The sequence below is a fragment of the Ewingella americana genome (assembly GCF_006438725.1).
GTDB lineage: Bacteria > Pseudomonadota > Gammaproteobacteria > Enterobacterales > Enterobacteriaceae > Ewingella > Ewingella americana_A.
This window is the reverse complement of sequence record NZ_RCZD01000008.1, coordinates 1-54,798: the sequence shown is the minus strand read 5'-3', so window position 1 is coordinate 54,798 and position 54,798 is coordinate 1. Positions and strand designations below refer to the sequence as shown.

Genomic DNA, 54,798 nt, shown 5'->3' with positions numbered 1-54,798 from the left:
TATAGGGGCGAGCAGTTGGATACTTACCCATAATTGGCTGAGAAAATGGCGCATTGAACATTGACATGTCTGCATCAGATACTGGAGTATTAGTAATGATTGCAGTGTAAATGTTCAAGATTTTTTTGAAATTGGCTTGAGTACTAATAGTTGCTTGAGTACATAGATTATACAACATAAATTACTCTCCAGCTACTGGTTGAGTCTCAGTTACATTGTCTACCGCTGGTTCAGGCTCAATCAGTGGTTCAGGCTGAACTTCTTCAATCTGATTGTATAGAGGATAATCTTTATGATCGATATCCTCTGCAGTGGTAATAGTCTTCGACAATGGAGAAACGAAGCATTTACCAAAGTCAGCAATACCTTTCAGATCAGTAGCCACTTGCATCAAGAAGGCAACACCTTCAGTAGCCGCTGCACCTGAATATTTATAGACGTTCTTAATGATAGTTGTCATGTCAATTTCCAGGATTAGAGTTTAACGTAAGCTTGTAGAAGATTGTTGGCATCAGTAGCATAGCTAAGAGCTTGGGATGCATTAGCTGCATACAAAACTAGGCCATAATATTCTTCACTCTTAACTGTAGTACGGTTACGGGCATGATTGATCTTAAGTTGTGGACGAACTACGCCGTGGATTTTAGCATAGACCAAATCACCAGGAAACACATAGAACTCAAGAAAAGTAGTTTCCAAAGCACCATTATGGGAATATGTTGGAGTTTCACGGGCAGTCATGCCACTGTTCGGACCCGCACCACCAATACTTGCGAAGTCAGTACCCAAATTAGCAGCACGCAATGCGTTCTGACCACCGACTAAACCGTTACCGCTAGAGTACACGCTGGTGCTTTCTAAAGGCACATTATAGGAATTACCCATAGCGAACATAGAAACACCTGATGCCGCATTGATGCCGCCTTGCACAGAAGACACTGCTTCCAGAACAAATAAGCCGGTAGGTGCATAGGGTAAATTGCTAAGAGCACCTGCAGTTACAGTACTTTCGTTGTTACCAATAAACAGGATACCTGAAGCACTTACCAAGATTTCAATAACGGTATTGATCTTAGTATAAGCTGGAGCAACAACCAGAGAGTTTGAGTTGGACAGCGGCGTCATTTTAGAGAACGTCTTAGTCGCAGCATCATACTTCTCGGCCATTTTCAAAACAAGGCCGGTTGCTGGAGTAGAATAATCCATACCGAAATAAGTATAATGATTATCGTACAGTGGGTGATCTACTTTCAACCAGAAGATCTGAGCAGCAGTATCGTGATATGCTAAAGTAGGCGCTTTAGCAGGAGAGCGACCAATAATCGAAGAAGTGTCTTTGTTACAAGCCAAAGAGCAATCTGCAATCGTCTTAGCCTGAGTGATCAAACCAATAAGGTCAGCTGCAATATTAGCTGCAGTGTTATTAGCGAGCACAGCGCTTTTAGTATATTGAATAAGCATCAGGAAATTACCTTGTAGTAGAGTTCAACAACAAGGTCAGAACCAGCAATCAAGGTTCCAACCTTCAGGATATCTAACGTCAAATATGAATCTTTTGTTACTTGAACGTCTAGTTCAGCAATTTCCGAAAGATTTTCTTCTGCCGGAATCGTTACTAGAACAGCTTGAGCACCATTTACATTCAGAGCCGCTACAATCTCTTCACCACGAGATGGAGCACCACAGTAAGCGCGAACTGAGAATATTTGGAGATTTGATTTAGGATACCAGCGAGTGATACCCTTCAGAACCTCTAGAGTGCCAATGCTGGCAAYACTCTTAGTTTGTGGAATAGAGTCTGAGAAGTTCATAAATTCAACCTCCAGACCCTTTCCGGTAGAAACTGCTACCAGACCTTTTTCCAAGTTTCCGGTTTCAGGGATATCAGTCTGTATACGGGAGGGAAGCTCCTTATTTACAAACTGTTGAAAGCCCGAAGTATCTGAATCAGCCATAGGGAGTCCTCAATAGAAAAACTATACCCCTATTTTACTGGAGTTAGTCTTCAACAAACATATGTGAGTGAGGGAATATGATAGGAAGCAAAGCACGAATAATAGCCGCTTTGATCGGATTGTGAGATGCGGCAATATGATGCGGATTGAGATAAGAGGCCAAAGTAGGCTTGCGACTTAGATCGTGGATATGAGTTTCAAATTTCTCAGCAATTTCCACACACTTACGCAGAACGTCTTTATGTTGTTTAGCAAAGTTATGAGCATCAGGACAAACGCCAGCAATAGCACAGACATAATTCTGATTATTAACGTTGACTGAACAATAAATGATATGAAGCTCAGACACTATACGGAATTTATCAATCTTTCCGCTAGCAGCTCGCTTTTTCTTGAAATCTTCTAAGGGTAAAACATGGACATGTCGGAGAGAGGAAGAACGTAACCAATCAGGAGAGTCGCCATGATCATACTTTGAATCACGACCAAATGCAAAATCATCCTGAGATCCTTTCTGAATATATGCTTTGAAATCTTCAAAAAGAGTTTTGGAAGCTTGACGTAATTCAGGAACCTGCATATACGTTTCAAACAAAGGGCTTTTAAAGACACGACTTGACATGGTGTAACGCCTCAATACGCCAATAGAATATATACATCATTCTACCGGGATTATTGAGTTTGAACTTTAGAGTTCTTCAAAAACCATTGGAAGTGAAGTATCACATTCCAGAATCATTCGAGTTGCATCTTCGAAGATTCGTTCCAGATCTTTCCGAGGAACCTTAGTTTGCATTACTCCGTCTTTACTGCTTTCTGAATTCATCTCTTTTCCGTCCATATCCACCTCTATATACCTTATTATAATGGATTTTGAGCGAATATTCAAGGATTTGGCATGAATATCCGCTCATTTAAGCCTTAAATCAAGTGTTTCCGAGCTCTGATTAGCCAGCCTTTGAGGTATTTGATTTGAGTAGGGACGCGATTAACTTCATTGATATAATGTTCAGACGCGAAGCTATAGAAGCGCAATAAGAATAGCTCTTCCGGAACCTTATTGATGGCGGTAACTGTTAAAGTACCGATAGCACCATCGAGTTTTAATCCGGCTTTGCAAGCAGACTGAGCTACTTTGCCTGCATCGGACTCACCCGTATTAACTGCAAAGTCGAAGATGTATTCGGCAACTGCTTGGGAAGCGATAATATCGCCTTTAATTTTATCCCAGAAAGTCACCTTATAGAAGTTCTGAACTTGTGTTTCCAGCTCAGGAGTGATAAATGGTTTACCTCCAGCAATAATTCTGCCTTGTATAACCAGCTTATCTACTAATGACCAACCAGCCCACTGTGGATTATATTTGCGAGAAATCCCCGCATAGGTATAACCACCGAGGTCAGACGCAGCATTGGTTAATGCGAAACCACCTTCACTCTTAATTGTGCCATTGTAGGCATCAATATACTTAGCCATATTACAATCCTTATTCGGATTTCAAGGACTGAGGGTACTCTGAATCTGTAACTAACTTATCCATTATAATGGTAGTATGTTCTCTAATTTATAAGGTAAGCGATGAAACTTTCAATAATTGCAGCAGCTATTGAACATCATACCTCAATTGGCACTAGCTTCCCAGAAGCTATCTCTCACGTATTAAAAGATKGAACTGCTGCGCGCAATGATTGGCATCCAGCAGAACGTATCTATTTAAAAGCAGGAGCTCATAGTTTTGAATCTCAGCAACCCGATTTGGTTAATTATATCGATAACATTGACCGAGAACATTTTGAGTCTTGGAGCGCTGGGATTGTTACTCGTTTACCTGTTCTCTGCAAAGCGTTAGCGAACGGTACGGTAATGGAAGGCTGGACGCCTAGTACAGAAGAGATGTTAACCAATGATTGGTTGCTATCTTAATAGATAGGCGAGAACTTCTGCTCTCGCCTCTTTTGGATTAATACTTAAACGGTGCTATCGTTATCTGAATTAACTTACCACCATTATCCAGTGGCATTATTGCTGGAGCTCTGCAATAAGCATCAGTACACCCTTCCGAAATACTCTTCAGTTTTTCTATAATCGTGACAAAGATTTCTTCAAGAGTGCTAGCTTCTTCAACCGTGAAAGTAAGATCTTGACGTTCTTCTGCCCAGCATTTCTCACCTTTAATATTGAAATAGGTAGCTACTTCGTGAGGCTTTAATGCTCGGAGAGTGAGGTTGAGATTAAGGCAGGCTGTTCGGATAAGAGTTATTACTTGCTGCTGATCAATATTTAACATGTATTTCAGATGCATTTCAGCTTTTAAAGTATCAATAATTTTACAATGTTTTGGATATGCGAGAGTTACCATGGAATATAACCTATGAATAGTTTCAAGAGAGTTGAGGTTATTTGAGGTTATTTGAGGTCTATCTAAATTAATTATACGGGGTATCGTATTAGGGATTAATAATCCTTTGGAGATGCTCGGAATGCGTATTGATAAGAATGACATGAAAGTAAAAATTCAATACTTCATGAATATCGCTTTAGCTAAGAAGCATCAAGGTTTTCCTACTAGCCGCTATATCGAAATTCCTGGCGTTAGAGATGGAGCTTACTGTAAACTTAACCCGAAAGTTATGCCGAATCTCGAAGTTAAATGGTGTTTTGTCGTCAGTAATATCACCGTAAATCCGACATATCAGAATAAAGGAATCTTTACCGCCTTTATAGAAAGTGCGCGTGAAGTTTGCAATGATTTGGATTTTCCAATCTACATTGAATCGGTTATTTCGTCAGAGATGCACAGCTACTTGAAAAAGCGCAAAGAATTCGAAGTTTGTTCAAATCCTGGCGATTTAGACATGGAAGGATATGCTAACTATGTAAGCCTTGTGGCAAAAGACCAACCATCCTTGGTCGGATCTCCTACTTAATACCAAACCTGATATAGTTGAGTAACTGGATCAGTTAAGAATTCAAAGAGAACTGCTTGAGAAGTAATGTTCAACTTCTTAGGTGGTTCGCAATTAAACTTAATAAAGTTCGGTTGGATCAGATTACCCGTCACCAGTTCGATAGAGAATACCTCTCGGTTATTCCCCAGCTTGTCCGGCATTACCCCAGTATCAAACTCCACTCCAGTAAAGATAGTCGCCCCCACCATACGTGAAACGGTATATCGAGTTAAGATATCTCCGAGTTCAAATATAGTAGATCTTGGAATCTTCGGCCCATAACCTGTACCAATGATTACACCTGAACCAACAATCGTTTTACCAGCTTGATGATATTTTGAATCATAAGATTCACGATCATTAGTGCTCTTAGCTTGAGCCAAGGTTAGTTTCTTGACTCCAGTTGTATCCCAGATCCCAATAACTGCAGGATCTAGTTTAAGTACTGATTGAGGTATATCTGATTTCCAAGCATTGTGTTCAGATTTCTCATTTGACGTGAATAGCTTCAACGATTTATAAGAACTCTGAGTACCCTTAGCCGGAGGGTCTAACATAAAGACTTCAGCTTCTTTCGCTGCAAAACTTAACGGAATATGCTCTTGTGAAGGAGCTACTTCAGATAAGTTAAGGTTGCCAGGAATCTGGCCAGTAATAATAGAAAACTTGGCTGGCTTAACCATTGCAGAAGGTAATGCCCTATTTTCCCAACCTTCTGGTCGAGTAAATTTAGCTTTAGATTCAGTTGCAGATTTAAGCCATCCTTGAGTTGGATCAGTTAATATCTTTGTTACTGGCTTGTCTCGAACTCCAGTTAAAGGCCCTTGTACAAATAATTGAGACCCTACTGGAGTATTCCGAGCTGCTAGGCTGACTTTCGCCAGAACTATGCCAGAACCAAGTATCTTACCAACCCTTAGTAAAGATGTAGCTTGGATTGTGGTTGCCATAGTCTATCCTAAGTAGTATTTAAGCAGCTAGAAAGGAAATCCCTTTCCTATTTCGAGTTAAGCCAGACGTAAATACTCTTGATTTAGACCGTCAATTCGAGCATTGTAGAACGTGCTAGTAGCTGGATTGTTAGTAGCCATACTATTATCACGTTCCATTGCAAAAATACCAAAATAGATTTTACTATTTTGATCCAGACGCTTAGTAGCATGGGTGTATTTATAAGAACCAATACTAGGGCGTAGCGTTGGCAACTTAGCAAGTAACACGTTACCCAATTGCAGATAAGTTGGGAATATTTCTGCTTCTTCTTTACCATTAGCAGAAATACCGATATTATCCGTAAGATCAGTAGGTGCTTTAGTGGCAATAGTTGAAGCTAAGGAAGATATAACCTGAGCAAAGGTATAGCTGATATATAAATCAGTTTTTGGGCTACGTGGCAAGCTAACATATGGAGTTGAGTTGTTATATGCACCTAAACGTCCAACAAGGCAAGCCATTGGGTAGTTTTTTGGAATAAATGCACGAGAGTTAGAAGATGTTAGGTCAGATGCCATTGTTTCTAACATCAAGACACCTTGGAAATTACCCACGGCAGGTAATTTATTTGTATCAGCACCTGACCCAAATACTCCAATACCCCAATCGCTGATATACAGAGTGTTTTGAGTACGACTCGGACCCCAATAAGGTAGCATAGTACGTGAAGTAATTGTAGCTGCTCCCGCTATAGCTCCATCAATACATGGAGTAACGTTGATTGCATCCCCAACATCTGATACAAATTCTGCTTGCTCAAAACTGAGATGCCAACCATTGTTATAATTAGTAGTAACTCCAGCAGCAGAATTTTTATAGCAAGACAATCTCATAGAGATATAGAGGAAATGTCCGGGATATAAAGGATGCTCTTTCTTAAACCAAGTTTTAAAAGACATTAATAATGGATTTGATGTAATGTCTTTTGGTAAAGAAACAATCAAAATATAAGGGCGGGTTTTTGGGTAAGTATCTGCTAGCTTATTTGAAATTGGATCAACCGCAGTATTAGCTAAAAACCCGGCTTCATCTCCCGTGATCAATTTGATCAGAGCCTGATTAATGAGAAGGCCATTTGCTTCGGTCATATTTGCTGCAGCAGCTTGAACTCCCGCAACTAAAGATATGTTATAAATCATTCGGTAGATTCCTGTAATGGTGCAGAATCATTATCTGCTGTAGTATTTGTCGGCGGTTCGATTTCGGAATCATCACTAACCGGTGGGTCTATTGGTTCTGGATCCGGAATGATCTCTTCTTGAATATCTACCAGAACATAACCTTCTTTTTCAAACTGAGTTAGAGTCAGAATGGTCATATTGTTTGGTGAGATATAAGAAGATGATATATCGACCAGCCCCCGAACATCATCTTTTATAGCAATCAGTATTTGCAACGAGGATCCCGAAAAATTCTTATTGCACTTATAAAGATTGCGAACAATAACTGTCGGCATTGGTTATTCCTTACTTTTTAATATAAGCGAATAATTGAGCAGCAGGCGATGGATATGAGTTTGCATAAGAAGTAATTGCACCAATTACGAAACCAATATAGGTAACTGATTCCAAAGTTACTTCATAGCGAGAGTGGTTCATCACCAACAGAGGTCGAACATAACCATGCAACTTAGCATAGATATAGTTGCCAGCGTGAATGAATGTTTCCAGGAAAGAAGTTTCCAGAATACCATTATGAGAATAGCCTACAGTTTCAGATGAGGGAGTAACACTAGTATTAGCATAAGCTCCAAGACTAACCAAGTTAGTGTTAGCAGTGGTAAGTTGCCCACCATTCGTACCCTTACCTGAAGCACTATCAAAGAGAGCAGTTGCTTCCAAGTAATCATCAAGACCTCCAAGCGCAAACATGGAAACACCATTTTGAGTGTTGACGCCAGTGGCTAATGAAGAAATTGCCTCAAGAGTAAATAGGCCTCGAGGACAGGCCAGCATCTGATCTTCCTGAGTATATGGGAAATGAGAGGTCATGAACAGAATGCCAGAATCACTAACAATCAGTTCGATTCGTTGATTTAGTTTAGCGGTTAGATCGCCAGCAATAATGAAAGTTTTCAGATTTGAACGTGAAGGCTGACCACCATAAGTGATGGATTTATCTTCGTTCACGGTTTTGGTTTTAGCAATGCGCAACCACATACCCAAAGCCGGCTTAGCACTATCATAGCCAATACCTAGATAGATAGTTTCCTCATACAGAGGATGTTTAACAGCCAGCCAATATTGAGTTGCAGGTGTCTTGGTAATGATTGGGTCACCGCCATCTACTGGTGTAGTGGTAATGACTTCATTAGAAGAACTGATAGTCGGCTTATTAGTTGGATAAGAGCCGCTCAGTTTTGATTTGGTGGTATCGCAAGTAGTAGAAACACTTTTCAGGTCTTTTGTACCGCAGATCAGTCCCACCAAGTCAGCCAGATAATCTGTTGGCGTAGCTACAACTGTGGAACGAGTATAGGTAATTAACATAGGTCGCTAATGCCTTTTCTTGGAAGATTGGATTGAGGTGTGTCTGAGGCTATTATAAGGAACAACTATATAATAACCGACTTTCGGAGGATTATTTGCGAAGAAGCCGTCCTTGGCTTACTTAATTCAGTACCAGACTTGCTGTAAGGTACGGGCAGGGAGGGTAAATCCAAATACAACGCCAATCATAGGTATCTCCTTACTTGAAGTATAAACGACTTCTCTTTTCTTAGGAGGAGCCACTCTGAATTTTGGCGATAATACCAAACCAGTTACCAGAGAAGCTTGGAAAAGAGTCGCCTTTTTCTTAGAATCAAATCCACTTTCAGTAATAAATGGATTTTCTAACCGAATAACGCTTACATCTTTGAGGATAACCGATTGCATGCTCATATTCCATTCAGAGCTCTGCTGGTTTGCTTGAATTACTAAATCAAGTGGGTCAATTTTAGTTTGAAAGGTAATGATGGGAGAAGCTAACTCAATCAAAGCTATTGTTTGAGACTTAGGAGTAAAGATTTGCTCAGAGTCAACGATCTCTCGTTCACCCACATTATAGGAAGCAATCTTACCTTCCAATGTCTTGACTTGAATACCATTAATTATCACACTAGGGAACACTTTACCTGTTCCAAAGATAGACAATCTAGAAGATTCAGATTGAGATTTTACAATTATTCCAGTATCTTCTTGAACAAAAGTCTTAGTCTTAATCAGAACATCTCGGTAACGTGGATCATGCTCTGGAGAAATTATAGTGTGAATTTCTGCCATCTGCAATGGTGTAGGCTCACATATAACTAAGGCTACTCCAGCCGCTTCTTCTTTAGTAACTGGTCGAGTCTTTATTTCCGGAGTCAATTTAATAGCTAAACCAGTTAATCCTGGAGTACTATATGAAATATTTCTAGCAGTTGAACCGAATTCTAGTTGAGAATCTTCGGAGAAATGATAGAGATTAGTAAGTATCTCTGGTGTTATCTTAATCCCAACTCCAGTAGGTTTAATATCATCATAGAAACGAGAGGCCTGAGAAAATAGTATAAGTTTTTTCGGCATTTTCCCGCTAATGATCTCTGGAGCTAACTTGATTATCCCCATAATGTTATCCCATTCTCAAGTATTCCTGATTAGCGGCAATTCTCCGCAAATTAAGGAAAGTACTATCAGATAAGGAACTTCCGGTAGCTCCAGTTGGTTTATTGAGTGCAAAGATACCGTAATAAGGAACAGAGTCAATCTCAATCGTTTTGCCGACATGGGTGTAGCGATCTGAGCCAATCACTGGCTTGACAATGGGGAGCTTAGCCAACAAAGAATTCTGCAACATTAAATATGTTGGGAACACTTGAGCTTTAGATTCACCCTCTGCATCAACCCCCATTAAATCTTTATAAACAGAATTTGTTCCAGTAATCGAGCTTGCTAACGAAGTAGTATAATCGCCTAACKCAGAGTGATAAGGAACTATTCCATTGAATTCTGGACAACGAATCATACTAAATCGACGAGATCTAGTATCTATAGCCCAAGCAGTATAAGGGTTTGCAGTTAAGCCTTCGGATGCAATATTAAAAATCATTGGATAGTTTTTCGGAATAAACGCTTTCGGATTATCCGAGTTTAAATCCGTAGCCAAAGTTTCTAGATAAATGGCACCAGTGAAATTTCCAAAAGAAGGAATTTTCGGGGTTGAAGCAGAAGATCCAAAAACTCCGAAGCCCCAATCACCAATTAAGAAGGTGAATCCCTTCTTGGTTTGCTTATTCATAACTGGATAATTATAACAATTACCTCCGTAAGAATACTGAGTATAAGTCATATCCCAATAAGCGTCACTCCCGCCAATAGTTGGGTTATAGCTAGACACTAGATTGGTAATGACTCCTTTCGAAGTTACTGCTTCGGCTATATCAACCGAGAAAGAGTAGAAATTTGTAGAGATGGTTCGAATAAGACATAATCCAATGTATAAGAAATGACCTTCATAGATAGGATGTTCTTTCTTAAACCAAGAACGAACACCTGCATTAGCTGTTGGAGGTAAGTCATCACAAACCCAGATATAAGGTTTCTTAGGATAAGTTCCAAACACTTTAGTAGTGTTTGGAATATCAGTAATAGCTGCCGTATTAAATTTACCTGTATTCCCGAGAATAAGATCTTTCATTGCGGCCATCACAGCAATTACTTCTGCATTTGTGGGATAATAAGATCCAGCAGTATTAAAATTTACATGATATAGCATATACAACCTCTCAATCTATAAGGTGGGGATTTCTCCCCATCTCGAATTGATTATTTAATGCGTAGATACTCTTGCTTTAGACCATCTAAGCGAATATCCATATATTGAGGATTGCCTATAATCGGAAGAACATGACTCAGATCCTTATGAGTCGCACTTATGCCGAAATACACTTTATCCTCAATGTCTAAACGTTTCCCAATATGAACGTATCGATAAGAACCGACGATAGGTTTCATAACTGGAAGTTTGGCCAATAGAGTGTTCTTAACTCGAAGAAACACTGGATAAATTTCAGCACATTGCTCACCGTCAGCATTTACTTGAACAGTAACTGCATCTTGAATCGTCCCCCCATCCAAGTTGTAAGCCAAAGAAGCCAGCAAATTAGGTGCATCTGCAGATACTTTAGCATCATTCAAAGGCAAGCGACCGGTCATTATGGTTCTAATGCGCATTGGAATTGCTACTTGATATCCTGCCTGCGCCCACTGATTATTTGTATACCAAACCGGACCATAAGAAGCATTACTTAGTAAAATTGCCATCGGATAATTAGCTGGAATGAAGGCTTTTGGATTATCAGATTTCAAATCTGTGGCTAGAGTTTCCAACATCAAAACGCCTTGCAGATCACTTAAAGAGAATGATTTTAACCGACCATTACACGATGAGAAAATACCAAAGCCCCAATCTGAGATATAGAAAGTGATATTAGCATTTAAGGCTGATGGATAGAATGTACCATCAACGCCTGGATAATCTGAGTTAGATATTGAAGGGGAACAACAAATAGAGGTACGTCCAGCATAGTTTGCCGTATTAGTATCCCAATATGAAGCTTGATTAAGACTAATACCTGTATTATAGGCTTGCTGCCGATTGACAACAACACCATTAAGGTAATCTTCTGCCATATCCACTGTAACTACCCAACGAGCTGAGTTAGGACTCTTAGCAACTCGCAAACCAACAAAGATAAAATGGTTTGCATAAAGGGGATGTTCTTTCTTAAACCAAAGAGTAACGTCACCTTCGGCAGCAGTCAAAGCTTTATCGATTACTCGCCCAACAAAGAAATAACGCTTATCTGGATATGCTTTGATTTGAGCAAAAGTATTCGCTACTTTTACAAAAGGATCTTTCAAGAATCCAGCTTCATCCCCCGTAATAAGTTTCTGAATAGCTGTAAGAAACTTTTCAACCTCGACATTTGATGCACTGGTTAAAGATACATCGAACGTAAATGCTGTAGTATAAATCATGATTATTCTCCAGCAATAGGTTGTTCAGTCTCAAGTTCTTGAATTGGAGGTTCAATGATATCTGGACTCTCAATCTGAATAATTTCTTGGCGAGAGAATTCATAACCTTCTAGTTCAAATTCAACCTCAGTGCGAACTTCCATAGAGGCCGGAGAAATATCCAGAGTACGAATGCCAGTTTCAGCAACATCTAAAAAGATGCTACGAGTAATATCCATCAAGCCGCCAGTATAGTCTTTGGTGCACTTGTAGACATATTTAATCGCTTCAGTAGTCATAAAAATTCCTCTTATTTAAACACATAGGTGAACAGCTGAGCAGCTGGATTAGCTAACGAGTTAGTATAAGCCGCAAGAGCTGGGATATAAATACCTACATAATCTTTGGAATCAACCTGAATTTCGTAGCGAGCATGGTTCATGGTCAACATAGGACGCATAAGACCGTACAGTTTGGCATATAAGAAATTACCAGGCATGATATATGCTTCTATGAAAGAAGTTTCCAGAATACCATTATGGGAATACCCGATAGCTTCTGAAGAAGTCGGACCCGTTGTAGTCCCATACATGCCCAAGCTGGCGAGATTAACTAAACCATTGTAGATGATATTTGAGCTTTCAACTTCTCCCGATGTACCATTGTAAATTGTCAGAGCTTCCAGAATACCATTCAGAGCTCCAATAGTCACCATGGAAACACCGTTGTTGGCATTAATACCTTTTGCGGCAGTTGATACCGCTTCTAGATAGAAAATACCAATTGGGTTATTGAACATCTGATCATTTTGAGCAAACTGGTTATTGTTTACAAACAGAATACCGCTGTTGCTGACAATGAATTCAATATAGGCAGTTCCAGCTAATGTTAGATCACCACACACTAACAACGTGCCGGCTTCTGATTGGCCAGTTTGACCATTAAAAGAATACTTAGTGTAAATCTGAGTAATCTTAGTAGCATCAGTACCATCAGTGATATAGCAGTAGGGTTTAGCCGATAATGCTGGATGAGTCGCGGCACCATCGGCAGTTGCAACGTCCACAATGATTTCATTAGAAATTACCGTTTTAGTAGCCAAATGTTTAGCTTCTAACTTAATCAAGAACTGCCCAGTCAGAATAGCATTTTCAGCATTAGCGCTATCTAATATCTTAGAAAACTGGCTATAACGGWTAATGTTCTGGCTCACTGATAATTTGTCATTGCTGACCGAATCCGTGATCACATAAGAACGGTCAGAGTTTGCCCATTCATACTTAGTACCATCTGCTGATTTGACCAGTTTGAGCTGAAGTGATTTACCTGTGTTGGCTTTGATATCTGAGCCAAGAGTAATACTGATTTCATATTGAGTTGTAATATCTACAGCAGTGTCATCAGTAGTAATTAAGCCAGCAGAGAATGGAATGTTCCAATCACTGTCGGAGGCTGGGAGAGTGATAGTGTAAACGCCGTTAGCGTTATTGATCAAGTCAGTTTGTTTCCAGATGCGACCACCAATAGCTAATTCTAAGCCATTGTGTTTGACCACATTAAGCTGACCAGCAGGATTACCTACACCTGCAATCAACATATTGCCATCTGAACCAACAAAAGAGGTAGATCCACCTTTAATGGCTTCAATAACCTTTTCAGCAGTAGCTGCTAACTTGAGATAAATACCTTTCTTCTCATCGGCTACTCCAAAGCCAAAGAAAGGTGTCTGAGCATAAAGAGGATGCTGAATCTGCATCCAATATTCACTTGCAGCCGCAGAAGTTTCCGTCACTTTCCGGATTGTTTTCTGGGCATTATTCGGATCCGCCTGAGTAGCAAAAGCTAATGTCGTTTTCTGATTGTTAGCAAAAGCCTTAGGAATCTTAGCAACTTTACTACCTGAGGTTGTTGAGTTAGCCGCATCACAAGCAACGGATACTGATTTAAAATCCAGAGTGCCCGTAATAAGACCAGCCATATCTGCTAACAATTTACCAGTGTCACGAGTAGCTGAACGCTTATAGGAATAGATCATACGAAGTCCTTGCATATCAAAGTTTACATATGAGAGGTAGTCTAAATAACATCCATTAATAATAACGGACTTAGGGGCTTTCGAATGTTCGTATAGGAATAAAAGAATTAATAAACTAACAAGGAGTTATTCATGGCTGCTGACTCAGAAGAAATAGCTTTCAACAAACAAATCACGATTTACCTTAAAGAAGGTAATCAGATTATGCAGAATCTTAAATCATTGTCTCCTGCTAAGCGAGATGAATATATCTCTCTTACCGAAAGCACTGATCCGAAAGCTATGAGTCTTCCACATCCAGTTATTGCCAAAAATTATTGTCAAACTGAGACAGCTTTAGTATGTCAGTTTGATCCGACCGGATATGCGATCATCCGTAAAGATATTGATTCTAGAATGTCCATCGGTGTCACCGAGAATGATCTTGCCACTTTTAATAAGAAGGCGTTTAATAATATTCTCGGAGCAGAGGCCTGTGCTAATGCCGGTGCATTAACTCTTATGCTATTTCCGGTATATTTCTTCCACGGTAATGGTGCATTAGTAACTGTTCGTCCAGGAACATTATCTGATCTTCAAGAAACGGATTTGGGTAAAGATATCCCATCAACTTTCTTTTATGCACCATTCCCAACTACATATCTACATTTAGATGATGCTAACTTGTCTTTGCCGCATATAGTTAACAATGAAGTCAGTGGCATTCACAAGCTGGTTGGCATTTATGTTATCGAAACTTCAGCATCACATATTGTCGCTCCAAATGAACAAGTCAAGAGTAAAATTCAGTATCTTGGATTGGATGCAAATAAGCCAGTCCGTATTCTAGATATTATGTTCGTTGGAAAGCCGAAAGCTCATATTTCAGATGATGCTACGTACACTATCACGCTTTATATGCAAGACGAACGTGAATACACAATGGGTGAGGTTATTAATCGCCACATTCAGTATTACAGTGAAAAGGTAATTAATCCTAATTATCCAACTCGCGATATGTCCGATGTAGAAGCGGGCACCTTTGCTCAAAATTTAGATCTGCTAGCTAAGATACTTCTGTTTATAAACTGCGAACGGGAAGATGGACATAAGTTTGTCCAGAAAAAGGATCTGACAGAATTCAATAAGAAATTCGCCGGATTAGGACAGAAAAAGCAGGCCAAATTAGCTGGTAAAAATAGAAATCTGTATGATACTATTATTATTGGTAGCCAAACATCAGTGATCCATGAAGCAAAAACTCAGATGGGTTCTGGCGATCCTAAAACTTCTCGCAAGGCTCATTGGCGTAGAGGTCACTTCCGCAACCAGCGTTATGGTGAAGGTAATAGCAAAGTCAAAGTCATCTTGATTAAAGCGGCTCTTATTGGTATGTCCAGTCTAACAGATGAAAAACCTCAAGTTAAGAAGTACGAGGTCTGATATGAGAAAAGTAAAGCCTGAAGATGAAATACCTGTCTGGATCTTAGAGCCAGATGCTATAGCTGCTAAGATCAACTATTTTGATACTAAGAGAACTGAGGCTCCAGATACCAAGCTGGCTCAGCAAGAAATGATTGAGTATGTTGAAAGCTTGAATAATAGTAGCGTGGACACAGATGCTTGGGTTGCTAAAACTCATCAATTAGCTGATAGGTTCATGGTAGAGCTTAAAGATTATATTGTCTGCCGAAAAGGTTGCGCTCATTGCTGTAAGCTCCCAGTGGGGATGACACTGTTTGAAGCTTCTTATATTGAGGGTAAAACTGGCCGCAAATATAACCGAAAAGCTAAGGAGATTTTGAATATCCAGCCAAATAAGCATAACACTACAGTGTGCCCTTTCTTGGATACCAAAACAGCTACCTGCTCCATATATGAGTATAGACCTTTAGCTTGCAGAATGTTTGCCACTATCGATGATTATCATTTTTGTGAAGATGATACTAATACTCATGCTATTGTAACTACAGAATCTTCACAAGCATTTCAGTATTCTACTGCAACTATGATTATGGCCATTAAGCAGAACTCTAAGAAGCATGGTAAGCCGTTAGCCGCCTTTTCCGAATTAAGGAAGTGGTTTACCAGTTAATATAGAAGTGATATATAATCTACTTTTGGGATATTAAACATGAGTTCTCTTATTACTTCTGCTATTTCTCAAGCAGTTAAAGGAGTCATTGTTGTTACGCTAACTCCTAGCATCAATGGTTTCGGCTCCCGAGATCTTCACTTCTTTCAGAATCTGAGTTCACAAGTTATTGAATATTTACAGAACTGTGACCCAGTATTTGCAGCTCAAAACAACTATGAGTCTAAGACTCCTTTATGGTTGCAAGACAATGCTCATCCTGATTATTGGCTAGTTCGCTTAATGCAGATCCCTCTGGCACAAACGTCTAGCTGGATCGGTGTTGATCTGTATTTTGCTGATGGTGTTCGTGGCTATCTGTTGAAAGAAGTTCGATTCTTTACTGCTTCTAACTCCACTTCATGGCGTGTTGATCTTCAAGCTACTCGTTACAACAAGATAGTTAAAGCCGATAGCTTTAATGTTCGTAGCCTGATCGAATGCTGTTACACTAATATTGAGCAGATGTTGCTTAAAGTGTATAAGAACAGTCCCGCATTAGAAGTTCCTGGCACCGCTACTCGCGATGAAGTTGCTGCTGGTCTGAAAACTCTGGTTAAATCCTGGAATGGTCGCAGTAATGCACCTGACTGGTATGTCCTAACTCATGGAGCGACTGATATTGAAGTCGGCTATGAGTATACTTTCCGCCGTAACACTCGTGTTGGTGAATGGCTGGAAAACAGTTCGGTCCGAAATGCTGCTGGCTATCTGGATAGCGTTATTGCAGAAGCCAGAAAGCTGAATGCTAAAATTAAAGTAACAAGTCTGAAACCTCTTACTAAAGATGAAGCCCAACGAGCGGATGATGTGGCTGACAGGAATAATGGCTCCGCCTATAGTGAATATGAACAGTCTATGTGCGGTTCTGTATTACTAACTATTTCCTGAGGTTAATCATGAAATCATCTAGCATTATTGCAGCTATCCGAAATGCCGTTCAAGCCAGCATTGTGATCACAATGACTCAGGGCAAGTTAGAGACACGTGATATCTCTTACTTGAAAGGGTTAGCTAAAAAACTGACGGCTGAACTTGCCAAAGAGGTTCCGGGCATTCAATTGCGTATGGATCCAAAATGGCAACCTGATAATTCTCATAAGAGCTATTGGGTAATCAATTTGGCATCTTATATTGCCGATTCTCAACGCGTGGTTGTTCAACTATACTTTGTTGATGGCAATCATGGATATATCCTTGATGGTTATGCTGTTTCCATGAATGGTGGTTGGCCTCAAGAAGTTAAAGGCTTAGCCAAAAAAGCTTATAACAACAAAGACCTGATTAAAGACCTAACCCAAACAGTTCTTAAGGTTTTGAACAAATTTAACCGTTAATCAAGGCTGACTTGATAAAAATCCTGGAATAGTATATAATTAATATTGGAGGGATAGGGTCGCTCCCGAAAAGGCAAGTACCCTAGTCTCAGTGAAAGCTTTCCCTCCAAGCATTAACTTCGCTGAGACCTTCAAGGAGACTATATCATGTCAGCATTAATTAAGAAAAAAGCTTCCGTTGGTTTGCGAGTACGTCATGAGATGGTACGTCGCAGAGCACCTATTGTTCGTGCACGCCGAATGTCCGCAACGATGGTTCCCGTTAAACTTAATCCGCAAATTCTGTACGTAGATGTTACTGCAGAACAATTGCAGAACTCTGTGAAAGTAGCTGAAGAGTATAAAGCTCGTCGCAGAGAATCTGGATTAGGTTTCGGAGAGCCAACCTTTGTCGAAGCCTGAATTTGAGCTAGCTTATTTAGTAGCTCAGTCGCAAGATATCACGAATCTTCGAGCTACAGATGCACAAATCGATACTGCAATTAAAGATTTTGTCCAAATGGCTAAGAATGGCTACTTAACTGATATTGATAAATGGCCACAACATGTTACCGTTCAAGTATCGGTTACTTCCACAGCTTTTGGTAAAGTCGGACCTTTCTTTATTCCGAAAGAAGCCAGTAAAGAACCTATCTTGCATTTACATGTGATGCCGCTTAATTATGTAGCGGGAAAACATGAGCATCATTCCACATCAGATGCCAGCATAGTATATGCAGATTTCAAATGTCATGATAAACGCATTATCTATATCATTGATTTTGGTTCTAGCCATAATGGCAACATGACCTCTCAAGATGTTGAAGAATATATTGCTCAGTATTATGAGTTTAGACATAAAGCTGTAGCGGAAGTTAAGCGGCGACTTGGATTAGACTAAAACATAGAATTGCTAGAGGCTACCTTCGGGTGGCCTTTTTTTCTGATAATCGTATTAAGTAGTAATAAAAACAATTAGACCTCTAGGGGATTTTCTCGTGGCAGAAGCAACAGCGGTTAAAAATCCATTGTTTGCAGTCTTTAAACTGAACGCAAACAATATCGAAGGCTACACCGAAATGGGTGGCAGTCTGGAAAGTAAAGCAGTATATAGCCTTGACGGTAATGTCTATATTCGTGTAGACTTTACGGTGGTTCCAGAAGTTATCGGTAAAGATGAAGAAGAACAGGACATCCTTACCCATCATATCTATTATCTGAATGTATCAGAATTCTTCCAATCCATGACAGAAGAACTCTATAATCTATATGATGATGCGAAAATTGTAGAGTGTATTCGCTATAATCATGCACCAGCAAAAGCAGATCATGGGCCGTTAGATCCGGACATTATCGCTCAACTGAAAGGAAGGGTATCTTTCGTTGAAGTGGGTATTGTTAAGTAGTATGGGTGTTTCGCACACGCGGATAATTAACTCCGGAGTCCCTCCCTTGCTGGAGGGATTTTTGTATGGGATATTCGTATGAAAGAAATGGAAAGTGCGTTTGCACATACTTACCACAGTTCTAGATTACGTCAGCTTGGGCGAATTGCATTAGCAGTTTCCGCGGTTCATAATGTAATTCCAATCACTGTTGAATCTGAAAAAGTTTATCTGAAATCATTATACAAAGATAACACTATCGTTTGTTTATATGTTACATGGCCAATAACTCCAACAACTAAAACTAAGAATAACAATCCTATCGTACACATTGAAGTGTTTAGACATGAAGATTCAGAATTATTCTATGTTGAGAAAGACATGGAAGCTTTGGAACATGTATATACTGAAACAACTCCATTTCCAAGAAACATTAACGCCTTCACTGGTAATGAGTTAGAACTTGATTTTATCAAATATGTATTAGAAAGCGTAATAATCAAGTATTGCGGTAAAAAGTCAGTATAACCAGTCATTTCTTGACATTTAAGCCCGATTTCAATATAATAGATATATAAGAAATAGAAATTGCGAGGTATTAGAGATGAACTTCCAGCTATATCCGGATGATTTAAAAGCTCTCCGTGATATCTCAAGCGACACCAGTTATGCTTTTCGTTTAGCCCGTCAGAATCATAAAATCATGGTCTATAATATGGCCAAGTTAGAGAACGTCAACTACACTTATGCTGAAGTTGATATGCTTTTGGATGGTACTACGGTAGGTAACAAGCGTTTAGATGAACAGCAGATTATTCTTAACCAGGATGATGCTTGGAAATTGCTGATAACTATGCTTAGTGAAAAACGTTTTGATCTGGATAAAGATATCTTTAAGGAATTCCATGCAGTTGTAGCTTTTAAAGAAGCGTTAACTTGGGGTGTGTTTCGAGATAAGCAAACTTACGTGGCCGGCACTAAGTGGACTCCACCGCCCGCTAATGAGCTGACAGGCATCTTTGTACAAGGAGTTCGTGAAATAGAAGAGCTGCATCATCCGATAGTGCAAGCAATTAACTTCTTCCTTATGGGAGCGCTGAATCAGTTCTTCTTTGACGGTAATAAACGAACTTCTCGCTTAATGTCTAGTGGTGTTTTACTGAGAGCAGGCTACCCTCCATTGGATATTCCGGCAAGTAAGCATCAAGAATTTAATCAAAAGATGGCTTATTTCTACGACACTCGCGAATCAAAAGACATTGGCGATTTCTTAGTACAAATCGTTCGTGAACTGGCGGTGCGCTAATGACTAGGCTTAATCGGAAGAAGCGAAACTATTTGCTACGTCAAATTCCACGAGTTTTCTGGTGGGAAATCCGATCTCCTGAACGTGAACCAGCTCGAATTATTGCGCAAATAATCGAGAAAGGTTCAAAGACAGATATTGAACGTCTCATTTATAAGATCGGTAGAAAGACTTGTATGCGAGTAGTTGATCCAAAAGTCAAAGCCGGTTGGTTCTCTCAACACTCTTGGGAATATTATCAGACCTCTATTTGTAAGCGGTCAAATATTCCTCCATTACCTCAACGTATGCGAGGCTTGAAACCTTTATGGTAGATAAAACCAGCAAAGAAGAACAAGACAAATTAGCTGCTGCTATCAAGCTTCTGGATGAGACTAAGAAAATTCTCAAGGATAATCTTGATAAAATCTTAACTAAGTCACAGAAAGTAGTGGAACCTCATTTAAAACAAGTTACGGATAAAGGCTTTGTTTTGGTTGGAGGTCTCAGTGTTAGTGCAACTACGGGGCATCGACAATCAGATGATTTTGATTACTTCGGTAAGTTTTCATTCGATCCGGATAAGCTAAGGAAAGAATTAGATTTTTCGGCTTTAGAGTTAGATCACACGATAGAAGCTAAGAATACTCTCGAATATATGTTCAACGTTCCGAACGCAGATACTGGAAGTAAAGATCTCGTTAAAGTGAGCTTATTCGGTAAACCCGATATGACTATTCAAGCTATAACTAATATTGATGGTTATAGTTTTTCCGTAGCGCACCCTTTAGACGTCTTTTCAGCTAAATTGGCTGCATTAACTACTCGAGAATCGTGGAAAGATTATTCAGACATTGCTGCACTGATTCGAATATCCAATTACACTTTATTGCAAGCATTGGACAATGTTCAGCATGTGTTTAATGTTCCAACTAATGAATTTACTGAATATAAAGATGGGATTCTTTTCTTAGTGGATTGCGTGGATAAAGTTAAAGGCGTTCATCCTCAAGATGTAACCACTATCAAATTAGAACGAAAAGATCCAGGTTGGTATCAACGTAATAATCGCATCTAACTTTTAAGTATAATAGATGGAAAGATGCTCTATGTGGGGCATCACCTCTGTGGATGGATTTACAAATGAAAATGTCTCAAATACATGCAGCCATTCAAGCTGCCTTAGTTATCACGGTAACTCCCAATTCTTCTGGGGAACTAGCATCTCGTGATATGGTTTATCTAGATGCTTTAGCTGCTCAGTTGGGTAAAAAGCTGAACGAAGCCATTGGGATAATCTACAACAAAGCTCAGCTTCAATGGGAAAATTCCAAGTTTGATGCCAACTATTGGGTAGTTACTCTATCTTCCTTTGTATTTAACGAAGATAAGATTTCTGTTCAATTGCTGTTCTTAGACGGCACTCGCGGATATCTATTAGAAGGTTATCGTTTATTTCGTAATGGAAATAAGCTGATCTCTCAACAAGTGCATGTGCATGACCGTGACTCTCTGATTTCCCATATTGTCACAGATCTAAAAGCAGCTGGTACTCCATCCTCTGCCACTGGCTTTGATTTAAATCATCGGTTAATGATGGTCTTAGTCTGTAATAAAAAGGATCTCTTTACTAATATTAGTAAAGTAGGAATCCCTAACTCTAAGACGGTTACAATCTACCCTTATAAGATTCCATCACAGCCTCACGGTTGGAATTCTCGAAAAGATCCAACTCGCGGCTATGGCGGCTTTGCTACTTCTTTCCCTATTCTGCAAAAGTTTGCATCTGATAAAGAACTTCAACATTATATTGATGCTCAAATGATTACTTTCAGATCTCTGCGTTCTTGTCAAGATAGTGATGCTACGGGTCATTGGAAAAGCTTTGAGTGGGCAGTATATGATTTGGACTCTAAAGAAATAGTTTGTCGTGATGATATTGCGAAAAGAGCTATGCAAACGATGATCAAAGATTATCCGGCTCTGGTTAATTGATTCTGATCAGGCAATAAAAAACCCACCTTAATTGGTGGGTTTTTGTTTTAGATGACTATTATTTAACGATAGCTTCTTCAACCGCTTGTTCTGCGGAGCTGGTTACTTTAGTTTCAGCTTCGGCCACTACTGCATCAACAATCTCAGCAACGACCGCTTTTTTCACCTGATCAATTGCTTGTTCCGGTGTTTCTTTTGCCAAGTCTTCCACAGAGATATTATTCTTGGTTAAGAAATTCTCTACTTTAGACAACAGAGAAAAGAAAGCTACCAATACGTTATGTAGAAAAGTCATTTTTACTACCCCATATAGATTCAGGAGTGAGGTCGAGCATTTAAGGAGGTCTTTCAACCTCAATTATTATACAACTATTTCTTGGTGATAACTTCTAGAATAGCTGTAATAATTACAGATGATTTGATAGTTGTCTTGAGAGATTTCTTGCTAATAAACAACAGCTTCTTAGAGTTATTAGCGTTCTGACCCCAAGCACTCTTGGCAGGAACTGGAGAGAAATATTCATACAGTTGCTCTTCAGTCTTAATAGGAACGAGTTCGGTTGCTGGCTGATTGAAATCGGCATAGTATAGAAAGTCCCCTTTATCTAAGGCACCTTCCGTCATCCGCTGCCACATCTCTTTACCTTTGACCGTTTGTTCTGAGTCAGTAACAATGACACCATGCTGGTCTAGATAGTATAAGAACATCTTAGATACGACGCCATCCATTTTAGGATCACGTGGAGCACGCCAGACATTGATCTGAGAAACAGTCTTAAGACCATCGGGTAAATAAGAAGTAAGCTTGCGATTAGCAGTAGAGAGTCTAGCAAAATAGGTTATGAGCTGGGCTGTGTCATCAAGAACAGCATATTCATATCCAGATTTTACTAAGCGATAATTAGGTGGGAGAGTTAATCCAGGAACTTGAAAAGATTCCAAACCCGAATATTTAGGATACTTATGCTCCTTATTCAGGTTTGGATTATTAAACTTAGCTACGTTCCACGTGGTATATTGAGGCAATGCGTTTATCAAACTCATGTTGGGTCATTTCCGAAGGCACCAAATAATTCTCATTATAGCGCACTTGTTCCGGATTAACCGAGTTAAATGTAGAATCTACTAACTTATATTTGCCAGATTCTTGAATATGACTAAGACGACTTACCCACMAGTCATTGGTAGTATCTTGACGTGATAGTCGAATCATATTACCTAGAGATTCGAACAAAGATTCGAATATCTGATCTGACAGCTTAAAGTTCGTCTTCCTGAATAATCGGGAGAAAGAATCTCGCTTTGCTGTAAAACTTGGAACTCCCTGCTTAAATTCGAAAATGAACTCAAGCGGAATGAGTGGACGAGAAGCCATTGTCAGGTTTTCAATAACCTGCAACTTATCCCCCACGAATTTGTATTGTGTCTTTGGGTAAGTTGGCAGATTGTTTAAGATGTTATCCTGTACTTGTGTCATGATATCAACCTCAATTGCCTTTATATACCTTATTTTAATGGGTATTTGGTAAAAATGCAAGAACTACCCTTTAAGTCCAATACGATAGACTAATCTGGTTTATTCAAAACGGCTTCTTTAATAGCTGCCTCAATTATAGAAGAGCTAACCCTAGGGATTTCTCCAATCTTATTTTCTGGATTCCATGTTGGATTAAGAGGTTCTACTGGAGAAGCTTTAGCAATGTTCTTGAAAAGCATATTAGATAACTGCGGGAAGAGTGAGCGGAGTGACTTAGACATATTGAGTTTCCTCAAATATAAGCAGCAACATCAAAGTTATTCTTGAAGAAGCTGCTTATATCGATCAGTTAAATTTAACGATGAAGTTGTTTTCTACATTAATATAGAAACGAACATCTTTTGCATCACTGATCAAGCAACCCGTAGGCGTAATGTCTTTGATCATATTCAAGATCAAATTAGCGTGACCGGATACATCAGTTTCAGGCATCCAATACATGACACCTGAAACATTTCGGAGATTGCGTTCCAGATGTTCTACCGTGTCTTTGAAATGGTAAGCTCGGCTACTATCAGAGAGCTGACGCAGTTCAGACATAGCTTTACTTTCTGTGACGCATTTGAGATTTGTCAGATCTTTCCAGTGTTTGATGACCGCACTAGCGTCTCCACGACCCCAAGAGAATTTGATATCTTCTTTTGCAGGAACGGCATTAGGATCAGATTCTTTAAAATCATCCAGTGACTTCAGATTGCGAACATTTGCAATATAGCCCAGACTGCGAAGAATACTATCAGAAGCCCATTTCAACTCGGACATTGAGTTAGCGCCATCCACTAGAGCTTGAAAACCTTGATTGGCAAAGTTAACTCCAAAAGAACTCATCTGATAACTTGCATCTACTGGAGCGCCACCACCTACCTGAAAACGTAGGACAGCCATTCGTGGAGTTACAGCCAAAAAGAAACGATCTCTTGCTGATTCAAATGAAAAATTGAGGCTGTAATTTGCAGCGTGAAGAGTGCACACATCTTGAATAGCCGCTTTAATTTGCGAATGTTTCATAGAAAATCCTTTATAACCGAGTTCTATTAATAACGTTTATGCATAAAAATCCCCACCTGTTACAGTAGGGATTCTGGTTACTTAGATAGAACGACGGATCACGTAGTTGATCTCAGAACTGGCTGAAACCTTCATATCACCCTCTGCGGAGAAGGAATCAAGACTTTTCGAAGTAAACCAACATCCGTCATATGACCATGCGCGATATTTAGAAGCGCCACGGAACATGGACTCAATCAGGCTGAAAGGTTTGGTTTGTTCACAGAGGTCAATCCACTCTTTCTCAGCAGCAGCCAACGCAATTTCCAATTCGTCTTCCCACACTTCAACGCGGGTAATTGAAATACTGCGACCGGACTCAATGCCAGGAATGTTATCAATTGGACGACCAACGGTCTGGCGGTTCAATTCATACAGTGGAGTAACGTTGCGACTTGCAAACGTTGGGTTGAAGTCTTGGATACGCCCAATAATCCCACCGTTAGGAACGGTTATGGAGACACCATGATAGGTTTTGGTCAAATCCAGAGCTAATGAGGGGGATGATACCCCATAACCATTACTTGCGCTCATTGTAATATTCCTCTATGGACACTATATCCACATCCATTTTACTACATAATATTCACGCATAAACAGATGGTTTGGCAAAAACATCGTATTATAGATTAATAGAACAATATGAGATTTGCAGACACTATCATGAACTTACAAGCTGAATTAAATCAATTCTTGCACACTAAGTACTCCGGAAATGTTATTGAGCATGGTGCTCATTTAATGATCAAAACGCCAATGGTGGATCATTTGCTTCATATCTGTGAAGAAGACACTGATGGACTTCATATGACCTATCAGCCTCATGGCATTGAGAAAATTGATGATCAAGTTATCCATGCTGTTCATGTTTTCTTAATAGGCTTTTTAACAGAAGCTTGGATCACTAAAGGTATTAAACTCAAGATTGCTGATCCAATCACTCTAAGCTTCTTTGAAGAAGTTAAAGCTGACTTTGAACTTGAAACCGGCTATAAATATCAAGTTCAAGATAAAAGCATTGGTGAGATTCCAATATTCTATTATTCTGCAAAACGCACACTTCACTGATTTCTCCCCTCAAATATCAGGTATCCTAATAGAGTAATCTTTATTTGGGATACCTCATGCGCTATAAAACCTCAAACCAAAGAAAACAGATAACTCAGGCACGTCTTAAAGCGTTTCCCGCTGAAATCAAGAAGCTTAAAGCATCTGATATCATAAATCGAATAACGCTTATTAAGTTGCGTCATCCTGTTCTGTTTTATTCACTTGGCAGACGCCCCTCTATAGTTTTCTGCGATACTGCCGCTCAAGTAGAGAAACTACGCAATGAAGATTTCGTTCAGGCTAAAGTTCTCGAAGTTGCAATAGTTCGAGGTGGATTCTTGGTATCTCCTCGATTGGATAAATTTACAGAACCCGCGTTATCTAGTTTGTCTGGACTTGAGCTTGAACCAGGATTAGGTATCGCATTTCCGATAGAAGGTATCTAATGGATATTAATTTAGTAATGCTGATGCAGAAATGTATCGCTCACATTAATGGTACAGCTAAGCAATTCCAGCTCATGAGCATTAATAAAGCCGATGCAGATATTCTAATGACAAAGAATTACTTCGGCTTTACTGCACAGATTTTATCTCGTGATTTCCCAACTCAGGAAGTCCATGTTGAGATTCATCACCAGACCTATCGCAGTTTGAGCAATGATCAGCGCCATATCGGTAACAAGCTGACTCCCCAGACTCCGTCTTATTGGATTATGACTCCAAAGCCAGAGCTTAAAACTTTGTACACTGGGCAATTAGGTGGTTGTTGTATCCCTGAATTGTCCAGTCTGTTAGAAGAAGCTACACCAGCTACTGATGTGACTGCTACCATAAAAAAGTCTTTGACGATTTCTAGCCTCATCGCCGCTATTGAAATCGCTGTTGGATCTGCCGGCGGTGCCATGTCTCTTGAAGTAGCTTGTCAGAATATTATGGCCAGACTTAATCTTGCATTAAGTGGTCAGATGTTCGCAGATGTAATGAAAGAAGAATTTCTTACATCAGACATGCAGATAGGGACTTGTACTCTGACATGTAATCGTCCAGATATCTTTGGGGCGACAGTTCTAAGAGGTACGCTCTATAGATCAGGAAAATATCTCGAAGAAGTTGGGGTAAAACTGATCGGTGGTGAAGAATATCTGAACGATATTTTCGTGGTTACAAGTTTAACAGATGACAGCCCATTATTAATATGGGATGACACTGAAAATGAAATCGTGGTTATGGAAGATTCCATTGCTTCAGCCCCTAAACTAACTCAGGTTGATAGAATCATGGATGCTATTGCCGTGTTAGAAGAACCGGAAACTCTGTCCCTTATGAAATACTGGATGCCACCTAATTTCCAGCTGTTCTATCGCGCGCTGAATTGGCTCAGTAGTGCTCTCAGCAACTCTAAGATTTCGGCCTCCATTAAAGAAGATTATGCKGACAGTTTTCCTGCACCTTCTATTGGAGATCGGGTTGAATTTAAATCAGATTTGCAGATTGAACAAGGCCCCTGTTCTGGCACAGTGACACAAGTGATGGATGATTCTATTGAAGTCTCTGTAAGTGATGTTGTAGTCACTCTACCTTGGCCATTAACTATCTTTGAACAACATGATGATCTTTGGATCTTCGAATAACCTCATAGGAACCTCATGCCACAGTTAGCTGATTTGATTCGACCATTAATTATCAAAGAGCCTAGTAAATGGGATATTCGCTTTCTAATGAAAGCTGCTATGATCTCTTCTTGGTCGAAAGATCCTAGTACCAAAGTTGGTTGTGTTCTGGTTCGTCCAGATAAAACTATCGCTAGCGAAGGGTATAATGGTTTGGCACCCCAGATTGAAGACACCGAAGCGAGACTTAATGATCGTGATGTCAAATATGCGTTCATTGATCATGCGGAAGAAAATGCTCTGGATTGCTGTAGAGACTTCTCGAAAGCTGGCTACACTATGTATGTCTATCCTATTCATAGTTGTACTAAGTGTTTCGCTAAGTTACTAAAGCAAGGTGTTACTCGAATCGTAACTGTGGCAGGAGTACATCCCAGAGTTTCTGAGAAGCTCCCCATGATTTTAGAAATCATTAGAGAAGCAAATGCTAATGGTCACGTTATGACCTTAGAGTTTATCTCAAGTGATGTTGTTCAAAATGCGCTTAAAAATCAAGCTGCATTATTCCAAGAAGCTACCTTAAACCTTACATCGACTGATGTTACTGAGTGGGAATAGATTATGAAATGGGATGTTGTTTGTATTAACTCTGAAGGTAAAACTCAGACTGTTCAAGTGGATGTTAAAGACAGCACTCAGGCAAAAGCAGAAGCTAAACGACTGGGGTTCAAGCCCGTCAAAGTAAAGACCCCTGCGTATCAAAGCGTAGCAACAACTGCATAATAGCCGTCAGTCGATTGTAAATTGAAAGCCGAGCCAGAGTTAATTCTCCTCGGCTTTCATGCTATATTAGAGATAAGATTAACCAAAGTGTAAGAGGATATTATGTCTATCGTAATTTCAGAGGCCATTAAGTCAGTGGTAAAAGGTGGTCGCTCTCCGGGAGTTGAAGCTCCAGCAAGCCATCGAGTTCCTCAAAAAGGTCTGCTTAATCAGACATCAACTCCTGTCCCCAAAGAACATCTGGAAAATGAGGTTCGTGTTAAACAGCATCAGGTTGATCCTAAATATAATCCAGCAATTAACTACTAAGTTAAAGATGTCGTATTAAGAGATAATAGGATTTCATTTTCATTATCTCAAGAGATATAGTATGACAGATAAAATGTCCGATACTCCTTGCTTTAAGTACAAAGTTCCCCGTTCAATCGCCACTGAAAAAATGTTCATGGCCATCAAAGAAGAAGGTCACCGCTTTCAGATGTTAGCGGGCATTCTTCAAAATCCTGATGCATTATTAACCGAAGATGATCTGGAACAATTCGGCACAGAAATTGACTCTCATATTTTGAGTCTGACAGTTCTGAAAGAAGAAGTCCAAACTTACCTACGCAATAGCCCTGCCTCAGAAGAAGACCTTCGAGCCTATTTGGCAATGCAAGCTAAATACAAATAAGCTAGTTTCAAATTATAAAAGCCTCCTAGCGAGGCTTTTTTCGTATATAATCATAAGTAAAATAGGTTAATCGTAATTAAGGTTAATAACTAATTACATGATATCCAAGGATAAATTCATGTCACTCAAACGTCAAATCAATGAGATTCGCTCTCCTTTAAATCTGGCTTATTCGGCACTCTTCTCATCATGTTTTCCGGGCGGTTATTTACAAGCCTTGCAAAAATCTAGTAATGAAACTATGTATGACATTGAAGAACGCCAGATTCTCCGTCATATGGATACTCAGGTAGAATACCTTCCTAAAGGCTTTGACCTCTTCGTTCCTGATCTGACCAAAAACGTTGATATGTTAACTCGTGCGGATGACTTCTTCCATCGCGAGATCGTTAAAGCTGAACACGTTGTTCTGGACTATATTCTTGAGCCTGAGTGTGGTGATATTCTTCCACAGCTGAAAGCCAATCCACTTAATACAGCAGCGAGCTTTATCCGTGGCGTAGAAAATGAAAAGACAATCGTTGTCTGCTGGTCAGGGGGCATGGATTCTCTGAGTGCTGCACTGCATGCTATTACTCATAAGCGTGCTGAAAAATTAGTTCTAATCCACACAAACTACAATGGCCCCTACTCGCCGAAAGAATCTGGTCGAGCTTATCAGACTTACGAAGCTCTCATTGATTTGGCAAGTAATCTTCGTAACAATCCAAAGACCAAAGTGGCTCTGCGAAAGATCACTTATATGGAACTGAAGATTGGTATTGAATCTATGGCTGAATCCTTATTGCCACTCGGCTATATTATGCCTGGACGTAATGGCTTTATTGCCACTAGCATTCTCGATGTTCTTCAAGGTTTAGATGTTCTGCATACTCTGCCTGAGATTTATATGACAGGACATTATCGCAGCGTTGAAGGTCAATATACTGGAGCGGTGGATAAAAACTATCACTTCTTTGGTGAAATGTCTAATATTTATTTCTGGAACAAGCGTTTCTCTTCTCATGTGACAAGTCCTTTCCTGAGCATCTCTAAAGAAGAAATGCTGAGCTATGGTTACACCTATCTGATGGGTAAAACGCAATTCTCGAAAGAAGTAGAACAAGCATTTTTCAAATGTATTGACTCAACCGTAAGCTGTTATGATCCAGTGTATGATCGTTGCGGCAACTGCTCTTCTTGCTATAAACGCTGGCAAGCTCTGAAGACCCTTCCTGCGTATAAGGAAGTATATAATATTCCTGTTGAGCAGGCACCCCGTTATCAAGAGTTTGCAGCACGCGAAAACAAGAAAGGTCGTTAATTTTATAAGGGGAGGAGCAATCTTCCCCTATTAAGAAAGGTTGTCATGTCTCAGGTACTCACAGACTTACATTTTGCAGGCTACTCAGAGGGATCTACTGGCTCGAAAAAGCTAGTATCTAACAAATCCCATGCTGTGATTTGCTGCATGTTTCACAATGAAAAGACACCTAGCCTTTCTATTAATCTTCAGGGAACTTACTATAAGTGTTTTGGTTGCGGTGCATCAGGCCCGTATCGTGATCTTCAACAGATAATGTTGCCCGACCTTTACAGTAAGAATGGTGAAGGTGTAAACAAAGCACGTGCTCATAGTTTGAACATGGTTTCTTCTGCCAACACTTTGCGTAATTTGACAACTAATAGTCAATCCGCACATAAGTTGATGGAAGGTATGGGTCGTTTACGCGAATTCGAATCCAATCAGAACATTATGGTTCCATGGGATAACGAATGGCGCGGTTTATCCGATAAATATTTGAACTTGTTGGGATCTCGCATCTGGACAAGTCGTGAATTAGAAGTCAATGGTGATGAATTAATCGATGTGCAACGTGCGTACTTCCCGTTCAAGCATCCTCGCTATGACTTTACAATTGGCTACGCAGCTCGTAATTTGCAAGACGATATTTATCCAATGCAACCTAAGTATAGAAACTCAACCTTGATTGGTACAAAAGAGATTCTATATATGATGAATATCATTCCACCTAAATGTCCAATAGTGATCGTTGAAGGTGCAATGGATGCTGCTAAGTTGTGTTATCACAGTATCCCCGCAGTAGGAAGCCTTGGAACTAACCAGTGGGATTCATTCAAGTCTAGATTGATTCTAAGTAAGCGTCCGACCTTAGTATTGGCTATGGGAGATGGGGATGAAGCTGGCCAGAAGTTCAATTATAAGCTAGGTCAAGAACTTCAGCCTTACCTTGGTGATAAATTCAGACACTTTGAACTCCGAGATGGTTTAGATCCAGGAGCTTTTAATGATGAACATATCAATCATGTATGGCAAGTTATCAATGATTTAACTGATGGCAGATTGATGGAACTCAGTAAGAATGGCACTGAGAATTTCTTATTCAAGAATCCAGAACAGGTTCAACAAGCTATTTTAGGTACAGAATGATGCTGCGACGCTTTTGTAATATAACCGGTCAAGAAATTGACATGAATTCCCCTTTGGATATCGCACCTAAGATTCTGAATCTTATGGCACCTTTGAAATCCAACCTTCATTCAATGCTGGCGTTATTAACGAATGGCCAACCCTTTGAAGTTAATGAAATAGGTTTTACCCAACGCGAAGATGGCGGTGTTGATCTTCAACTTGGATTGAACTGTGAAACCTTCAAAGATATGGACTTAGGTATATTCACAGAGCTCTTGCAGCAAGTAGCAACAGAAGCTTATGTTGTAGATCATTCTGCGGAGAATAGCTTTTTTAGCGTCAATATTCCGTTTAAAGGCAAGAAGAGCTAGTGGAACTTATCGAATATCTCCAGTCATGTTTAGTTGAGGGACTGGAGATACCTCCCCGTAAAATGGAATTACGTTATTCGAATCAGCCATTTTGCCCTCGCAAGTATTATTTGGATCGTAGAGCAGAACTGCCTGAAATCTGTACAACCTCAATTACTATGAAGCTTATTCTAGAATTAGGTCACGTATTTCATCAGGTGGTTCAGAATATCTTTGCTAAAGCACACACTGAAGACTTTAAGCTATTGGGCTTCTTTGATGAAGACGGTAACTACGTTGAGTATGAATTTGGCAAAGAATTTCCTGTAAGTCCCACTGGTCATGCCGATGGCTTGATTTTGTGGCGAGGTGAATACTATGTCATGGAATTGAAGACTATCAATGACAATGGTTTTAAGCCTCTGACCGAACCCAAAAGCGAACACCGAGTACAAGCTTCTTGTTATGGAAAACGATTCACGAAAATGGGCTTTCCCATTAAGAAAATCTTATTCCTTTATGTTCATAGAACTGACGTTTTGGATTTCCTCCAAAGAAACCAACTCGATTATTACAAGTTCTTCACGATCCCTTATGAAGAAAAGTATGCAGACATGTACGAAGAGCTGGTTCAATATGCGGTGTCTGCTGATGAATGTGATTCGGTTCCATTGGGCATTTGCCGATATCCATCCGAAACATCTTGGTGTGGATACAGGTCTGAGTGTTTGATGGTAAATACGCCATATTTAGACAAATCTACGGAAGCAGTCGAGWTTCGTAATTTTATAAATATCCTCTATCCAAATAAAGAGCAGTTGCTCGAGAGCAAAGGAGCAGGTTTCTTAAATGGCTCAGCCAAACGTATATGAAATTTCTACAATGCTCGAAGGGTATGTCACTCTAATAAGTGATGTATGCTCGGACAAGTATTGCGAAGCTGACCGATGGGTAGTAGCTGTCGATGTCAATTCGTTTGTTGAGAAAATGGTCGTTCATAATACCAGTCTGAACCTATATAACTGGAATAGGCTTAATCGGTTTTATTCGACAGCCGATATCCCCTCAACGCAATGGCTAACTTTGCAGAAAGCCTACCTTAAAACATTTATTAAGCATTTGGAGAATTAAATGAGTCAAGAAGTCCTTCTCAATGGCGAACAGCATGAAAATGAGCGTCCATTAACTGAATATGAACAACGCCAGCAGCAAGCTATGCAGGTTGTTTATGATCTTGATGATCTTGACATTTTCGGTAGCATGGTAAACAAATTAGCTGGTGGTGATGTTCAGATCATTCAAGCATCAACAGCATTTGGTCGCCATATTAGTTCAGATCGCGGTTGTGCATCTGGTAGTCTGGCACTGGACTTTATGTTACGTGGTGGCTTCCCGAACGGTCGTTTCCATATGATTTATGGCCCTTCTATGGCGGGTAAGACTACACTGTCTTCCCGTATTATGGCTATGGCTCAAGCATTTAACCGTCCGGTTCTGCACATTGATGCGGAATATGCAGCTGATATTCGCTATATGAAAGCTCTGGGTCTGGACATGAACCGTCCAGGATATAAATATGCTCAGCCAACAACTGGTGATGGCGCATTCCGCATGATTAAGAATGTTCTATCTCAGTGGTATGACAAATACGGTGTTGAAGGTAAAGGTTGTTCAAAACCCGGCCCTGTTATCGTAATTGACTCCCTGAAAGCGTTGACTCCTGAAGCATTCATGAACAATGATGAGAAAAACCCGATTGCATTGCAAGCGCGTATGTTCTCACTTTGGATTCCAGCCATTAAAGCATTGGTCGGTAAAACGAACGCTGTTTTGATCGGTATCAACCAAGTACGTCAAAATCCTGGCGCAATGTTCGGCAACCCTGAAACAATTCCTGGTGGTGAAGCATTAGTCTTCTTCGCTGACTCCATTCTTCGTCTGAGCCGTGTGGGTAAAGCAGAAGAAACTTCTTGGGGTGTTTCAATGACTATGCGCATCAATATGAAAAAGATGAAGCATGTTAATCCAGGAACAGTCTTCGATCTGCAATTGGTGCAGGGTATCGGTTTTGACCCAACCATTGACATTTGGCGCATGATGGAACTGGCCGGCATTGGTGAAGGTTCACGTGGTTGGTATACAATCCGCCGCTATGAGGGTATGCCTGACTTACCTACTGGTCTGGAATATGATAAGAAATATCGCTTCGAAGAGTTGGCAGTATATATGCTTCCTTCTCAAGGCGAGCACTTTACTTCTGCCCCACTATATAAATGGTGCTTCTTCTTGATTCAGACCGGCGTTATCTTCGACTGCATTAAAGTGTGGGAAGAAGAACAGAAAGCTTCGGGCGTTATTCAAGATATCGGTTCTACCTTAACGGACTTCGACTTCTCAGTTCTGTTGAAACGTGATGATCCGAATATGAAAGCATTGGAAAATGCCAAAGAGTCTGATGCTCTTCGCACTAGCTTCCGCATGGATGAATTCTTGCCAGACGAGATTGAGAAACGTTTTGTTGGTCAAATAGTGTCTTGCGACATCTGGGAAAATACGGCCTACTCTTGTCGTTTAGAACGCTTGCTGCGTCCTGCTGCAGAAGATGGTGTTTGGAAAGCCGAAATCACTTGGACAGAAGAATCTGAGCCTTATTCTGAAAATGTTGATCTTGGATTCGTCGTCTATGATGAAAAGAAACACGGTAAGCTGTAAATAAAATAAAAGCAACACCATTGAAGTAGGGAAATCAAGGGAGACTTCGGTCTCCCTTTTTCTATTTGTGGGTATCGTATTTACTTATAAGTTATCGTATTAAAATACAGATATGGAACCTTTTGGAATGGTTTCAGTACTCGTATAAATAATTGATCAGAACTTAACTGGACAAAAAACAATGTCAGAACAACAAGCGAATGTCGATAATACTCCAGATACCGGATCGGTAGTTTACAAGATTGATCCGATTAAGAATGAAGAAGGCAAATGTCGTGATGGTCAGTTCGTAGCTTGCCAAGAAAAACAAGGCATGTGCGGATATGCTTGCTGTGGTTTCGGCCTCGGCAACTGGATCTTTGCATTTCCTGGCGAGCTGGAAAAAGCTCAAGAGCAAGGCTTAACTACTGGCCATCTCGACATTAGCGTTCAAGGTAATGGACATAAAATCGTCTGTCAGCGCCCTTGCGTTCGTGGTGAATGGAAACCGATTGACTGTGCAATCTACCCGTTATGGATTGCAGACTATGACAAAGAAACAGATATTTATTATCTGATCACTGCTGATAACCGTAAGTGCCCAATCAGCCAGATGAAACTCTTTGACAAAGCGCGTGAAGCTGTTGAAGTATCTATCGGTTGGGATAAAGAACATCCTGGCACTCTGGAAGGCATGAAAGCTGCGTCGAAAGACTATAAAGCGTATGTGCCTTTCAAATACGGTTATGATCGCAAGACCGATACTTTCTTTGAACTGACTCAGACTAAAATGACTGAAATCAGTCCAACAGAAATTCTGGCGCCGGACTTCGCTCATAAGTATGGTGAAGGTTATTCCGCTATGAGCACTCCAGACGATGCAGAACTGGCTAAAGATTTGTCAGCCATTCCGGTACGCGTCCTGAGCTGAGCCGGTAACTATTTAGTATAAGCCTCTTCAGTGGGGCTTTTTTATACCTGAAATACTCAGGGAATTTTCAGTATAAAATGAAGAGGTATCTTAATTACCCTTTGGAATAGCTATTATGTCTACTCTCGTTAAAGCTGCAATTAATGAAGTTCTTGCATCAGATAATATCTATGCATCCAGCATTACTGCTGCATATCAAATTCCAACTCTGGCAGCATTGATTAAAGACCTTGGCATTTCGCCAGTGCAGTTTTCTGGCAATCGCTGGTTTGGTCTGAAGAAAACTCCCGAAATTACCGTTGTAAGCGCTCAGGATATCCCACACTATCCGATTACAACTTTCCTGTTTGATATCTTAAACAAAGCTGATTTACTCGACGATTTCTGGAAATGGGTATCTCTAGTTAAAGCGAACAAGTTTTATGGGCTTACTCAGAAAGGCTCCGTAGAACAAGCGTTTGCTCCTCTCGCAACTCAAGATAAGATTTCTTGCGTTCAAGAAATTCGTGACTTTATTAAGAAACGTCGTTCCAATCTGGTTGGATTATCTCTGATGTCTATTGATAAAGGATCTACTCAAGCTTTAGTGTTTGGTCGCATTCCTAGCAATGATACCTTTAGCTGGCAACGTCTGAATGGTTTCTTGTTTTCAACTGCTGCATCTGCCGCAGCTAAGCTGAAGTTTAAAAATATTTCTAAGCAGTGTTTCCAGACTCGAGATGTTAATTGGTCACCTTTGAAAGAAGAATATGGTAGTAGTATTGTTCGTACTCTTACCGAGTTTGATTATATTCTTTGCACAGATAGCTAATTATTTTCCAGAAGGCCAAGGAGGGCTTTCTTTCAGTATTAAGTATCGTATATCCATATTCTATATAAGCGGAAATAAGTTTCGTTTAGAATTTTTACGATTACTAGGAAGATAATCTGTGAATAATGAGGATGTTACTATCCCATCTAAAATTGTTAAACTTATGGTTAATTCTGAAGAAGAGATAACTATAGCAGCAGCTTGGCGTTTATCTAAAGGTTTTACTCATTATGATGTCATAGCTAAGCTAGATATCCCAATGGAAGAACTTCTTCGCATAGAATCTAATGAAGATTATACTTCTAAGTATTTCCCTGCATTAGCTGAAATGTATGGTTGCGATATTAACCAAATAAGTTTAGCGGATGTTGATGGAACAATCGAACAAGTTGAAGATGATGAATAATCTCTGAAATGTTAAAAGGCTGATATCATGTCGGCCTTTTCATCTGTAAAATCAGGTTAGATTATAGTTAATTGATTTATATAATCTTGCCAAGGTATCCAGATGAATCCACATGCTAGTCATTATTATGGTAAACGCAGACCAGAAATTAAACGCGGACTGCTTAGCCCTTATGATACATCAATCGAAGACTTTTATGGATTAACTCTCCAGGAACTTCGAGAAATTCCCCTTCAAGTTCAGGATGAAGATGTCCATGACAAATTTATTCCTGCGAATATCCAAGATATTCATTTCGACGAAACCAAACGTTGCTTCATGCTGGAGTATCTAGTAAAATCCTCTGAATATGCTCCCCGTCAGCGTTTCACTCAGCATTTAGTTTTGAATAATCTGATTATTCATAAGAACCTTCCGCTCGAAAATACTCCGCGATTGGCGTTCCTTTATTCAGACGATTTCGTAGCCAGACAATATGCTCATGCTTGTCCTGACATTGCCGGCTATCTTCTCAAGAAAATGGAAACTTTCCGTTTTAATCCTGAGAAGACTAAGCGTACTCTGAAACTTCTTAAAGATATCTTTATCCACACTCTGCGACCTTTTACCGTTGATTGTCCTCATGCTGATATGAATGAAGCCATGGATGAGATTGCTGCTCATATGCACAATCACTTCTTTGCGGGTGACATTCTAATCCATCGGAATAATGCTAGCTTGGTTGAAGCTGGGCTGGTAAAAGCCGCAAATAAAGATGAACGTTGGATTGACATCTATTATCCGGTCGATGATGTGACAGTTCGTGAACGTTTACCACTACGTGGTCAAATCATCGGTTATTATAGTTCCGATCGCTTTGCATATGGTGATTTGTCTAAGCTCTTATTGGCTTACAGATCAGATATCAAGATCGGCAAATATTCAAAACAAGGTGAAGACTCAAACTTAGCCCTGTTTTTGAACAATCCCAACGTTAGTAAATTCTATGCAAGCTTGACAGGAGAAGTATCATGATTAAATTCACTATTTATGTAGCGGCATTAGTTATCTGTATCGCTTTTGGTTTTATCATTAACGATCTCTTCCAGTACTCGTTCCTGCACTGGCTTGCTACCTCAGCTCTTCGTGGAGTCTGCATTGTTACCTTAATGGGCCTGATGTCCAGCTGGTATCCGACTCAAGTGTACGAAGCTCGAATTCCTTGGACACTAAAACGAATGATATTGACGGTTTAGTTTGTTCGTATTAGGATTTATTATAGAACGTAATGGATAAATCCTATGTTTAACAAAGATAAATTGACATCAGTACAGCTTTCCGGTATCCAAGTAGAAAGCCCAGTCTTGTATCAGGGGAAGATGACTAAAGTTGTCTCCCTTGATGCTATTTCCGGCAAACTTTTGCTAGAAAATGAAATATCTCTGCATCGCCCCTTTATTATCCCCTCCGCTGAAATCTTCTGTGTCTTCGATGAAATTAATACTGTAGATCCTCTACGTTTTATCCAGAGCTCTATGGCCGATGATTTCCGCCAAGATTGTGAAGATGTAGAATCTGGTAAAACTACTCCCTTTGATATTATTCGGCAGTATGTGTTTGAAAAAGCGACCACTATTATTACTTCAGAGCGTACTGGTTATATTTTCCAGATGGCGGATCGATATTTTAAACAGTGGTTAAAAGCCGGTGACGTATATTTCACAACTTTCGGTAAAGAAGGGGTTTATCCAGTCATTGTGACCGCTCCGAATTATCCATTCATGGATGTTGTCTTCCCTTATGCTGATGCTGAAGATGCTTCTACCTTTGACAAATATAGCCTAGGCGTTATGTCAATCGTGAATGATCTGATCCGTCGTGAAGATTTTGAAAGCCAAGATGCGTTCTTCGCCCAAATTAAGAAGCTGGCTGCTGAGAAAGGTTATGGCGGATTTAATGATTGGAAAGTTGCCCAGCAGGTAAGCGTTAATTATCAGAACGGTTTTTACGTAACTCCGGTTGAAGAAGTTAAAGAATAGACTCCTAGATTTCCAAAATGAGTCGTATTTTTATATATGATTTGGGTATGATTAAAGGCTGGAATTGCTACCAATATTTCTAGGTAATGATTCTGGCCTTTTCTTTAGGAACAAAATATGGAACGAGTTCTAAGACTTACACCGGAGTCAATTCCAAAGAAGAGTATCATTCATTTTGCTGATGGTGATTCTGCAATAGTACAAGGTTCTCGAGTTGAACTGGATACAACTTTCATTATTGCTAAGCATTATGAAAAGAAGCATGAGGTAGAAATCAATATTGATCAGCTTCTACCTTTTGGTAATGCTTTCTATGCGTTCGATTCAGAGGATCTGTCGAAAATCCCTTACGGATTTATTGTCAGCTTCCTGACTTCATTATTGACAGACCCCTCTGATATGGATGTTCAGCTTGCTAATCGCATAAGAGCATTCTTGAATGCCAGCTTGATTCCAGCTGCTATGGGCAAATTATCCGATCTGAAGGGTAAAGTTCAAGTCGGTGATATTCTTTATTATGTCGAAGATGGTATGGCTTATCCAACTATTGTTCGAAGCATTAAGAACAATGTCGCAAAAACGCTATACATGTATGATTCATTGAAGATTTCTGATTGTGACGAATATAGTTTGGATATCAACGATGGTGAAATTCGTCATATTAGAACTCGGGAGTATCCCTCTATTCGTCATGTAATCGCCGAAGTGTCTCATCTTTGCACCAGCAACATCTCAGGTAAGATCCGGCCATTTATAGATGAAGATATAGCTGCTCAGATGATTGATTCTCTCATTAAGGGCTGAGCATGTTTATATACATCATTTGTCCAGAAGAAGTGGTCAGTAAAACAGATGGAGATCGTCATTTTATATCTGCTAATCGCTTAATGACTCTATATCGAATTAGTCCTAAAAAGTGTTATGTTTATGGGACTTTTGCATTTAAGCAATTTGAACTCAAAAACCCTGACAAAGTTAATAATTTCCGTTATCTCTATCCTCGATATGACGGTGATTACAGTTTACCTATGGAGTAATTATTGTGGGCGTATACAATAAATCAACAGTAGAAGTTCGTAATGAACAAGGTCAATGGGAAATGGCGGATTTCTTACCGCCGGATATCCCACACCCTTACGATGATAATGATAATCTGAACGAGGGTGTATTCACCACTGCAAATTATGCTGCTTATGCTTTATTCGCTAACGTTCGCAATAAAGACGGCGTAGTTCCTTTAGCAATCCCACGCGGCGCTCCCGATAATGCAGGCGAAGAGGTTATTCGCATGTACATTGGTTCTCCTAATGAAGAGCCGACAGACGGTTGTTATTGGGGCTGGAAACCTCGCGAAGATCCTACAGATTATTTCGCTGGAGATGATCACAGCCTGACTCACTTTACAATCGAAGAGCTGCTGAATTATCCTCACTATGATCAAGCGATCAAAACTGGTCTGACTTTGCGCGAAGAACTGGGTGTTAAGTTCTGGCAGACTTTACAAGCATTTGAAAACTGGGGTAAGTACGCACCCAAAGATATTCGCGTCATTATGCACTTTCAGGGCTAATCGTGAAAACCGTCAACTTAGAATGTCCAACTTGTAAAGGTGACGGTCACATTGAGTGCGATGCTCAAGAACTACCAATCCCTTGTGTAACTTGCGAGGGATTTGGTCAAGTGACTTATGACATCGTTCCCAAAGTGGTGACTGGCGATGTCATAACTCTCTTTGATCAGGGAGAGTTTGATATCATTTATCCCGGAGGCAACCATTGTTTCTGTCGTCCGGAACAAGGTTTAGCTGGTAAAGTAATGGCTCGTTGGCCAGAATATCAAAGAAGAGATTTGCAATTTGGCCGGAAAGGTGATCGTACTAAGCTGGGCATTTGTTTGCCTATTACTGTTGACCGTGAATGTGGTAGCACAGGCATTATCGTATTAAGTTATACGCAATATAAATATGGTCGATATAATGATGCGTCGGACTTGGCCAGCTATAATGCAATTCATGAAGTCTTCAAACAAATGGTTTGGGGGTTCAGCCAGTCTAAAATTGGATTGGCCAAAATTGGATCAGAACTCGGTAACGGTGATTGGGAAGTGATTAATATACTTCTTGAATTAGAAATGAAATGTTACTTTGAGAAAACTGGACAAGTGGTTGATATTACTGTCGTAGAATTTGAAGGCTGATATTATGGTAACAAAATTCCCTGCAACTGAACCGTACAATCCACCATCTCGTGAAGAAGCCCTGAAAGGCATCAAAGCTGCGATGATTAATGCACAGGTTCTTCCTGAGAACGATATTGATATCGTCGCTAAGTATTTCTTGGTTTGGAACACTAAGGGTGAATGCCAAGCCTATGACACCGAAGGAATGGTAATTGAATATCGAGTTCCTTCATTGGATGGTCGTGAGACCAGTACTCATTATATGCTGAGAATACTCAAATAATGGCTGATCTGAAACTGTTACCTCCTAAGCACGAACTTCTGCGCAAACTTGTTACCGAAGTTCGTCCTATTTACGGCCTAGAAGCTGAAGGTTTTCTGCGTGACGCTATTCTTATCTGGAATGTTCGCCGTAAGTGTACTCTGCTGATTTCCAATGATGAAGGTGGTTCGCTTCCCATTGAGTGGCTGGATTCGTTATACGCTAATACTCAGATTCAAATTCGTGATCTTAAAGAAGAGGTTCTGTACGATCGCGTGGCAGTAGCTCAGTATATAGCTCTACGTATGCGTGAAAATGCTATCTCTTATGGTAGTGAAATTAGTCCTTTCGATATCGAAGGCCAGAATTCATTCTTTCTGGTATGGGATAAATCGGGCACCTGTCGAGTTTATGTAACTCAGTTAGTGAATGCTCATTTCAGTTTACCAATTTTGAATAATAAATTCCAAAACTATTCCCTGACATTGAACCGAGTCCCTCTGGATAATCTCGAATAAACTATCGTATATTGGTTTAATTAAGATTGGTTTTGAGGATGAATGAGCATGGCTACTATCGAAGACTTGAAAGATTTAGAGTCATTACTGTCTAAGTTTACTGGCGATGCCCATATGCTTCGTTACATTAATCAGAATCTGATTATGCCTAAATTAAAGGCAGCTTATTCTGATCGTTTCGATAGCTTTGCGAAGAACTACAGCGTTTGTGATATCGCATTCGTTAAATTTGATAGTGCATGGTATCCTTGTCTGGTTGATGGCTTCTCTCTGGCAGATGAAAACGGAGTGGTTCGCGAGTTTACTAAAGCTGAATTACCTACCAGCGACGTTTGGGCTTACTACTATTATGATTCGGCTGACAAGTACGAAAGCTATAAAGTAGATCTGCTCACTATGGGTAAGGTGATGCACATTCGAGCTTTGGATGGAGAGAGCAAGGAAGATGTTCTCATTCGTTTGAAAGACGAAATGCGCACTATAGTGGATAATTATCCCAACCATAAGCTCCCTCACAACTTCGATGCTTTCTTTGAAATACTTTCAGATTATATTTCATAATCGTATTATTGGATAAGACATTAAGCCGGCCTCAGTGTCGGCTTTTCCTATTTTAGAGAGCCAAGAAAATGATCAAGAAAAACAAGCCAGTAACTGTTCCACAATCTCTTAACCGTCAAGATCAAAAAGCTATCATGTTCGGCTATACTTATACTGAAAAGAAATCAGTAAAACTCGCTTAAATCGGGCTTAAATACGTGAAAACTCTTGAGTTTTAGCCCGAAATCCATTATTATATATGTAATGGTTAATAAAAATAAATAAATAGTTTAAGCGAGGTATTAAAATGAGCCGTAAGATCAAAATTGAAGATACAAATGAAGTTTCAAACAATGGCCTGCTGGATTCGTTGTCTCTTGAAGAATTAATCGCAATGAAGTCTAAATGCAGTTTTGCAATGGAAGACTTCCTGGATTCTTTGATCGAGTCTAAGAAGAAACATCTGGTTGCAGCATCGGCTGATCCTATGCTGGACTATCTCAACAATGATGTTGATTTGTTGAAAGCGGCCACTGAGAACTATGGTTCAACTTGGTTGAAGAAAGAAGATGGTTTGATGGGTATTGTTTCCCAGCCGGTTATGTTGAAGAATACCTTTATTCGTCCAGACGTAATGGAAAAGTTAATGGAAAAAGGTATCGAACGTAACATTGGTTTCGGTCAGGGTTTGATCATCAACAATCCAGTATTGATCGGCCTTCATACTTCCTTAATGCGTGAGCTTATTGCATCTGAAGTAGATTCAAATGGCGATAAGAAGTATAATAAGTATGAAGGATCTTTAAAGTGGGATGAGTTCCCCCGCAAAATGCGAGATGGTAATGGCATTTGGCGTATTCAAGATCCGACGCTCGAGCAACAATTTATCGAGTGTGGTGGTGTAGGTATGTCCATTGCAGATGATCAATGGGGTGCATGGGAATATCATTTAGACAAATGCAACTTCATGAGTATCACTTATGATAAGATCTCTTATGAGCAAGAAGATAACCTGCTCAAGTATTTGGCGAAACAGAACTTAGTTCCAGAAGGGTATCAGATCGTTTCTGGTCTTGAAGATTATAATGAAGGCTTCCGTTATGCACTTTGTATGCCAAGCGTTGAAGTCGCAAGTCCTTGGTCAGAAACCAATAAAGAAACTGGTAAAATGGAACAGGGTATTGAATTCTGGAACGCATGGACTCATAAAGTTGGTGTGGTCATGGGATCCTTTGTTTTGGTTAATGCAAAACGTCATTAATCGAAAGTAGTAAAAAGTGCCCCCTTGATTGGGGGCTTTCCCATGTTTTACTCGTATATAAGTTAAAGAGGGTTTTACATGGATGCTATAGCAAGCGGTATGCGCGAAATAGTTTTAAAGCGCAGAGAGATCTTACATCAGATCTCTGAAAAGGCGGTTGTGTACATAAATTACAACGGACAATACTGGAAAGCAAACATTGTTACCATTATTAAGCACAAAATTGCTTTTCCAGATTTCAGGGTTCGTCGTATTGATGATTCTAAGCTGGACTGGATTTCAGGGGCACAAGTCTTATTAGAGTCTGAAGTTCCCGAAGGGTTACGTTACTAAGGATTAGATACTGATGATCAATAGAACCAAACGCTTCAGCAATTATGCTGGAGAAATCGCTATTGGCGATCTTATACTTGGGTATCAGGCTCCATTAGATATCTATGCTGGTCTTGTACTCGATATTGAAGATTCCGATAGTCCTTCTGCATTGCTGGCTATTACTCCAGTTTCAGAAGCAGCGTTGGAAACTATTGGTCAATATGGTATTGATATGTTCACTAGTGAAGTGAATTTAATCGATTATCCATTACTTCACATTAATGCTGATACTGTTATTTTGCTGGATACTGAAGACAAAATAAAGAAAGCAATCGTTGCATTGTCGAATTCAGAAAAAGAAGTGCGCCGCAGTATTGGTATGATTAAAAATATTTTTGAGAATCAGAAGAATTCTTAGAATTTAATCGTATAGATAATTTAGAAAGAAAAAGAGATCCTCAGTGGTCTCTTTTTTTATGCTTGTTTCGTATATAAAGATAAGAATATTATCGAATAAGGTCTTTATATGCAGCTGTCCCCTATTTATCAAGCATTGTTGAAAACTCTCAAGACTTTTACTACTCATGATCAGTGGGTAGACTCTCTTTCAACTCTCCATGCTCAAGAACAAGATCCACAATTCCCCTATAAAGAGATTGCATTCCAGCTGGAAATGTACCTCAACGAAACTGTTACTACCTCCAAAACCACTGAACTTCAAGCTTATCTAGATCATCTAGAATCTAAGATTGGTGAAAATGATCAGACGGCTGAAGTGGCGGAACTGATTGGCTCCTTATCGTTCTTTGATAACATTCCAGAATGGGCACTTTGGTTAAGCTCTAACCAATCACGTCGCGTAACTCATCCGGCATTAGTAGCTCAAGCTATTCATTTGAAGCTCAAAGAATTCTTAATGACGCCGGAAGCTAACAACGAACGCTACGAAACTCTAAAACTCTATTTATGGGCATGTGAGAGTTCTTTAGAAAAACATGGAACTTATCCAGAAGAGAATCGCGAACATCTCAGTCAAATTATCTACCTTAGCCAGAAAGGTTAATGGGATTTCATAAGACAATAAAGGGGCATTCAGCCCCTTTTCTTATGTTTATTTCGTATTAAAAGGTAATAATAATCAATGAGAGCTTCTGAAATGTCTATTATTTCGAAAGACACTATTCCAGTTAGTCGTTTGAACCTTACCGAGTTTAAAGCTCATTATGCTTATTCAGATATCGAGTCTTTGGCAGCTAACATCGTTTCTGAAATGATGGATCTGCCGACGCTGCACACTGCTCCAACTTTCGTGCAAGTTCAGGATAAGATCTTCACTTATAATCCGACTCGCATTAAGAAATATCCACTGGTTGCAACCACAGTTGGCTCCCCTGAATTCTTAATCGATCTTCAAGCATTCTTGTCTGGCATACTACAGACTAGGGGTGATCGTTTTATTGATCAGTTACTTCGTCAAATGGACAATGCACCGCGTGGCGCAAACCGAAGAGTGTTGCTATATACCTCTTGCTATGTCGAATTGGTTGCTCGTCAGGTAAAACTAAACGACCATAACCGTCATGACCTCTTGAGCATTATCAGTGACGTTATTGAATCTGGTTCAATGCCTGTGCAAGATCTAAGAGGTTTCACTTCGCCATTGGAACCTCAAGCTATTAAGAATCTGGAATCAATGTTGGAATGTCTTCAGGCTAATAAGCCATTACCCGAAAACTTGTTCGGACCTCTGAGAGATTAATCATGAAGAAGGATCAAATGATCTTTAATATGATCGAAGATAAGCCAGATGCTACAGCGCCAGCTTGGACTCATAGCATTAAGCCGATTGCGATTATCGAAACTGCTGAGTTTGTTCCGCAAGATGCGATGCACGAACTTATCTCTCAGGTTAAGAAGCATCTGAGCTTTCCAAGCGCTATGCTGGATCCTGAAAAGAATGAGATGGCCTTGCTCTCATTTGAAGGTCGCTTAATTCCGATTAATCGTTTGGACGATCACTCAGTTGTATTTGATACTATCCGAATCAGCATTCGTGCTCAACTCTGGCAAGGAGTCAATAAAGCTAAGACTCCTGAGCACGCGATTGATTGGCTGGTTTGGTATGAGAGGGTTCGCGATTATGCCGAATACTCTAATGAAGATTATGTGGACGTCTATGGACCTCTACATGCCGCTATGGGTTTCAACTCTTTAAACCATGAGGAAACCGAAATAGCAATCGATAAAATTGGTGGCGAAATTGGCCGCATTTTAAAACGTTTCCGCAAAGAATGGGTAAGAGCATGATTTCTCGTGAGCCAGTAACTAATGTAGCGTGTCCTTTCTGTAAAAAACATAGCATCTCTGTCATGGATGGAGCATTTGATCAGCATGGACGTAAAGGTGTCTATGCTATGTGTCAGATTCACACTTGTAGTGCATGTGGTCCGACTGTCTTTTTCTTTAATCGTGAACTGGTAGACTCTGATTATGAACTCGCCGTCAATGAAGCCTTCTCGCGGGAAGATGCAATATCAAAAGCTGTTGCGCTTTGGAATCATTGTTTTGCCCCTGATCTTACAAATATTAATGCGGCGTGGAAATTCTACCTTGCAGTGGCTAAGGATAGCTCAGCGGGCGCTACGGGTGCATTCAAAGATGCTCAAGAGTGGCTCACGCAAGCGGTAAATGATTTGCTCGAACAGCGACCAATTCGTGTTGCAGAAGATTGGGAAAAATTCGCYGAAGAGATTCATGGCAAAATGACTGATGCTCTTGGGTTCCCTAAACAGATGTCTGATAATATGAAACTTGACAATTTGGATCAAGCATTGTTTATGGGTATTTTCAACCTCAATCTAGATCATCGAGATGGTAAGACTCGCGTAGCTAAGACATTTTCTCTTGTGTTGAAATACTTGAATGCTAAGAAAATCCGACCTGAAATCTTCTTTGATCAGTATCCGGAGATTGAACAGTGTCTAATCTCCGTATTGAATTCTGCAGAAGAATCGGAAGAGCATGTGAACAGCATGATGTTGGCATCTCTGAAAGCGTTCTATAATCAAGTACATAATTACGGTTCAATCACGCTGGATCAGTTTGTAGAAGCCGGTCAAAACGGTACAAAACTGATCTAGTATGACTTAAGCTAGTAACTAAGCAACACAAAGGAGACTTCGGTCTCCTTTTTTATTGTTTATTTCGTATTAATTGAAAAGGATAAAAGGGATATTTCTGTGAATAAAACTGATAGGTATAAGAGAATTCGTGGATTGGCCGCTGTTCAATACGATTTGAAGCTTTCTCAAACTATTGAGTTGGCAGTAGAATACTTCGCTGTTTTTATGAATAAAGACAATAAAGCAACCGAAGATTATACTGAAGAGCAGTTCTATGATTTGCTAGAAAGTTTGGATACCATTCTTTTGAATATTCGAGCTAGTATGGCACAAGATCCTTATGATAGCAACGACACTCCTTGGTTGAAAGATACTTCTGCTAAAGGTAGTCTTTACTATTTAGGGATTGTTGCTTTACAAAACCTTAATAAGGATTGGAAAAATCGTGGCTAAGATTACTATCGAAGTTCCAGATGATCTACATTCAGATTCTGTTCAGATGTTGCAGCAATTATCTGAAGCTATTGCAAATAAGCTTCTGAAGTCTCAACTGAAATATGGCTACAACAATGATTGGAAAGTCAATGATTGGGAAGCTGAATGCAAATACCAGCTTCTTGCCCACGTAGCTAAAGGTGATCCACTAGACGTTGCTATCTATGCTGGCTTCTGTTATAGCCGTGGCTGGACTACGACCATGCTAACTCCAAGAATATTTTCTTATCGTGACGTTGAAGTTGAAGTCGATGGTAAGAAAACCATGCTGGCTGAAATGCCGCAAAGTTATWCGTTATTTTGCAGTCGGAAAACTGGCTGGCAATTATTGGATAAGCATCAAGTCCTTGGTGGTGAATTCCATGTTAATCAGTTCAAGCTGAGTGTTGGTGGTGCAGTATTATGCACCAAAGAAGCTGATGTTATTACTGTAGAATCAGAACAAAAATTATAAGGATTTACTATGTCTCTGAACACGGATAAACTCTTAAAAGATCTGGAAAATACTCAAGGTCTTAGCATTCCAGAACGCATTGCCGCTATTAATACTGCCATTGTGGAATTTGTTCGACCTGTACCTGAGATGTTGGTGATGCCTGAGTATTGCCCAACTTTGGAAACGTTCGTGAGTGATGCTATCCGTCCAACAATTAATCCACATCAGATTGCATCTAGTTCTGCAACTATTCAAATGTATAAGCAGAACATGAACTTCTTGACTGCTTTACAATGTGACATGGTTTTGACAGAGGGGCAATTTCTGACATGCAAAATGCCATAACCGAACAATTACAGCAAGAGATTGCTGCTCTCAGTGTAATAACTCATTTGCTAGCTCCGAAAATAGCTTTAAATGTTGCTTATAAGTTGTCGATTGCTATGAAACAATCCACTGCTTCTAAAGAAGAGCAATACAATTTCATACGTACTCTTGGGATCATGTTGGATAAGCTTCCACCCATGGATGAGTTAGGTGAACTCGAAGTAATGCTCAAAGGTCGTTTGTCTGAATTCGTTTTAAAAGGATACCTCTAATGCCCTCTACTGATTTGAGTGAAACGAAATGTCCATTCTGTTCAAGCAAAAATCTGAAATATCAGCACACCTCTAAATGGGTGAAAGCGATTTGCACCAATCCGGAATGTCTTTGTGAAGGCCCAATTGTATTTATTGAGTCTGAATCAGATAAGATTAATTCTGCGACCACTGCCGGACAAGCTGAACAGCGAGCTTTGGGTCTTTGGATCAATCGTGGCAATGACTACCTCGATAATCTTAATAATGATCCGAAAAGAATCCAGCAACGTGTTGATTTGTGCAGACATTTACTTGAGGTTCTCGCTTATGTTAATCGACAGGGCAGCTCAACTCCAATATCTCTATTGAATAGCGCTATTCAAGATTTTGTTGTAGGCTACCAACTTGAAGTTAAGCTCGATAATGATTATTTCGAAGAAGATGCGGTTATGAGCCAAGCTATCTTGGGGATGATTGTCGTTCGGATTAATCAGATTTTCGATGCCGCTGATCAGAATGCTACAGCAACTTCAACTGAACCAACCGAAATGTTCCTGGTTAAAACGCGTATTCGTAATTTCCAGTCGCACTTGCGAATCAATAAGGTGCTCAATTCAGCGTCTTATAAAGAAATCAGAAACTTCATCGATTCTCCTAAATCAGAGGGGACTTATGTCGACTAATCCAGGAATTCCTAAGTATGTTGAAGATCGTCTATTGGCTCTTCTTGAGCTATTCCCTTATATAAACGCAGACGCGGGTATTTGTACTCTGATCTCATTACAAGAAGACTTTGAACAAATCGCCGCAACTCATTTGGGAACTGATGTCGAACGTCACGAATTGGCCGRCCAGATTGACCTTTTTCTAGATCGCTGCGAAGGTAAAGCTACTTTTGAGGGAGATACTTCTGCCAGAACTATTGGACATAAGTGTCTGATTAAGCTGCTTAAAAACCATATTCAGGCTCTGAAATTGTCTGCGGAGAAAGTTCATGTCGGATAAAGTTCCTTTAACTATTGGTGATGTTGCTGCTATTCGAGCATTAGCACGTCAGATTCAATTGCTTAGATTTGATAATATTGAATTTGTGAAAAATGCTATTCACGATGAATTATCTCATGAAGTGTCTAGCACTATGCTGGAAATGCTATCGCTCTTGTGTGATCCAGATGTTGTCGATGATCTGTGTGGTCGAGCCATTGCCGATTTCCATACCACTGGAGAAATCTGATGGACTTATCTACTATAAATGCTGAACGCACTCCTTCGTTCAAAGAAAAGCATTATCAGCATCATCTGGAAAAAACCATCAAGTTATTAAACACTAATGCTAAATGGCAAGTTTTCCTGAAAGGGTTGGATTTTGAGATGGCCGATAATCGCATGTCAGATCAAGGTATTCATTTCTTGCATGACAGCCTCTCTAAGTTTATCTCAGACACTGGATCAGTAGATTTAGTGTTGATGAGGTTCAAAGAGAAAACGCAAGAGATGGCAAATAACCGATCTCTCTAAATTGACTATCTAAGGGGCTAATGCCCCTTTTTCCATGTATATCTTGACATTTGAGCTGGATTTTCATATAATAGAGTATAAGAAGTTAGATAATTAAAATCAATTTGCGAGGTATTAGATATGAAAATTCAACCACAAAGCGGTAAGACTTACACCCTCCAGCAAATCCTGACTAATATGGATTTGCGTGATGCACCTTCATTGAATTTTACCATTGACGGTATTGAGACTTGCCTTAATGATTCGCATGTTTCTGAAGAAGACTTATTAACTATTCCTGGCTTTGCCGAATCTCTTTGGAATTATGTGAGAGAAACTTCAGAATGGGTTCCAATCTTTCAGTATTCTAAAGCGAACACTCAACCAATGACCGACTTCATTGATTATGAAGATCTAGTTGATCCACATAGTGATTATGATGCTCCGAAAGAACTCTGGTGTATTCCAAAGGGTTTCCCTCGTCAGCAGTATTATCGAGTCAAGAAAGATGGTTCTATTGTTGGTGGATTACATGATGACGGTTCAGAATAATTAGTATTCGTATAACTTAAAATAACTAATTTGTCCCAGTAAAGCTATATATGAAAGCTACTGGGATTATTACGCGCATAAGGATGCTGAATGATGCAAATTGAAATGTATGGTCAGCTTAATGACAAAGTTGCAGGTTTAGATACTCTGTTCGATTCTCTAAGCAATGCTGCTGTTCTCGAAGCTTTGGTCGGTATGGTAATTCTTCTAGATAATAAGCAAGCTAAGTTAAATAATGCAGAGCTAGCTGCTTTCGGTAAATATCTGGATGAAAAGCTGGACGGTATTTATAACCGCCAAGAGAGTCTGAGAGATTATTCAGCTTTTGGAGTTCTGAACCAGTATGTGTTCAATCTTCTGGAAAAACGAGCTAAGGAATTTCTTGGAGCTGTTGCTAAAGATGCTCCAACCGCCATATTGTTCTCTAACTCTACTGATAGAATGCTAGATGATATCTACACCGAGTTTAATGTTTCCAACCTAACCTTGGATCAGATTGCCAACGAATATAGTCATAAGCCTCTTAAAGAGATTATGGATACTTTAGTGGTAGTTTTCCGTCTGCTTACTACTCTCGAAGGTGAGAGCTTTCAATATCTCAGAACAGCTCGCAATGCTCTAATTATTGCTAAGCTGTTCGTTGGTGGTAATAAGCAAAAAAGTCTCGTAGATATTCTTCAGCGCAATCGAAAAGAATATCCTCTTCTAGTAGAAGAGACTCCAGATGCAAATCTTATTGTCTGGTTTGAACACTTTAATAGTTTAAGTCCAGATCCTGCAAGCATTGCAAAATTCTCCAATCTTGGGGTGTTAGTTGATTTGCGGTTATTCAAATCGTTTATCGAATCCGAAGATGTGCAAGCATTAAAATCTGAAGATATTCGAGTTGATTTCTTGATCGAAATAGCTAAAAATATTAACTATTACCGTCTGGACTTTGATAATAACGACTATTAACTACTATCATCTGGATTTTGATAACAATGAATATTAAGAGGCGATCCTTAGTGGTCGCCTTTTCCACGTTTAAGATACTAGAGTTTAAAGATAGTGATTTTATTGATATTCATTCAAGTATAATAGTTTTATCGTAATTTAAATTATGATTAAGACAACTTTAGTGGCCTCTTGGGCTTATCATTGAAACTTCAGGAATTTTTATAAATGACTCAGACCTCCAATAATTCAAGTTTTACCGGAAAGGGTTCGCAATTCATTCAATTAACGTCAGAAAGCGTGAGTTCGGGACATCCCGATAAAATTTGTGATCAAATCTCTGACGCTATCGTTGATGCTCACCTGAGTGTTGATCCTGAAGCGCGCGTTGCCTGTGAAACTCTGGTTAAAGATAACTCTGTTGTTCTGGCCGGTGAAATCACCTCCAAAGCAAAACTGACCAATGATGATTATCGTGCGATCGCTCGCGGCGTTATCAAACGTATTGGTTACGATTCGGATAAGCTGGGCTTTAATGCTTCCACTTTCTCCCTGATCAACCTGCTGGGTCAGCAATCGCCGGATATCAATCAAGGCGTCGATCGCAAGTCTAAAGATGAGCAAGGAGCTGGGGATCAAGGAATAATGTTTGGGTTTGCTACCAACGAAACTCCTGAGTTTATGCCTCTGCCTCTGCTGTTGAGCCACCGCCTGCTGCAACGTCTGGAACTGATCCGTAACGATATGGAATCTACTGGCGACCTGCGTCTACGTCCTGATGCTAAATCACAAGTAACTATTGATTACTGTGAAAGCGACCTGACCTTTGCCGGCGTTAATACTGTTCTGATCTCTACGCAGCATAGCGAAGATATCACTCAGGAAGAACTGCGCGAACTGCTGATCGAAAAAGTAATCTTCCCTGTTCTGTGTGAACATCAGGTTCTGCAACACAACCACACTGATGATCTGGAACTGATCAAAATCCTGGTTAACCCAACTGGCAACTTCGTAATTGGCGGGCCTGTTGGTGATTCTGGTTTGACTGGTCGTAAAATCGCGGTTGACCAATATGCCGGCTTCTGCCCTATTGGTGGTGGTGCGTACTCTGGTAAAGATGCGTCTAAAGTTGACCGTTCAGCTTCTTACCTGTGCCGTTATGTAGCGAAGAACATTGTCGCTGCCGGTCTGGCTGATCAATGTACTATTCACGTTTCGTATGCAATCGGCGTAGCAGAACCTACCAGTGTTCAACTGGAATGTAAAGGTACTGAGAAAGTCGCATTGCACATCATTGTTGCAGCGGTTAAAGAACTGTTCAGCTTCCGTGCTCGTGCATGTCACGAACTGACAATGGCCAATTACGGCGATTGGAAATTCGAACAGCTGGCTGCTTATGGCCATATGGGTCGTAACGATCTGAATGTTCCATGGGAACGTCTGGATAAAGTTAACGAACTAAAAGATGCCGTTGAGCGTATTAAAGCTTCTGGCAACTGGTAATATCAGCAACTAAGTAATTCTATATAAAAGAAGCGGAGCTCAGTCTCCGCTTTTTCTATGTTTAATCTACTGTAGAATTAAAGGGTAGGTAGTTCACAAACAGTAGGAACATAATACTATGCTGAAATGGTTTAGTAGTTTAACCGGTCTAACGACTAAGATATCTTTGATTGGGAATGTAGCCTTATTAGCTGCTGCTTTGATCTTAGGCATCATGTATGTGGACAAGAAAGGTGATTACAATACTTTGGATGCGAACTATGCTGCCGTAAAGGGTAAGCTCGATATTTCCGAAGCTGAAGTCGCCCGATTGACTAAACTCAATCAGAATAACGGTAAAGTTACTCAAGGTCTTAATGGTTACTATCAAGGTACATGGAGCGATCTCGTAATTAGCGAGCAGAAACAACATGACATTGATACAACCACGTCAAACTCTCTGCATTCATTGGAGATGGCCTCTTTAGACTGTCCTCCAATTACAGATTCAATCATTACACAAATTCAGCCCCAAACCTCAGAAGATCCTGATAATAAACCAGTACAAGGTAATAAACCAAGTGAACAACGTGGGGAGAATTTCAATGGCAAAACGGCTAAAGCTCTTCTTAACGTGCCGGTTCCTCAAGAGCTTGTTAGTATTGTCAACAATACTGGTAGTTAGTGGTTGCAATGGAACCCGCAATCTGCCACCACCTAAACCCGAAATTGTATATCAGCAAGTTCCTGTTCTGATCGCAATTCCGGACAAGTACCTGAAAGAATGTCTCGGTGATTACCTTTTGGATGGAAAATCCAGAGTGGTACTGATCTCAGACCTTATGAAGCAATCAGTGATTCGTTCTGATCGTTTGAAGAAGTGCTCTCAGCAACATTCAGACTTTATAGCGTTTTATTTGGATGCTCTTAAGAAGTTTCAGACCAACCCAACAKTAGCATCTCCAGGAATCATCCTTTCAAACATCCAGTAGAATTAGGTATAGATTCTATTTGGGGACTGGAAGATGTTCGAACTACCTGACTTATTCAAATCATTCAAAGCATCAACTGAAATCGCTATAAGTAAGGGCTTAAAGATTAGGTTCTCGCTGCCTAGCGCATCGCAATACGACTGGAGTTCCTTGTACGCGGATAAAATGTCCGAAGGAGCTACCAGTCGTATTCGCTTCTTCCGTCGTTGTCTGCTCGCCTCCTGCACTACTCATTTGAATGGCAAACCTCTCAGTGAAATCTGTAATGAACCTAAGCAGAAAGAAATTGCTATTGCTCTGGCCACTTCTGATTTCTCCAAGCTAAATGCTGAAAGTATCTTGAGCTTCTATGATCTGATTCTTTCTCAGATTATTGGCCAGATCCCTGAGAATTTGACCGAAGCAGCTTACCTGAAATTTGAAACATGGGTGCGCGAAGCCTCTTTAGATATTCTGCCACTGCCAGAAGATGTTGAATCAGACAATGATGCTATATTAGATAGTCTGACAAACACTGACAGGGGGAATCTTTAACCGAATTTCAATGATTTTGGATCATGAATTTGGACTGTTAGAAGAGCCAATATCTTTCAGCATGTACGGATTCAAAGTAAACTTCTTAGACAGTCAGCGTTTTGATCTTTACAGATACATGAATTCTAAGTACTCGAAACTGTCTAAGAACTGTTTGCTAGTGGCTATCCTTATTGTAGAAGAGCCTACAGTTGCAGTGTGCTTAAACGCTTATCTCCAATTGCTGAAAGTTCCTGGTAGCGTCTTTGATAAGATTTATGCCAAAGTTGTTAGTTTAGGATTCTTGTCAAACAGTGATGATATTTTAGTGGAGGTTCTCCAAAATTTATCAGAATTCACATACATTTGTGAGCTTCCGATAGGGAAACCAACCAGATTTAAAGCGAAGATTAAAGCAGCTTTAAATTCTAAGATACATTCTAATATTATGGATCGGTTCGAACGCTCGATGGGTATTGTCTGGACTCGAGATATGCTTGGCTCTGATGATAAAGAAGAATCCGACAATAGTATTACTCAGACTGATAAAGTCTTTATGCCGCTTTCGTTGATGTTATCTGAGCAGCCGAAGAAAATGATGGAGAATATCAAGAAGAGACTCCGAGTGGAATCTTCTGATCCTGATAGACATGCACCTCCACCTATTCAAAATCCAGATAAGTCGGATCCTAAAGAGAAACTCGAAGAGCAGGTCGGTCCGAAAGAAATCATATTATCGAAGCATGGTGATCAAGCGATATCTCTAATCAACTTCGATAAAGCAATATTC

The 54,798-nt window shown here is 39.9% G+C and carries 79 protein-coding genes (1 of these 79 only partly in view); 58 read left to right on the top strand and 21 right to left on the bottom strand.

Features of this window, described 5'->3' with window-relative positions; translation table 11 throughout:
• From EAH77_RS15335 to EAH77_RS15310, 6 genes are all read right to left on the bottom strand, one after another.
• A protein-coding gene (locus EAH77_RS15335; protein ID WP_140473683.1) for a hypothetical protein crosses the window boundary here: on the bottom strand, positions 1 to 178 show its 5' end (the start). 980 nt of this gene lie to the left of the window's left edge; the window shows 178 of its 1,158 coding nt (coding positions 1–178); the start codon lies at positions 176 to 178; its stop codon lies beyond the left edge, outside the window.
• Between the two features lie 3 nt (positions 179 to 181).
• Positions 182 to 460, bottom strand: a complete 279-nt coding sequence (locus EAH77_RS15330) for a hypothetical protein (RefSeq protein ID WP_140473682.1) — start codon at positions 458 to 460, stop codon at positions 182 to 184.
• Positions 461 to 474: 14 nt separating this feature from the next.
• On the bottom strand, positions 475 to 1,461 hold the full coding sequence (locus EAH77_RS15325; RefSeq protein WP_140473681.1) for a hypothetical protein: 987 nt from the start codon (positions 1,459 to 1,461) through the stop codon (positions 475 to 477).
• Positions 1,461 to 1,955: a hypothetical protein gene (locus EAH77_RS15320; protein WP_140473680.1), complete on the bottom strand. Its 495-nt coding sequence runs from the start codon at positions 1,953 to 1,955 to the stop codon at positions 1,461 to 1,463. Before EAH77_RS15320 ends, EAH77_RS15325 begins: the two co-directional genes overlap by 1 nt.
• A 43-nt stretch (positions 1,956 to 1,998) precedes the next feature.
• Positions 1,999 to 2,577, bottom strand: coding sequence for a type II toxin-antitoxin system YafO family toxin (locus tag EAH77_RS15315; RefSeq protein ID WP_140473679.1), 579 nt, complete (start codon positions 2,575 to 2,577; stop codon positions 1,999 to 2,001).
• A gap of 299 nt (positions 2,578 to 2,876) precedes the next feature.
• Entirely contained in the window at positions 2,877 to 3,431 is a 555-nt protein-coding gene (locus EAH77_RS15310) for a glycosyl hydrolase 108 family protein (protein ID WP_140473678.1), read from the bottom strand.
• Between the two features lie 102 nt (positions 3,432 to 3,533).
• Between EAH77_RS15310 and EAH77_RS15305 the strand changes: the two genes are divergently transcribed.
• On the top strand, positions 3,534 to 3,878 hold the full coding sequence (locus EAH77_RS15305; protein ID WP_140473677.1) for a Thoeris anti-defense Tad2 family protein: 345 nt from the start codon (positions 3,534 to 3,536) through the stop codon (positions 3,876 to 3,878).
• A gap of 37 nt (positions 3,879 to 3,915) precedes the next feature.
• On the opposite strand, the gene EAH77_RS15300 is transcribed toward EAH77_RS15305, so the two are convergent.
• The gene (locus EAH77_RS15300) at positions 3,916 to 4,314 is read right to left on the bottom strand and encodes a hypothetical protein (protein WP_140473676.1); all 399 of its coding nucleotides are present in this window, start codon (positions 4,312 to 4,314) and stop codon (positions 3,916 to 3,918) included.
• Positions 4,315 to 4,435: 121 nt separating this feature from the next.
• Between EAH77_RS15300 and EAH77_RS15295 the strand changes: the two genes are divergently transcribed.
• Complete coding sequence (locus EAH77_RS15295) at positions 4,436 to 4,882, top strand: hypothetical protein (protein WP_140473675.1); 447 nt, start codon at positions 4,436 to 4,438, stop codon at positions 4,880 to 4,882.
• Here the strand turns inward: EAH77_RS15295 and EAH77_RS15290 are convergent.
• From EAH77_RS15290 to EAH77_RS15250, 9 genes are all read right to left on the bottom strand, one after another.
• Entirely contained in the window at positions 4,879 to 5,853 is a 975-nt protein-coding gene (locus tag EAH77_RS15290) for a hypothetical protein (RefSeq protein ID WP_140473674.1), read from the bottom strand. The two genes, EAH77_RS15295 and EAH77_RS15290, sit on opposite strands and share 4 nt — an antisense overlap.
• A 57-nt stretch (positions 5,854 to 5,910) precedes the next feature.
• A complete protein-coding gene (locus EAH77_RS15285) occupies positions 5,911 to 7,035 on the bottom strand; it encodes a hypothetical protein (RefSeq protein ID WP_140473673.1) in 1,125 nt (374 codons plus the stop codon).
• On the bottom strand, positions 7,032 to 7,352 hold the full coding sequence (locus EAH77_RS15280) for a hypothetical protein (protein ID WP_140473672.1): 321 nt from the start codon (positions 7,350 to 7,352) through the stop codon (positions 7,032 to 7,034). The genes EAH77_RS15285 and EAH77_RS15280 overlap by 4 nt, the downstream gene beginning before the upstream one ends.
• 10 nt (positions 7,353 to 7,362) lie before the next feature.
• Positions 7,363 to 8,385: a hypothetical protein gene (locus tag EAH77_RS15275; protein ID WP_140473671.1), complete on the bottom strand. Its 1,023-nt coding sequence runs from the start codon at positions 8,383 to 8,385 to the stop codon at positions 7,363 to 7,365.
• A gap of 126 nt (positions 8,386 to 8,511) precedes the next feature.
• On the bottom strand, positions 8,512 to 9,486 hold the full coding sequence (locus EAH77_RS15270; protein ID WP_140473670.1) for a hypothetical protein: 975 nt from the start codon (positions 9,484 to 9,486) through the stop codon (positions 8,512 to 8,514).
• Positions 9,487 to 9,490: 4 nt separating this feature from the next.
• Positions 9,491 to 10,633, bottom strand: a complete 1,143-nt coding sequence (locus EAH77_RS15265) for a hypothetical protein (RefSeq protein WP_140473669.1) — start codon at positions 10,631 to 10,633, stop codon at positions 9,491 to 9,493.
• A 50-nt stretch (positions 10,634 to 10,683) separates the two neighbouring features.
• Positions 10,684 to 11,898: a hypothetical protein gene (locus EAH77_RS15260; RefSeq protein WP_140473668.1), complete on the bottom strand. Its 1,215-nt coding sequence runs from the start codon at positions 11,896 to 11,898 to the stop codon at positions 10,684 to 10,686.
• A 2-nt stretch (positions 11,899 to 11,900) separates the two neighbouring features.
• On the bottom strand, positions 11,901 to 12,176 hold the full coding sequence (locus EAH77_RS15255; protein ID WP_140473667.1) for a hypothetical protein: 276 nt from the start codon (positions 12,174 to 12,176) through the stop codon (positions 11,901 to 11,903).
• Between the two features lie 11 nt (positions 12,177 to 12,187).
• The gene (locus EAH77_RS15250; protein ID WP_140473666.1) at positions 12,188 to 13,912 is read right to left on the bottom strand and encodes a hypothetical protein; all 1,725 of its coding nucleotides are present in this window, start codon (positions 13,910 to 13,912) and stop codon (positions 12,188 to 12,190) included.
• A 132-nt stretch (positions 13,913 to 14,044) separates the two neighbouring features.
• On the opposite strand from EAH77_RS15250, the gene EAH77_RS15245 reads away from it, so the two are divergent.
• From EAH77_RS15245 to EAH77_RS15195, 11 genes are all read left to right on the top strand, one after another.
• Positions 14,045 to 15,334 (top strand): hypothetical protein, encoded by a 1,290-nt coding sequence (locus tag EAH77_RS15245; protein ID WP_140473665.1) that lies wholly within the window; start codon positions 14,045 to 14,047, stop codon positions 15,332 to 15,334.
• Position 15,335: 1 nt separating this feature from the next.
• On the top strand, positions 15,336 to 15,986 hold the full coding sequence (locus tag EAH77_RS15240) for a YkgJ family cysteine cluster protein (protein WP_161985810.1): 651 nt from the start codon (positions 15,336 to 15,338) through the stop codon (positions 15,984 to 15,986).
• 39 nt (positions 15,987 to 16,025) lie between these two features.
• The gene (locus EAH77_RS15235; RefSeq protein ID WP_140473663.1) at positions 16,026 to 16,916 is read left to right on the top strand and encodes a hypothetical protein; all 891 of its coding nucleotides are present in this window, start codon (positions 16,026 to 16,028) and stop codon (positions 16,914 to 16,916) included.
• A gap of 8 nt (positions 16,917 to 16,924) precedes the next feature.
• Positions 16,925 to 17,362: a hypothetical protein gene (locus EAH77_RS15230; protein WP_140473662.1), complete on the top strand. Its 438-nt coding sequence runs from the start codon at positions 16,925 to 16,927 to the stop codon at positions 17,360 to 17,362.
• A gap of 147 nt (positions 17,363 to 17,509) precedes the next feature.
• Entirely contained in the window at positions 17,510 to 17,764 is a 255-nt protein-coding gene (locus EAH77_RS15225) for a hypothetical protein (protein WP_140473661.1), read from the top strand.
• A complete protein-coding gene (locus EAH77_RS15220; RefSeq protein ID WP_140473660.1) occupies positions 17,751 to 18,242 on the top strand; it encodes a hypothetical protein in 492 nt (163 codons plus the stop codon). The genes EAH77_RS15225 and EAH77_RS15220 overlap by 14 nt, the downstream gene beginning before the upstream one ends.
• A gap of 97 nt (positions 18,243 to 18,339) precedes the next feature.
• Positions 18,340 to 18,747 (top strand): hypothetical protein, encoded by a 408-nt coding sequence (locus EAH77_RS15215; RefSeq protein WP_140473659.1) that lies wholly within the window; start codon positions 18,340 to 18,342, stop codon positions 18,745 to 18,747.
• Positions 18,748 to 18,825: 78 nt separating this feature from the next.
• The gene (locus EAH77_RS15210) at positions 18,826 to 19,254 is read left to right on the top strand and encodes a hypothetical protein (protein WP_140473658.1); all 429 of its coding nucleotides are present in this window, start codon (positions 18,826 to 18,828) and stop codon (positions 19,252 to 19,254) included.
• Between the two features lie 76 nt (positions 19,255 to 19,330).
• Positions 19,331 to 20,032: a Fic family protein gene (locus EAH77_RS15205; protein ID WP_140473657.1), complete on the top strand. Its 702-nt coding sequence runs from the start codon at positions 19,331 to 19,333 to the stop codon at positions 20,030 to 20,032.
• A gap of 307 nt (positions 20,033 to 20,339) precedes the next feature.
• A complete protein-coding gene (locus tag EAH77_RS15200; RefSeq protein WP_140473656.1) occupies positions 20,340 to 21,089 on the top strand; it encodes a hypothetical protein in 750 nt (249 codons plus the stop codon).
• Between the two features lie 65 nt (positions 21,090 to 21,154).
• Positions 21,155 to 22,006 (top strand): hypothetical protein, encoded by an 852-nt coding sequence (locus EAH77_RS15195; RefSeq protein WP_140473655.1) that lies wholly within the window; start codon positions 21,155 to 21,157, stop codon positions 22,004 to 22,006.
• 58 nt (positions 22,007 to 22,064) lie between these two features.
• Here EAH77_RS15195 and EAH77_RS15190 read toward each other — a convergent pair whose 3' ends face one another.
• The 5 genes from EAH77_RS15190 to EAH77_RS15170 form a co-directional block, all read right to left on the bottom strand.
• Positions 22,065 to 22,301, bottom strand: a complete 237-nt coding sequence (locus EAH77_RS15190; protein WP_140473654.1) for a hypothetical protein — start codon at positions 22,299 to 22,301, stop codon at positions 22,065 to 22,067.
• A gap of 74 nt (positions 22,302 to 22,375) precedes the next feature.
• Entirely contained in the window at positions 22,376 to 23,050 is a 675-nt protein-coding gene (locus EAH77_RS15185) for a hypothetical protein (RefSeq protein WP_140473653.1), read from the bottom strand.
• 522 nt (positions 23,051 to 23,572) lie between these two features.
• Positions 23,573 to 23,764 carry a hypothetical protein gene (locus tag EAH77_RS15180; RefSeq protein WP_140473652.1) on the bottom strand — a complete coding sequence of 64 codons (192 nt, stop codon included), beginning with the start codon at positions 23,762 to 23,764 and terminating at the stop codon, positions 23,573 to 23,575.
• Positions 23,765 to 23,828: 64 nt separating this feature from the next.
• A complete protein-coding gene (locus EAH77_RS15175; RefSeq protein ID WP_140473651.1) occupies positions 23,829 to 24,551 on the bottom strand; it encodes a hypothetical protein in 723 nt (240 codons plus the stop codon).
• Positions 24,552 to 24,632: 81 nt separating this feature from the next.
• Positions 24,633 to 25,124, bottom strand: coding sequence for a hypothetical protein (locus EAH77_RS15170; protein ID WP_140473650.1), 492 nt, complete (start codon positions 25,122 to 25,124; stop codon positions 24,633 to 24,635).
• A 129-nt stretch (positions 25,125 to 25,253) separates the two neighbouring features.
• On the opposite strand from EAH77_RS15170, the gene EAH77_RS15165 reads away from it, so the two are divergent.
• The 45 genes from EAH77_RS15165 to EAH77_RS14955 all read left to right on the top strand — a co-directional run.
• The gene (locus EAH77_RS15165; RefSeq protein WP_140473649.1) at positions 25,254 to 25,658 is read left to right on the top strand and encodes a hypothetical protein; all 405 of its coding nucleotides are present in this window, start codon (positions 25,254 to 25,256) and stop codon (positions 25,656 to 25,658) included.
• Between the two features lie 56 nt (positions 25,659 to 25,714).
• On the top strand, positions 25,715 to 26,086 hold the full coding sequence (locus tag EAH77_RS15160) for a hypothetical protein (RefSeq protein ID WP_140473648.1): 372 nt from the start codon (positions 25,715 to 25,717) through the stop codon (positions 26,084 to 26,086).
• Positions 26,086 to 27,273, top strand: a complete 1,188-nt coding sequence (locus EAH77_RS15155) for a hypothetical protein (RefSeq protein WP_140473647.1) — start codon at positions 26,086 to 26,088, stop codon at positions 27,271 to 27,273. The genes EAH77_RS15160 and EAH77_RS15155 overlap by 1 nt, the downstream gene beginning before the upstream one ends.
• Before the next feature lie 15 nt (positions 27,274 to 27,288).
• Entirely contained in the window at positions 27,289 to 27,870 is a 582-nt protein-coding gene (locus EAH77_RS15150) for a deaminase (protein ID WP_140473646.1), read from the top strand.
• A gap of 3 nt (positions 27,871 to 27,873) precedes the next feature.
• On the top strand, positions 27,874 to 28,035 hold the full coding sequence (locus EAH77_RS25155; protein WP_161985809.1) for a hypothetical protein: 162 nt from the start codon (positions 27,874 to 27,876) through the stop codon (positions 28,033 to 28,035).
• Between the two features lie 102 nt (positions 28,036 to 28,137).
• Entirely contained in the window at positions 28,138 to 28,344 is a 207-nt protein-coding gene (locus EAH77_RS15145) for a hypothetical protein (RefSeq protein ID WP_140473645.1), read from the top strand.
• A gap of 61 nt (positions 28,345 to 28,405) precedes the next feature.
• A complete protein-coding gene (locus EAH77_RS15140; protein ID WP_140473644.1) occupies positions 28,406 to 28,708 on the top strand; it encodes a hypothetical protein in 303 nt (100 codons plus the stop codon).
• 118 nt (positions 28,709 to 28,826) lie between these two features.
• Positions 28,827 to 30,011 (top strand): 7-cyano-7-deazaguanine synthase, encoded by a 1,185-nt coding sequence (locus EAH77_RS15135; RefSeq protein ID WP_161985808.1) that lies wholly within the window; start codon positions 28,827 to 28,829, stop codon positions 30,009 to 30,011.
• A 45-nt stretch (positions 30,012 to 30,056) separates the two neighbouring features.
• Entirely contained in the window at positions 30,057 to 31,139 is a 1,083-nt protein-coding gene (locus EAH77_RS15130; protein WP_140473642.1) for a CHC2 zinc finger domain-containing protein, read from the top strand.
• Between the two features lie 41 nt (positions 31,140 to 31,180).
• Complete coding sequence (locus EAH77_RS15125; protein WP_140473641.1) at positions 31,181 to 31,492, top strand: hypothetical protein; 312 nt, start codon at positions 31,181 to 31,183, stop codon at positions 31,490 to 31,492.
• Positions 31,492 to 32,343, top strand: a complete 852-nt coding sequence (locus EAH77_RS15120) for a hypothetical protein (protein ID WP_140473640.1) — start codon at positions 31,492 to 31,494, stop codon at positions 32,341 to 32,343. The genes EAH77_RS15125 and EAH77_RS15120 overlap by 1 nt, the downstream gene beginning before the upstream one ends.
• A gap of 259 nt (positions 32,344 to 32,602) precedes the next feature.
• Positions 32,603 to 34,183, top strand: coding sequence for a DNA recombination/repair protein RecA (locus tag EAH77_RS15115; RefSeq protein WP_140473639.1), 1,581 nt, complete (start codon positions 32,603 to 32,605; stop codon positions 34,181 to 34,183).
• 181 nt (positions 34,184 to 34,364) lie between these two features.
• Positions 34,365 to 35,093 carry a hypothetical protein gene (locus tag EAH77_RS15110; RefSeq protein ID WP_140473638.1) on the top strand — a complete coding sequence of 243 codons (729 nt, stop codon included), beginning with the start codon at positions 34,365 to 34,367 and terminating at the stop codon, positions 35,091 to 35,093.
• Between the two features lie 115 nt (positions 35,094 to 35,208).
• Positions 35,209 to 35,904: a hypothetical protein gene (locus EAH77_RS15105; protein WP_140473637.1), complete on the top strand. Its 696-nt coding sequence runs from the start codon at positions 35,209 to 35,211 to the stop codon at positions 35,902 to 35,904.
• Positions 35,905 to 36,022: 118 nt separating this feature from the next.
• Positions 36,023 to 36,310 carry a hypothetical protein gene (locus tag EAH77_RS15100; RefSeq protein ID WP_140473636.1) on the top strand — a complete coding sequence of 96 codons (288 nt, stop codon included), beginning with the start codon at positions 36,023 to 36,025 and terminating at the stop codon, positions 36,308 to 36,310.
• A gap of 102 nt (positions 36,311 to 36,412) precedes the next feature.
• On the top strand, positions 36,413 to 37,324 hold the full coding sequence (locus tag EAH77_RS15095; RefSeq protein WP_140473635.1) for a hypothetical protein: 912 nt from the start codon (positions 36,413 to 36,415) through the stop codon (positions 37,322 to 37,324).
• The gene (locus EAH77_RS25150) at positions 37,321 to 37,545 is read left to right on the top strand and encodes a hypothetical protein (protein WP_161985807.1); all 225 of its coding nucleotides are present in this window, start codon (positions 37,321 to 37,323) and stop codon (positions 37,543 to 37,545) included. Before EAH77_RS15095 ends, EAH77_RS25150 begins: the two co-directional genes overlap by 4 nt.
• A 45-nt stretch (positions 37,546 to 37,590) precedes the next feature.
• The gene (locus EAH77_RS15090; RefSeq protein ID WP_140473634.1) at positions 37,591 to 38,328 is read left to right on the top strand and encodes a hypothetical protein; all 738 of its coding nucleotides are present in this window, start codon (positions 37,591 to 37,593) and stop codon (positions 38,326 to 38,328) included.
• A gap of 117 nt (positions 38,329 to 38,445) precedes the next feature.
• Complete coding sequence (locus tag EAH77_RS15085; protein WP_140473633.1) at positions 38,446 to 39,132, top strand: hypothetical protein; 687 nt, start codon at positions 38,446 to 38,448, stop codon at positions 39,130 to 39,132.
• 238 nt (positions 39,133 to 39,370) lie between these two features.
• Entirely contained in the window at positions 39,371 to 39,898 is a 528-nt protein-coding gene (locus EAH77_RS15080) for a hypothetical protein (protein ID WP_140473632.1), read from the top strand.
• 2 nt (positions 39,899 to 39,900) lie between these two features.
• Positions 39,901 to 40,524 (top strand): hypothetical protein, encoded by a 624-nt coding sequence (locus EAH77_RS15075; RefSeq protein WP_140473631.1) that lies wholly within the window; start codon positions 39,901 to 39,903, stop codon positions 40,522 to 40,524.
• A 4-nt stretch (positions 40,525 to 40,528) separates the two neighbouring features.
• A complete protein-coding gene (locus EAH77_RS15070) occupies positions 40,529 to 40,789 on the top strand; it encodes a hypothetical protein (protein ID WP_140473630.1) in 261 nt (86 codons plus the stop codon).
• The gene (locus EAH77_RS15065) at positions 40,789 to 41,286 is read left to right on the top strand and encodes a hypothetical protein (protein WP_140473629.1); all 498 of its coding nucleotides are present in this window, start codon (positions 40,789 to 40,791) and stop codon (positions 41,284 to 41,286) included. The genes EAH77_RS15070 and EAH77_RS15065 overlap by 1 nt, the downstream gene beginning before the upstream one ends.
• A gap of 48 nt (positions 41,287 to 41,334) precedes the next feature.
• A complete protein-coding gene (locus EAH77_RS15060) occupies positions 41,335 to 41,847 on the top strand; it encodes a hypothetical protein (protein ID WP_140473628.1) in 513 nt (170 codons plus the stop codon).
• 286 nt (positions 41,848 to 42,133) lie between these two features.
• Entirely contained in the window at positions 42,134 to 43,087 is a 954-nt protein-coding gene (locus EAH77_RS15055) for a hypothetical protein (protein WP_140473627.1), read from the top strand.
• A 78-nt stretch (positions 43,088 to 43,165) separates the two neighbouring features.
• Complete coding sequence (locus tag EAH77_RS15050; protein WP_140473626.1) at positions 43,166 to 43,420, top strand: hypothetical protein; 255 nt, start codon at positions 43,166 to 43,168, stop codon at positions 43,418 to 43,420.
• A gap of 13 nt (positions 43,421 to 43,433) precedes the next feature.
• Entirely contained in the window at positions 43,434 to 43,820 is a 387-nt protein-coding gene (locus EAH77_RS15045; RefSeq protein ID WP_140473625.1) for a hypothetical protein, read from the top strand.
• Positions 43,821 to 43,928: 108 nt separating this feature from the next.
• The gene (locus EAH77_RS15040; protein WP_140473624.1) at positions 43,929 to 44,465 is read left to right on the top strand and encodes a hypothetical protein; all 537 of its coding nucleotides are present in this window, start codon (positions 43,929 to 43,931) and stop codon (positions 44,463 to 44,465) included.
• Positions 44,466 to 44,558: 93 nt separating this feature from the next.
• On the top strand, positions 44,559 to 45,161 hold the full coding sequence (locus EAH77_RS15035; RefSeq protein WP_161985806.1) for a hypothetical protein: 603 nt from the start codon (positions 44,559 to 44,561) through the stop codon (positions 45,159 to 45,161).
• A 2-nt stretch (positions 45,162 to 45,163) separates the two neighbouring features.
• Positions 45,164 to 45,709, top strand: a complete 546-nt coding sequence (locus EAH77_RS15030) for a hypothetical protein (RefSeq protein WP_140473622.1) — start codon at positions 45,164 to 45,166, stop codon at positions 45,707 to 45,709.
• Entirely contained in the window at positions 45,706 to 46,542 is an 837-nt protein-coding gene (locus tag EAH77_RS15025; protein ID WP_140473621.1) for a hypothetical protein, read from the top strand. The genes EAH77_RS15030 and EAH77_RS15025 overlap by 4 nt, the downstream gene beginning before the upstream one ends.
• 99 nt (positions 46,543 to 46,641) lie before the next feature.
• Positions 46,642 to 46,977: a hypothetical protein gene (locus tag EAH77_RS15020; RefSeq protein ID WP_140473620.1), complete on the top strand. Its 336-nt coding sequence runs from the start codon at positions 46,642 to 46,644 to the stop codon at positions 46,975 to 46,977.
• Complete coding sequence (locus EAH77_RS15015; protein ID WP_140473619.1) at positions 46,970 to 47,473, top strand: hypothetical protein; 504 nt, start codon at positions 46,970 to 46,972, stop codon at positions 47,471 to 47,473. The genes EAH77_RS15020 and EAH77_RS15015 overlap by 8 nt, the downstream gene beginning before the upstream one ends.
• A gap of 9 nt (positions 47,474 to 47,482) precedes the next feature.
• A complete protein-coding gene (locus tag EAH77_RS15010; RefSeq protein WP_140473618.1) occupies positions 47,483 to 47,800 on the top strand; it encodes a hypothetical protein in 318 nt (105 codons plus the stop codon).
• Positions 47,785 to 48,054, top strand: coding sequence for a hypothetical protein (locus EAH77_RS15005; protein WP_140473617.1), 270 nt, complete (start codon positions 47,785 to 47,787; stop codon positions 48,052 to 48,054). The genes EAH77_RS15010 and EAH77_RS15005 overlap by 16 nt, the downstream gene beginning before the upstream one ends.
• Positions 48,054 to 48,719 (top strand): hypothetical protein, encoded by a 666-nt coding sequence (locus EAH77_RS15000; RefSeq protein WP_140473616.1) that lies wholly within the window; start codon positions 48,054 to 48,056, stop codon positions 48,717 to 48,719. Before EAH77_RS15005 ends, EAH77_RS15000 begins: the two co-directional genes overlap by 1 nt.
• Positions 48,709 to 49,041, top strand: a complete 333-nt coding sequence (locus EAH77_RS14995) for a hypothetical protein (protein ID WP_140473615.1) — start codon at positions 48,709 to 48,711, stop codon at positions 49,039 to 49,041. Before EAH77_RS15000 ends, EAH77_RS14995 begins: the two co-directional genes overlap by 11 nt.
• On the top strand, positions 49,031 to 49,270 hold the full coding sequence (locus EAH77_RS14990) for a hypothetical protein (RefSeq protein ID WP_140473614.1): 240 nt from the start codon (positions 49,031 to 49,033) through the stop codon (positions 49,268 to 49,270). The genes EAH77_RS14995 and EAH77_RS14990 overlap by 11 nt, the downstream gene beginning before the upstream one ends.
• On the top strand, positions 49,270 to 49,554 hold the full coding sequence (locus EAH77_RS14985; protein ID WP_140473613.1) for a hypothetical protein: 285 nt from the start codon (positions 49,270 to 49,272) through the stop codon (positions 49,552 to 49,554). Before EAH77_RS14990 ends, EAH77_RS14985 begins: the two co-directional genes overlap by 1 nt.
• Before the next feature lie 120 nt (positions 49,555 to 49,674).
• Entirely contained in the window at positions 49,675 to 50,085 is a 411-nt protein-coding gene (locus EAH77_RS14980; RefSeq protein WP_140473612.1) for a hypothetical protein, read from the top strand.
• 90 nt (positions 50,086 to 50,175) lie between these two features.
• Positions 50,176 to 51,042: a hypothetical protein gene (locus EAH77_RS14975; protein ID WP_140473611.1), complete on the top strand. Its 867-nt coding sequence runs from the start codon at positions 50,176 to 50,178 to the stop codon at positions 51,040 to 51,042.
• Between the two features lie 207 nt (positions 51,043 to 51,249).
• Entirely contained in the window at positions 51,250 to 52,524 is a 1,275-nt protein-coding gene (gene metK, locus EAH77_RS14970; RefSeq protein ID WP_140473610.1) for a methionine adenosyltransferase, read from the top strand.
• A 118-nt stretch (positions 52,525 to 52,642) separates the two neighbouring features.
• A complete protein-coding gene (locus tag EAH77_RS14965) occupies positions 52,643 to 53,188 on the top strand; it encodes a hypothetical protein (protein WP_140473609.1) in 546 nt (181 codons plus the stop codon).
• Between the two features lie 340 nt (positions 53,189 to 53,528).
• A complete protein-coding gene (locus EAH77_RS14960) occupies positions 53,529 to 54,029 on the top strand; it encodes a hypothetical protein (protein ID WP_140473608.1) in 501 nt (166 codons plus the stop codon).
• A 160-nt stretch (positions 54,030 to 54,189) separates the two neighbouring features.
• Positions 54,190 to 54,798 (top strand): hypothetical protein (locus EAH77_RS14955; RefSeq protein ID WP_140473607.1); only part of this gene is annotated, 609 nt, incomplete at its 3' end.

Excerpts from the sequence above, each read along its gene's own strand:
- EAH77_RS15330 (WP_140473682.1), bottom strand. The coding sequence starts at position 460 with ATGACAACTATCATTAAGAACGTCTATAAATATTCAGGTGCAGCGGCT.
- EAH77_RS15325 (WP_140473681.1), bottom strand. The coding sequence starts at position 1,461 with ATGCTTATTCAATATACTAAAAGCGCTGTGCTCGCTAATAACACTGCA.
- EAH77_RS15315 (WP_140473679.1), bottom strand. The coding sequence starts at position 2,577 with ATGTCAAGTCGTGTCTTTAAAAGCCCTTTGTTTGAAACGTATATGCAG.
- EAH77_RS15310 (WP_140473678.1), bottom strand. The coding sequence starts at position 3,431 with ATGGCTAAGTATATTGATGCCTACAATGGCACAATTAAGAGTGAAGGT.
- EAH77_RS15300 (WP_140473676.1), bottom strand. The coding sequence starts at position 4,314 with ATGGTAACTCTCGCATATCCAAAACATTGTAAAATTATTGATACTTTA.
- EAH77_RS15295 (WP_140473675.1), top strand. The coding sequence starts at position 4,436 with ATGCGTATTGATAAGAATGACATGAAAGTAAAAATTCAATACTTCATG.
- EAH77_RS15290 (WP_140473674.1), bottom strand. The coding sequence starts at position 5,853 with ATGGCAACCACAATCCAAGCTACATCTTTACTAAGGGTTGGTAAGATA.
- EAH77_RS15285 (WP_140473673.1), bottom strand. The coding sequence starts at position 7,035 with ATGATTTATAACATATCTTTAGTTGCGGGAGTTCAAGCTGCTGCAGCA.
- EAH77_RS15280 (WP_140473672.1), bottom strand. The coding sequence starts at position 7,352 with ATGCCGACAGTTATTGTTCGCAATCTTTATAAGTGCAATAAGAATTTT.
- EAH77_RS15275 (WP_140473671.1), bottom strand. The coding sequence starts at position 8,385 with ATGTTAATTACCTATACTCGTTCCACAGTTGTAGCTACGCCAACAGAT.
- EAH77_RS15270 (WP_140473670.1), bottom strand. The coding sequence starts at position 9,486 with ATGGGGATAATCAAGTTAGCTCCAGAGATCATTAGCGGGAAAATGCCG.
- EAH77_RS15260 (WP_140473668.1), bottom strand. The coding sequence starts at position 11,898 with ATGATTTATACTACAGCATTTACGTTCGATGTATCTTTAACCAGTGCA.
- EAH77_RS15255 (WP_140473667.1), bottom strand. The coding sequence starts at position 12,176 with ATGACTACTGAAGCGATTAAATATGTCTACAAGTGCACCAAAGACTAT.
- EAH77_RS15245 (WP_140473665.1), top strand. The coding sequence starts at position 14,045 with ATGGCTGCTGACTCAGAAGAAATAGCTTTCAACAAACAAATCACGATT.
- EAH77_RS15240 (WP_161985810.1), top strand. The coding sequence starts at position 15,336 with ATGAGAAAAGTAAAGCCTGAAGATGAAATACCTGTCTGGATCTTAGAG.
- EAH77_RS15235 (WP_140473663.1), top strand. The coding sequence starts at position 16,026 with ATGAGTTCTCTTATTACTTCTGCTATTTCTCAAGCAGTTAAAGGAGTC.
- EAH77_RS15230 (WP_140473662.1), top strand. The coding sequence starts at position 16,925 with ATGAAATCATCTAGCATTATTGCAGCTATCCGAAATGCCGTTCAAGCC.
- EAH77_RS15225 (WP_140473661.1), top strand. The coding sequence starts at position 17,510 with ATGTCAGCATTAATTAAGAAAAAAGCTTCCGTTGGTTTGCGAGTACGT.
- EAH77_RS15210 (WP_140473658.1), top strand. The coding sequence starts at position 18,826 with ATGAAAGAAATGGAAAGTGCGTTTGCACATACTTACCACAGTTCTAGA.
- EAH77_RS15205 (WP_140473657.1), top strand. The coding sequence starts at position 19,331 with ATGAACTTCCAGCTATATCCGGATGATTTAAAAGCTCTCCGTGATATC.
- EAH77_RS15200 (WP_140473656.1), top strand. The coding sequence starts at position 20,340 with ATGGTAGATAAAACCAGCAAAGAAGAACAAGACAAATTAGCTGCTGCT.
- EAH77_RS15195 (WP_140473655.1), top strand. The coding sequence starts at position 21,155 with ATGAAAATGTCTCAAATACATGCAGCCATTCAAGCTGCCTTAGTTATC.
- EAH77_RS15190 (WP_140473654.1), bottom strand. The coding sequence starts at position 22,301 with ATGACTTTTCTACATAACGTATTGGTAGCTTTCTTTTCTCTGTTGTCT.
- EAH77_RS15185 (WP_140473653.1), bottom strand. The coding sequence starts at position 23,050 with ATGAGTTTGATAAACGCATTGCCTCAATATACCACGTGGAACGTAGCT.
- EAH77_RS15180 (WP_140473652.1), bottom strand. The coding sequence starts at position 23,764 with ATGTCTAAGTCACTCCGCTCACTCTTCCCGCAGTTATCTAATATGCTT.
- EAH77_RS15175 (WP_140473651.1), bottom strand. The coding sequence starts at position 24,551 with ATGAAACATTCGCAAATTAAAGCGGCTATTCAAGATGTGTGCACTCTT.
- EAH77_RS15170 (WP_140473650.1), bottom strand. The coding sequence starts at position 25,124 with ATGAGCGCAAGTAATGGTTATGGGGTATCATCCCCCTCATTAGCTCTG.
- EAH77_RS15165 (WP_140473649.1), top strand. The coding sequence starts at position 25,254 with ATGAACTTACAAGCTGAATTAAATCAATTCTTGCACACTAAGTACTCC.
- EAH77_RS15160 (WP_140473648.1), top strand. The coding sequence starts at position 25,715 with ATGCGCTATAAAACCTCAAACCAAAGAAAACAGATAACTCAGGCACGT.
- EAH77_RS15150 (WP_140473646.1), top strand. The coding sequence starts at position 27,289 with ATGCCACAGTTAGCTGATTTGATTCGACCATTAATTATCAAAGAGCCT.
- EAH77_RS25155 (WP_161985809.1), top strand. The coding sequence starts at position 27,874 with ATGAAATGGGATGTTGTTTGTATTAACTCTGAAGGTAAAACTCAGACT.
- EAH77_RS15145 (WP_140473645.1), top strand. The coding sequence starts at position 28,138 with ATGTCTATCGTAATTTCAGAGGCCATTAAGTCAGTGGTAAAAGGTGGT.
- EAH77_RS15140 (WP_140473644.1), top strand. The coding sequence starts at position 28,406 with ATGACAGATAAAATGTCCGATACTCCTTGCTTTAAGTACAAAGTTCCC.
- EAH77_RS15135 (WP_161985808.1), top strand. The coding sequence starts at position 28,827 with ATGTCACTCAAACGTCAAATCAATGAGATTCGCTCTCCTTTAAATCTG.
- EAH77_RS15130 (WP_140473642.1), top strand. The coding sequence starts at position 30,057 with ATGTCTCAGGTACTCACAGACTTACATTTTGCAGGCTACTCAGAGGGA.
- EAH77_RS15125 (WP_140473641.1), top strand. The coding sequence starts at position 31,181 with ATGAATTCCCCTTTGGATATCGCACCTAAGATTCTGAATCTTATGGCA.
- EAH77_RS15115 (WP_140473639.1), top strand. The coding sequence starts at position 32,603 with ATGAGTCAAGAAGTCCTTCTCAATGGCGAACAGCATGAAAATGAGCGT.
- EAH77_RS15110 (WP_140473638.1), top strand. The coding sequence starts at position 34,365 with ATGTCAGAACAACAAGCGAATGTCGATAATACTCCAGATACCGGATCG.
- EAH77_RS15105 (WP_140473637.1), top strand. The coding sequence starts at position 35,209 with ATGTCTACTCTCGTTAAAGCTGCAATTAATGAAGTTCTTGCATCAGAT.
- EAH77_RS15095 (WP_140473635.1), top strand. The coding sequence starts at position 36,413 with ATGAATCCACATGCTAGTCATTATTATGGTAAACGCAGACCAGAAATT.
- EAH77_RS25150 (WP_161985807.1), top strand. The coding sequence starts at position 37,321 with ATGATTAAATTCACTATTTATGTAGCGGCATTAGTTATCTGTATCGCT.
- EAH77_RS15090 (WP_140473634.1), top strand. The coding sequence starts at position 37,591 with ATGTTTAACAAAGATAAATTGACATCAGTACAGCTTTCCGGTATCCAA.
- EAH77_RS15085 (WP_140473633.1), top strand. The coding sequence starts at position 38,446 with ATGGAACGAGTTCTAAGACTTACACCGGAGTCAATTCCAAAGAAGAGT.
- EAH77_RS15070 (WP_140473630.1), top strand. The coding sequence starts at position 40,529 with ATGGTAACAAAATTCCCTGCAACTGAACCGTACAATCCACCATCTCGT.
- EAH77_RS15065 (WP_140473629.1), top strand. The coding sequence starts at position 40,789 with ATGGCTGATCTGAAACTGTTACCTCCTAAGCACGAACTTCTGCGCAAA.
- EAH77_RS15060 (WP_140473628.1), top strand. The coding sequence starts at position 41,335 with ATGGCTACTATCGAAGACTTGAAAGATTTAGAGTCATTACTGTCTAAG.
- EAH77_RS15055 (WP_140473627.1), top strand. The coding sequence starts at position 42,134 with ATGAGCCGTAAGATCAAAATTGAAGATACAAATGAAGTTTCAAACAAT.
- EAH77_RS15050 (WP_140473626.1), top strand. The coding sequence starts at position 43,166 with ATGGATGCTATAGCAAGCGGTATGCGCGAAATAGTTTTAAAGCGCAGA.
- EAH77_RS15045 (WP_140473625.1), top strand. The coding sequence starts at position 43,434 with ATGATCAATAGAACCAAACGCTTCAGCAATTATGCTGGAGAAATCGCT.
- EAH77_RS15040 (WP_140473624.1), top strand. The coding sequence starts at position 43,929 with ATGCAGCTGTCCCCTATTTATCAAGCATTGTTGAAAACTCTCAAGACT.
- EAH77_RS15035 (WP_161985806.1), top strand. The coding sequence starts at position 44,559 with ATGTCTATTATTTCGAAAGACACTATTCCAGTTAGTCGTTTGAACCTT.
- EAH77_RS15030 (WP_140473622.1), top strand. The coding sequence starts at position 45,164 with ATGAAGAAGGATCAAATGATCTTTAATATGATCGAAGATAAGCCAGAT.
- EAH77_RS15010 (WP_140473618.1), top strand. The coding sequence starts at position 47,483 with ATGTCTCTGAACACGGATAAACTCTTAAAAGATCTGGAAAATACTCAA.
- EAH77_RS15005 (WP_140473617.1), top strand. The coding sequence starts at position 47,785 with ATGCAAAATGCCATAACCGAACAATTACAGCAAGAGATTGCTGCTCTC.
- EAH77_RS15000 (WP_140473616.1), top strand. The coding sequence starts at position 48,054 with ATGCCCTCTACTGATTTGAGTGAAACGAAATGTCCATTCTGTTCAAGC.
- EAH77_RS14990 (WP_140473614.1), top strand. The coding sequence starts at position 49,031 with ATGTCGGATAAAGTTCCTTTAACTATTGGTGATGTTGCTGCTATTCGA.
- EAH77_RS14985 (WP_140473613.1), top strand. The coding sequence starts at position 49,270 with ATGGACTTATCTACTATAAATGCTGAACGCACTCCTTCGTTCAAAGAA.
- EAH77_RS14980 (WP_140473612.1), top strand. The coding sequence starts at position 49,675 with ATGAAAATTCAACCACAAAGCGGTAAGACTTACACCCTCCAGCAAATC.
- EAH77_RS14975 (WP_140473611.1), top strand. The coding sequence starts at position 50,176 with ATGATGCAAATTGAAATGTATGGTCAGCTTAATGACAAAGTTGCAGGT.
- metK (WP_140473610.1), top strand. The coding sequence starts at position 51,250 with ATGACTCAGACCTCCAATAATTCAAGTTTTACCGGAAAGGGTTCGCAA.
- EAH77_RS14965 (WP_140473609.1), top strand. The coding sequence starts at position 52,643 with ATGCTGAAATGGTTTAGTAGTTTAACCGGTCTAACGACTAAGATATCT.
- EAH77_RS14960 (WP_140473608.1), top strand. The coding sequence starts at position 53,529 with ATGTTCGAACTACCTGACTTATTCAAATCATTCAAAGCATCAACTGAA.